Below are 57,671 nucleotides of genomic sequence, written 5' to 3' on the forward strand. Positions count from 1 at the left end.
CAGTGTAGCCAATGTAAAGGAGCATTGCGACGCATACATTGCGCGTAATCGCTTATGTCGCAGCGTAAGATTTTGTGAAACAAAATCCACAGCTGACGACGAAAATAAATTAGTCAAGAATTTCTAGTGCAACAAATATATATAACTTCTATGTGGTTTTCAGAGTACAAACTCTGACAGATTCAGTGGCGATGGCTATGAGGATCCACCTGTTCCCATCTCGAACACAGTAGTTAAGCTCATAAACGCCGAAAGTACTTGGCTGGAGACGGCCTGGGAGGATAGGAAGCCGCTGATTAAGCTAAAGGCACACCTGAGGGTGTGTCTTTTTTTTATGTATGGCTTCCTATCCTCCCAGGGTACCTGGTAAGCAGGGCAGTAGAAGATAGAGAAGCGAAGCGACGACAGATTCACTGCATCGCTTAGTTCGGAGCGTAAGATGGACATGTAGCGCAGCTACATAGGTCCATCCACAGCGACGAACACCCAGTATCCTGGAGCTAAGAACCGTACATAAGAACTCGCTGATTAAGCATCCTGCGGCTAGTGGGAGAAAACAAACTCTCCCCATATGGTAACGCGGCACAACGTGCCAATGTTACCGAACAGTAAAGCCGTTGAGTTACTTTAAATGATGTAATTATAACAAGCCCCGTGATCATAAAATCACAGAGCTTATTTATAACTTATATTATTAATTATATATACAAAAAAAGAGCTGCCTAAGCAGCTCTAATTTTTTATTATTCTACACCAACCATTACGTTAGTTGCTTTGATAACAGCGTATACTTCTTTACCTACTGCTAAGCCCAATTCTTTAACAGATTGAACTGTAATATCTGCAGTAATAACGTTATCATTACCTACATTGATTTTAACGATTGCGTTTACGGCACCTTCTTGAATTTCAACAATTGTACCTTTTAATTGATTTCTTGCACTTAATTTCATATTTTACTCCTTATAAGACGTATACAATACAAATACATGTATATAGTGTATATATAGAAATATATCTATGTATATTATATCATTAATTATAAAATAAGCCGTGATTTATATCACAGCTTAATATGGAGCGGGCGAAGGGAATCGAACCCTCCTCTCAAGCTTGGGAAGCTCGCATTCTACCGATGAACTACGCCCGCATGATGAACATATTGTATCATACTATAATATGTTCATTCAAGTGGAGCTTGTTTATATACTCAATACCTATAGTAGTATCTGTATTGTACTGATATAAGAATAGATGTATAAAATAATGAGGAAGGAGGCATATGTATGTCTAAGATTTATAAAATCCATAAATGGTTATCTATAGTTTCTGTGATATTTTTCTTAATGTTCTGTATTACAGGGCTTATCCTCATGTTCAGAACTGAATTAAATGCATGGGCTCAAGGGGGCACGAACCATACCTCATCTTCAATGGCTATGGGGCAAGAAGAGACACCTATTTTTGATTATGCTGATGAAGGGGCTCTACTAGTTAAGGCAAAATATCCGTCAAAGGATATTTTAAATATTTCTCCTGCCATGGGTGCTTCACATCTTTTACGGTATCGTATTATTGAATCATCAGCTACCGTAGCACCTCCAGCACGTATGGGTATGGGAGGGGACTATGCATTATATAATCCTGAAACAAAGGCTCTCATTACTACCCATCATGAAACACCTGCTCATCCTTGGGTTCGAAGTGTATTACATACGCTTCATCAACTACATACAAGATTAGATCTCGGAAAAACTGGGATTTATATTGTAACAATTTTATCTTTTTTATGTGCTTTATCGATTATTTCTGGTATTTTCTTATATGGTCCATTTCGTAAAAGTTTTGCAAAATCTGCAGTATTGTCAAATCATATGAAATTAAGTTCATTGCATCGAGAGTTTGCAATGGTTGCTACTGTATGGGGATTTATCTTATGTATTACAGGTGTATGGATAGGTGGATTTTTTATTGCCAATGACAGCTATAATGCAGATGTACTACATACTGCAAAGCAAGAGCTTTCATCGGATCAATCCGAAATTTTACAACCATCCGAAGCTATTTCTCGCATTATGAAAGCTTATCCAGATCGTCAGCTTATATCTATTGATTATCCATCCAAATTTAATGACCATCACTATGCATTTTATTTAGGTGCTGAAAATGATGATGATCCTGCTATGTTTTTGGGACAGCCTGTCTATGCTAATTTACATACTGATTCTGTTAAGGATATGTATTCTACAAAAACAATACCATGGTATTTTACTGGTATGACTACAATGATTAATCTCCATATTCATAATCATAATACAATGGTGCTTAAAATATTATGGGCCATCTGGGATATAGTTCTTATTATAGGTATTATAACAGGCATTATGATGACTATTATAAAGAAATTTGTTAAATCTCGTGCTATGGAATCTAAAGCACCCGTTGAGTTACAACATGTTTGGCGTAAACCTATCCTTTATAGTATTTTAGTTCTCCTAGGTTTTATTGTGCCTCTTTGGTCTAATCCAATCACAAATAGTATAGCTGCCATTTGTTTAACCATTCCCCTTATTGGATTCTTAATTTCTTTGATCAGAGGGAATAATTATTAATCAGTATTTTATTAGCTTACTCCATCAGTATAAGTATGTCGCAAATGTTTGATTACTCTAGACCTAATCCGCATGGTTCATCATTAGTTTATTGATTATTTTCGAACTGAAATGATATAATAAATTTAAATAAATGATTTTTATGTATAGAATTTTGTATTTATATTTATAATTGAGAAAGTGGTAGTTACTATGAATTATATAAAAGCATTTATTCAGTCTGAATCATCTGGCGGTATTATGCTCTTATTAGCCGCTATTCTTGGTGTTATTACAGCAAATTCTCCGCTAGCAGAACAGTATTTCTCCTTAATGCATGTGTTTTGGGGCCCTATGGATATATTGGAGTGGGTAAATGATGGATTAATGGCTCTTTTCTTCCTATATGTAGGGCTAGCAATTAAATCCGAAATGATTTCTGGTGAGCTGAATACAAATTCAAAACGACTACTACCAGTATTAGCTGCTCTTGCAGGCGTTGTGACACCAGCTTTAGTATATTTCTTAATTGCTGGATCTGTGCCTGAGTATACTCATGGTTGGGGAATTCCAACAGCTACTGATATTGCATTTGCCATAGGTGTAATTATGATGCTCGGTAAGCGTGTATCACATGCTATGAAAGCATTTCTTTCCGCATTGGCGGTTATAGATGATTTAATTGCTATTATTGTTATAGCTATCTTTTATGGTGCTGGTGTTGATTTCCCATACTTGATTGGTGCTGCTATCGTTACAGGTGCATTGTGGTATACTAATAAACAAGGATATGTTAGACCTGTATTATATGGTGTATTAGGTGCAGCTCTCTGGTACTTTGTATTAAAGTCTGGTGTTCATGCAACCATTGCAGGTGTTGTCTTAGCTATGACTATTCCTGCAACAGGTAAACTTGATGGTGAAACAGTATATCCTATGCTTAAATGGGCTGATAAACTGAAGAACTGGGTTAATTTCTTGATTATTCCTTTATTTAGTTTCTTAAATGCTGGTGTATCCTTTGCTGATGTTTCAGCAGATCACCTATTCCATCCTGTTGTACTAGGTGTTTCATTAGGTCTTATTTTAGGTAAACAGTTTGGTATTTTTTCTGCTGTTTTCGTTTTGGTTAAATCTAAAATTATCAAGATGCCTACTAATACAACATGGCCAGAAGTTTATGGTACAGCCATTGTTTGTGGTATTGGTTTTACTATGAGCTTATTTGTGGCCACATTGGCATTTCCACCTGGTGTAACTCAAGAAATGTCTAAAATTGGTATCTTTATAGGATCTATTATTTCTGGTTTATTAGGTGCTATAGTTTTAATTGTGGCTTACAAAATAAGATCTATTAAGAACAAATAATGAACTTATTATATTAGGAAGGAATCATATGGAACGGATATTTGTACTTTTACGTTCTCCTGGTTCGGCTACTGCCGTTTTATTAGGAGCTACACTTATTGCATTAATCGTAGCGAATTCTCCATTGGCAACACAATATATGTCTCTGGTTAATTTAAAACTAGGTCCATTAACAACGATGGAGTGGGTTAATGATGCATTAATGGCGATTTTTTTCCTCTTTGTTGGATTAGAAGTAAAACGTGAATTGGTAAGTGGTGAACTTAATACGAATGCTAAGCGTATCATGCCAGGTATTGCTGCATTATTTGGTGTATTAGTACCTGCTATTATTTACTATCTTATGGCTGGATTTAGTGAAGTTTACATTCATGGATGGGCTATTCCTACTGCGACAGATATTGCTTTTGCTATAGGTGTAATAACTGCATTAGGCTCAAGAGTTCCTAATTCTATGAAAGTATTTTTGACAGCCTTAGCTGTTATTGATGATTTAATTGCCATTATTGTTATTGCTATATTCTACGCAGCACATCTTAATCTTTTCTATTTATTCGGTGCTGTAGTTGTAACGGGGTTATTGATTTATTGTAATCGGTCTGGTTACGTTAGATCTTTATCTTATATCATTCTTGGTATCATTTTATGGTACTGTATTCTTCGTTCTGGTTTACATGCTACAATGGCAGGCGTAATCTTGGCGATGACAATTCCTGAACGCGGCAAGATTGGTCGTAAATATGTTAGACCAATGCAACATTGGGAACATTATTTATCTAACTGGGTAAGCTTTGTTATTGTTCCTATTTTTGCTTTCTTTAATGCCGGTGTAAGTCTTGGTGGATTTGGTGTAGCAGATTTAACACATCCAGTTGTTTTAGGCGTTGCCCTAGGTCTTATTTTAGGGAAACAAATCGGTATCTTTGGTGCTATGTTTGGAATGATTAAGTTAGGTATTGTACCTATGCCAGCAGAAGCTAACTGGAAATTTATATATGGTACATCCATTGTATGTGGTATTGGTTTTACTATGAGTATATTTGTTTCCGTTTTAGCTTTTGATCCAGGTCATGCTCAAGAGATGGCTAAGGGTGGGGTATTAATCGGCTCTATTATTTCTGCAATTATAGGTTATATATACTTACGTATAGTTGGTGCTAATCGTAAAGAGTGCCATATTGGTTTGTATCATAACTGCTAAAATTAAATAGTATTATTAAAGTCTCCATTATTGACTCCCATACATCTAATGTTAAATTACATTTTACTTAGATAAAGTAGTCCATAATGGAGATTTTGTTTCATTGGTATCTTAGATTTCTATGATATATATGTAGTTAATAAAGTGCATTATACATGCATTTTTTGTATTACTATCTCAATATTGTTTATAGATTATTTAATACTGTATAGTATACTACTTAATGTAAGGTGAGGTGTATATGGTTAAAAAAATAATTATTGCATGTACGCTTGTTTGTATGACTACAATGGTATCTTCTGTATCATTGGCGAAAACGATTGATAAGGGACAACGGGGTCACCATGTAAGTAAGGTCCAAACAATGTTAAAACATCAAGGTTTTTTGCATGATTCTGTAGATGGCATTTATGGTCATAACACAGAACAGGCCGTACGAAAATTTCAAAAGTCGAAGGGACTCGCTGTCGATGGGCGAGTTGGTCCTGCAACAATGAATGCTTTAGAAAAGATGGAGACTCGATATGGTGGTCATGGTACAGCATTAAGTCATGATGGTGTGCCGAATAAATACTCTCGAGTATTAACTATGCAGGCTAGTGCTTATTCTGCTCAAGATCCTGGAAATGGAAATTTTACGGCTACAGGTAGTCGCTTGAAGAAGGGCATTGTATCTGTAGATCCAAAATTAATTCCATTAGGCACGAGATTATACATTGAAGGATATGGTTATGCTGTAGCTGACGATGTTGGTGGTGCTATTAAAGGTCATAGAATTGATTTAGCCTATGATTCACGTTCTGAAGCATTGCAGTTTGGTCGTCAAACTGTGAAGGTTTACGTTTTATAATAAAAGCTCTCTAGTTCATATATTATTGTAATAGACTATAAGGTTTAGTTTTACAGTATTATATGAGGTCTAGAGAGTTTTTTGTTTTGCCGAATTATAGTGTTTTTATAACCTCGAATATTCGGAAATTATGGTATAATAAATAATAAATATATTTGAGATGACTCATGACTATTATTGAATGAGTACAATCAATAGTTATATGATGAATGGTAAAGGAAATTCTATGGATAAAGTACGGCGTGTGGAACGAATGGTGGCAATGACAAAATTGTTAGTTGATTCACCGCAAAAATTGATTCCTTTAAATTATTTTTGTGACTTCTTTGGCATGGCTAAATCTACAGTTAGTGAAGATTTAACCTGTGTTAGACAGTCTATGGAACACTTTCAACTGGGCACATTAGAAACAGTGGCTGGTGTGGCAGGCGGGGTACGTTTTATTCCTCATCGGAAGGGTACTCAAGCAAATGATATTCTACGAGATGTGCAAGCTCGTTTAATGGAACCAGATCGAATTATCCCTGGTGGTTTTATTTATATGTCTGATATCTTGTATGACTGGCATGTAATGACACGTCTTGGGGAAATCATAATGACTCGCTTTATGGACCGCAATCCAGATTATATTTTGACGGTTGAAACGAAGGGGATTCCTTTAGCTGTTATGGTGGCTAGAGCGTTTAATAAACCTCTTGTTATTGCTCGTCGTGATAGTAAAGTAACAGAAGGGTCTGCTATTAGTATTAACTATGTAACTGGATCCTCTGGTCGTATTCAGACTATGACACTTACTAAACGTGCTATTCCACCGAATGCTAGGGTCTTAATTATCGATGACTTTATGAAAGCTGGAGGTACAGCAAAAGGTCTTAAAGAACTTGTACTTGAAATGAGTGGTATTGTAGTTGGTACGGGTGTTCTTGTAGCAACGGCAGAGCCAAATCCAAAGTTAATAGATGATTATGAATCATTATTTACTTTCTATGGCATCGATGAAAATACAAAGAAAATAAGTATAGAGCCAGTATTTGATGAAGAATAAACGATTAATATTACATCCATTATAGTTAGCTATAATAACTCTATATGGAGTTTTAGTTTGCTGACTAATATGATGAGATTAATAGAGTAAATGGTCTAGATATAAGAGATAACAGATAGGAGATTACTATGAATATTGCAAGCCTTATTTTAGCTGCTGGTAAGGGTACACGCATGAAGTCTAAGTTACCAAAAGTATTGCACAAGGTTGGTGGCAAAGCCATGGTGGAACGCGTTCTGGAAACTGTTCAATCCATCGGTACTAATCGTGATGTTGTTATCGTTGGCTTTGGCGGTGATGCAGTACAAAATTACTTAGGTAATCGCGCTGAATTTGTTCGTCAAGAAGAACAAAATGGTACTGGTCATGCTGTAAAAATGGCTCAACCAGTGCTTGGCAATTATGATGGTACAATCTTATTATTGTGTGGTGATACGCCACTCGTTACAAAGGAAAGCTTAGAGGCTCTTTTAGAGGAGCATAAAAACTCTGGTGCAGCTGCTACGATTTTAACAGCACATATGCCTGATCCAACTGGTTATGGACGCATTATTCGTAATGAAGCAGGTTCCGTAGTTCGTATTGTAGAACAAAAAGATGGTAAACCAGAGGAATTAGCCGTTCAAGAAGTAAATACTGGTATGTACGCCTTTGATAGTAAAAAATTATGGCCTTGCTTAGATCAACTATCTGATGATAATGCGCAAGGTGAATTGTATATCACGGATGTAGTTGGTATTCTTGTAAATGGTGGCGATAAGGTAAGCGCTTATATGACTAAAGACTTTGAAGAGTCTCTAGGTGTAAACTCTCGCTTGCAATTAGCTGAAGCTGAGGCTATTTTAAAACACCGTAAAAATATTGAATTAATGACAGCCGGTGTAACAATTATCGATCCAGCAAATACTTACGTAGCTCCAGAGGTAACAGTAGGGGCCGATACAATCTTACATCCTGGTACAATACTTGAAGGCGATACTGTAATTGGTGAGCGTTGTGAAATTGGTCCACATACTCGTTTAACAAATGTGAAAGTTGGTAACGATACGATTATCCACTTCACTTATGGTCATGACTGCGAAGTAAAAGATGGTGTAGATGTTGGTCCATATGTTCATTTACGTCCAAATACTGTACTAGGCAACAAGGTTCATGTAGGTAACTTCGTAGAGGTAAAAAATTCTAATGTTGGAGAAGGAACTAAGTTCCCACATCTATCTTATATCGGCGATAGTGATGTAGGAACTGGTGTTAATATTGGTTGTGGTACGATTACTGTAAATTATGATGGTAAAGTTAAACATCGTACGACCATTGGCGATGGTGCTTTTGTAGGCTGTAATAGTAACTTAGTAGCTCCTGTAACAGTTGGTAATTATAGTTATGTAGGAGCAGGTTCTACTATTACTAAAAATGTACCAGATAAGGCGTTAGCAGTGGGCCGTAGTAAGCAAATTGTGAAAGAAAATTGGGTAACAGACGATACTTTCAAAAAGAAATAAAAAAATATTATATTTTTTTAACACAATTTGGGCAAAATAGTATACAATAAAAAGGCAATAGTGTGTATCTGTAATGGATGATTATGGATAAGTAACCAGTATAGGAACAAATGAAAGGGTAACAAAATGGCATTTGAAGACGGCAAAAAACTTAAAATTTTCACAGGTAATGCGAATCCTGCATTGGCAAAGGAAATTTGTGATTATTTAGGTTTGCCTTTAGGTGAAGCATTTGTAGGTCGCTTTAATAATGGCGAAGTACAAATTATGATTGATGAAAGCGTACGTGGCAAAGATGTATTTATCATTCAACCAACTAGCTATCCTGTAAACGATAATTTAATGGAATTAATGGTTATGGCTGATGCGTTAAAACGTGCTTCTGCTCGTCATATTACAGCTGTAGTTCCTTACTACGGTTATGCTCGCCAAGATCGCAAAACTCGTGGTCGTGAACCAATTACTGCAAAATTAGTAGCAAACTTGATGCAAACTTCTGGTATTACACGTCTTGTAACAATTGACTTGCATGCAGGTCAAATTCAAGGCTTCTTCGATGTGCCAGTAGATCATTTATATGGTGCATCCATTTTAGCTAAATATATTAATGAAAAAAATCTTGAAGATGTTATTGTAGTATCTCCAGATCTCGGCGGTGTTACAAGAGCTCGTGATTTGGCTGACCGCATTGGTGCGCCAATTGCAATCATCGAGAAAAAACGCCCTGAACCAGGCGTAGCTAAAGTTATGAACCTTATTGGTGATGTAAAAGGCAAAAACTGTATCATCGTTGATGATATTGTAGATACAGCAGGTTCTCTTGTAGAAGGTGCTAAAGCATTAGAAGCATTTGGTGCTAAATCTGTTATGGCTGCTGTTACCCATGCAGTATTAACAGATCCAGCAAGTGAACGCATTGCAAACTCCAACATTAAAGAGCTTATCGTAACAAACACAATGCCATTACCAGAAAATTGCAAATTAGACAATGTAACGCAACTATCTGTAGCTCCATTATTAGGCGAAGCAATTATGCGTATCTTTCATGAAGTTTCAGTAAGTAATTTATTTGATAAATAATAGGTGATTCTTGAAGTTAGTAGTAGGCCTTGGTAACCCAGGCAAGCAATATGAAGCGACAAAACATAATATTGGATTTATGGTTATCGATGCCATTGCGGATAGCGTTTCTCACACTCCTTGGAGAGAGGAACAAAAGGCAGAGGTGTGCAGTATTAATGTAGCTGGTGAAAAGGTATTGCTTGTAAAGCCTCAAACATTTATGAATGCAAGTGGCGAATCTATAGGTCCATTAATGCGATACTACAAGATCGATCCATCTGATGTGTATTGTATTTATGATGATATGGATTTACCGGTAGGCAAATTACGTATTCGACCAAATGGTAGTTCTGGTGGGCATAATGGGATTAAATCTTTAATTTCCCATATAGGAACAGAAAATTTTCCCCGTTTTCGCGTAGGTATTGGTCGGCCATTACCACAATGGACTGTCATTGACCACGTGTTAGCACCATTTAGTGAAGAATCACAAGAGAAAGTACAAAAAGGTATCAAAGATACAGTAAAGGCTGTATTAGGTACTTTAGAGGTGGGTATCGATAAAGGGATGAATCAGTTTAATCCTAAGCGTCGTCCACAGCGATAAATAACATGCAAAAGGGCATGAGTCTCATTGAGATTCATGCCCTTTTTACGAGGTATATATGAGCAATCAAGAGAAAATGCCTTTTGTAGAGGCTTTAGAATCATATAAGGAACAACATTTTGTGCCTTTTCATACACCGGGTCATAAGATTGGTGTTGAAGCGCCTCAGTTACTAAAAGACTGGATGGGACCGGCACTGCCATATGATTTAGGTGTTATGTATGCCTTAGATGACTTACATGAACCAGAAGGGGTATTAAAGGAAGCACAAGACTTAACAGCTGAGTTATATGGCGCTGATCACTGTTGGTTTTCCATCAATGGCACTACGGCCTTAATTGAAGCGATGATTATGGGGACTGTAGGTCCTGATGAAACGATTATCATTCCTCGAGAAGCACATCGCTCTGTTATAAGTGGATTAGTGTTATCTGGTGCGAAGCCTGTTTATATGGACTGCCAATTTGATGATCGGTGGGGTATCCCTTTAGGTGTATCAGTGGAGGATGCTATTAAAACCATGGATGCTCATCCAGAGGCTAAGGCGATTCTCTTAGTGTATCCAAACTATTATGGTGTAGGTGTAGATATTGTAAAGATTGTAAAAGAAGCGCATAAACGAGGGATGATTGTTCTTGTTGATGAAGCGCACGGACCTCATTTACCATTTTCAGAAAATTTACCTGTTGAAGCCATTGCGGCAGGTGCAGACTTAGTGGCACAAAGCACGCATAAATCGGTAGGTTCTTTAACGCAAACCTCTTGGCTATTAGGCCAAGGGGATAAAATCAATCAGCGTCGTATTACGCAAATGCATCAAATGCTACAAAGCACTAGTCCCAATTACATATTCCTTGCCTCTTTAGATATGGCGCGTTACCAATTAGCTACTGAAGGTAAGGCGCTAATAAGTCGAACCGTAGAATTGAGCCTATATTTGCGTAATGAGCTCAATAAGATTTCAGGTATTACTACTATGGAATATATAGACATTCAAGGACGAGTAGTAAACTATGATTGTACAAAAGTACTAATTGATGCTAAAGCACTTGGACTGACAGGTATTGAGTTTGAGCGGATGTTGCGAGACCATTGTATTGAGGTAGAGTTAGTGCAAGCGCACCATGTGTTAGTGCTCATTACTATTGGCGATACAAAAGAGTCTGTAACGTCCCTCATTCAAGCCGTACAAACTATAAGTAATACTATATTACATACATCTAAAGTAGCTAATAGTAACATGGTGGAGAATGCAGAAAATCTTAGTAAAGATTCTTCATTGCTACCAAAACCTATTGTGCGTGTAACTCCTCGCAAGGCGATGTATGCAAATCGGGAACAAGTACGATTACGAGATGCACTGCATCGTATTGCAGGAGAGACTATAGCTTATTATCCACCAGGGATTCCTTGTGTAGCGGTAGGTGAAGAGATTAGCTCCTCTGTGTTACAATATATAGAGAATCGGAAGGCTCTAGGTTACGTGCCGAATGGAGCCGATGATATGACATTAGAAACAATCTGGGTGTTACAGGAGTAATTATGGGGACTTTAATCATATTAGAAGGCGGAGATGGTAGTGGCAAAGCTACGCAAACTAAATTATTGGTAGAACGCTTAATCAAGGAAGGACATGCAGTTAAATCTGTAAGCTTCCCAAATTATGATAGCGGCGCTGCAATGCCTATTAAAATGTATTTAGCCGGTGAATTTGGCAAAGATGTACATGATGTAAATCCTTATGTGGCAAGCTCCATGTATGCCATAGATCGCTTTGCATCCTTTAGAACTGATTGGGAAGAGTTCTATAAAAATGGGGGCATCATTATTGCAGATCGCTATACGACGTCTAATATGGTACACCAAATGGTTAAATACAATGATCCAAAGGAACGTACTGCATTTTTAGATTGGCTTGAAGACTTTGAATTTAACAAATTTGCTTTGCCCACACCTGATGCGGTATGTCTCTTAGATATGCCTCTCGAAGTGAGTGAAGCCTTAATGGCTGAGCGCACTGGTAAAACGGGCGGCAGTACAGGTGATATTCACGAAGGAAATCATCAATATTTAGTAGCTGTTCACGATGCCTATGAAGAGCTAGTAGAACGCTATCAATGGCACCGAATTCCTTGTGCCATAAAAGGTGATTCCAGTCAATATACATTGCGCACCATTGAAGAAATTCATAACGATGTATATCAAGCAGTAGTAAATCTACTACCTTAGGATAGGGCGACTCTTTTAAAAGTCGCCTTTTTCTTATATAATATTAATATTGAGCATGTATTGATAGGAGGGGCTATGACATATTTTGATTCTATAATTGGTCAAGATTCGATCAAGGCACACCTATCGAAACTTGTAAGTAGCAATGCATTGCCACATAGCCTTTTGTTTTATGGTGAAGCAGGTCTTGGTAAGCTAGATATGGCAATCGGTTTGGCATCATTATTATTAGGACGTCAAGTATTCTCTCAACCCAAGGGAGAATCGTATTTAGCTGACGTTAAAGAAGCACGTCTTGCTAATGGTGAGGCTGAAAAACGTATTGAAGCAGAAGGTTTGCCTATCTATATGGATAAAGGCGATGCCTTTTGGATTCGTCCTATGAAGACAACCTTAAAGGTGGAACAGTGGTATTCCTTATTACAAGACCATCTGTCTGTGGCCGGGAATGGTAACCGCGTTGTCATTGTAGAGGACTTTCATACGGCTAACGCAGTCATGGCAAATGCTATGTTAAAAACCATTGAAGAACCGCCAGAACAGGTGTATTTTATCATTATTACGAATAAAATTAACACCGTATTGCCGACCATCGTTTCAAGATGTATGGGCGTTGGTTTTAACAGTGTTGATGTAGATACGATTCGCACGGCACTTGTGGCACGTGGTATCACCGGTGATATTGAGCAGGCTTTGTTAGCCGGTCATGGCAATCCACCGTTAGTGGAAAAATTGGCTACTCAAGACCGCATTGAAATGCTAGAGTTAGCGGTTAAGGTAATGGACATGCTCGCTTTTGAAACAAGATGGTTTTCTATGATTTCTCTAGCTTGTGAAAGCTTACCTCGTGAAAGTCTAACAGAATTGATGCATTGGTTACGTCTTGTAAGTAGAGATATGATGGCTCTTAAAATGGGGGCTCAAGACGGACAATTACAAGTACCTATGTACAAAACTCAATTATTACGATTATTACCGCGCTGGTCTATGCAAGCATTGTCTCAGGTCATTACTGAAACATTGCAAGCGGAACGGGCTTTGCGTTTACATATAAAAACCGCTCTCGTGGTGGACGGTCTTAGTATCGCCCTTCATGATGCTCGGGAGGAGGACTAAATGCTAACCATAGTTGGCGTACGCTTTAAAAAGGCTGGGAAGATTTATTATTTTCTGCCTGAACAATTAGAACTATCCGTTGGTGATGGGGTTATCGTTGAAACGGCACGTGGCGTTGAATACGGTACAGTTGTGATCGGACCGAAAGAGGTCTTTGAAGATACTGTTGTATCCCCTGTTAAGCCTGTTATTAGAAAGGCAACACCAAAGGACTTAAAACAAATCGAGAAGAATAAAGAGCGCGAAGAAAAAGCCTTTGAAATTTGTCTCGAAAAAATTGAAAAACGTAAGTTACCAATGAAACTCATCAATGTGGAATACACATTTGATATGAATAAAATTATATTCTTCTTTACAGCGGATGGTCGTATCGACTTCCGTGAGCTTGTTAAGGATTTAGCAACTGTATTTAGAACACGTATTGAGTTACGCCAAGTAGGCGTTCGCGATGAGGCTAAGGTGCTAAATGGCATCGGTGCTTGTGGTCGCCCTTTATGCTGTTCTAATTTTTTAGGTGATTTTACACCTGTTTCAATTCGTATGGCTAAGGATCAAAACTTGAGCCTAAACCCTACGAAGATTTCTGGTGTTTGTGGTCGTTTGATGTGCTGTCTTAACTACGAAGATGATTTGTATAAAAAAGGTGGCGACCTATATGTGAAGAAGGAACGCCCTCAAGCCCCTCAAGATGTGGCGCCTCCAGGTATTGGTAAGGAGGTCGTCACCGATGAAGGCATTGGTAAGGTCTTGAAGGTAAATCATCACAAGCATACTGTAAAGGTTCAGCTTGAAGCAGGTCGCACCATTGATTTGAAATGGTCCGAGGTGGCATTGCCTGATGAATGATCAAGAAAGACTTGATGATTTAATTATAGATGGCTTACAGCTTTATCAGCGTACTGATATGTTTCGCTTTTCCTTTGACGCTATTGCGCTCATTCACTTTTGCCGTTTTAACAGTCGTCATACCTATGTTGATCTAGGCACGGGAACGGGTGTTATGCCACTCATTGGTACGTCATTAGGAGCGGGCCATATAACGGGCATTGATATTAATAAAACTATCATTGAGATGGCTCAACGTAGTGTTGAATACAATCATAAACAAGATGTGGTAACGATGTTATGTGGCGATTATCGGCACATGTCGTATCGGGATGTACAAGATAAACCCTTTGATGGTGTTATTGTAAATCCTCCGTTTTATGATTGTGAAAGCGGTGCAAAGCCCACTTTTGATGAAAGAGCTGTAGCACTTCATGATGAACATACTTCGTTACAAGAGGTTCTGAATGCAGTGCGGTCCTTTATCAAGTGTAAAGGACGATTGTGGATGATTTATAGTGCTAGTCGCTTACAATATGTGCTGCATGAATTAGAAGTAGCCAACTTTCAAGCTAAGCGAATTCGCTTTATTCACGGTATGATAGATAAACCTGCGAAACTTGTACTAATAGAAGCTCTCTATCAAGGTCAGGCTGGTCTTGTGTTAGAGCCACCACTAATCGTTTATGAGAAGCCTAATGTGTACACAAAGGAGGTGTCCTCTTGGTATGAACGATAACGAATGGGGCATCTTATATCTAGTGCCTACACCAATAGGTAATTTAGAAGATATGACCTATCGGGCAGTTCGTATCTTAGGTGAAGTAGATGCTATCGCTGCCGAAGATACGCGCCATACAGGCATATTATTAAAACATTTTGACATTAAGAAGCCTTTGATTTCTTATCATGAACATAATAAGGAGGAAAAAGGTACTTATATTATAGAGCTTTTGTTAGAAGGGCAGTCTATTGCTTGCGTTAGTGATGCAGGCATGCCGGCTATATCTGATCCAGGGGCTGACCTAGTAACAAAAGCTATTGAAGAAGGTATAACGGTGGTACCACTGCCAGGTGCTAATGCGGCATTAACAGCGCTTATTGCATCAGGCTTAGATACTAAATCCTTTGCTTTTGCCGGATTCTTACCTAAACGGGGCAAACATCGGGTTGAAGAACTACAGCGACTTTCACAAGTAACGGGAACCTTGATGTTTTATGAAGCACCTCATCGTTTGCAAGAGGTCTTACAAGATATGTATGAAGCCTTTGGCAATCGATCTATCACGGTGGCAAGGGAATTGACAAAGAAGTTTGAAACCTTTGTACGTACCGATCTAGAGAGCCTTGTAAATGATTTGGAACAGCTCACGTATAAAGGGGAATTCGTCCTTATCGTAGGTGGTGCTGATACAGTAGAGTCTGATACTAGTGAAGTTTCGGATGAACCCGTATCGTATGTAAATGCTGTACAAGCCCTTGTAGAAACAGGGATACCTAAAAAAGAAGCAATTCGTCAGGTGGCAAAGCGTTTTAACGTTTCCCGCCGGGATGTATATAATATTGTAGAACGTTAAACCTTCCCATTCGAAGGTTAGAAGGAGGCTCATCATGGGAGACACAAAAAAAACGTATTATATTACGACACCAATTTATTATCCAAGTGCTAAGTTGCACATTGGTCATACGTATTGTACATCTGTAGCTGATACAATCGCTCGATTCAAGCGTTTAGCTGGTTATGATGTACGTTTCTTGACTGGTTCTGATGAACATGGTCAAAAAATTCAACGTGCTGCAGAAGCGCAAGGTATTACACCTCTTGAATACACTACGAATATCGTAAATGGCTTTAAGGCATTATGGGAAAAGATGCATATCTCTAACGATGACTTCATTCGTACTACTGATGAACGCCATGAAAAGGTAGTGCAAGAACTCTTCACAAAAGCTTATGAAAAAGGCGATATTTACAAGGCTGAATATGAAGGTTGGTATTGCACACCGGACGAAACATTTTGGACAGAGCAGAAGCTAGGACCTAATCATACTTGTCCGGATTGTGGCCGCCCTGTAGAGCGCGTTAAAGAGGAAAGTTATTTCTTCAAACTTGGTAAATATACTGATCAATGGTTGAAATTTATCGAAGAAAATCCTGATTTTATTCAACCTGAATCTCGTCGTAACGAGATGATTCAATTCGTAAAACAAGGTCTTGAAGACTTGGCTGTTTCTCGTACATCCTTTGATTGGGGTATCAAGGTACCATTCGATCCTAAACATGTTGTGTATGTTTGGTTCGATGCATTAGTAAACTATATTAGTGCACTATCTCCATTTGATGGTGATGGTGAATTATATAAAAAATATTGGCCAGCAGATCTTCATTTAGTAGGTAAGGAAATCGTACGTTTCCATACTATTATTTGGCCTATGATGCTCATGAGCCTTGAGTTGCCATTACCTAAAAAGGTATTTGGTCATGGTTGGATGATCGTTGACGGCACAAAGATGAGTAAATCTTTGGGGAATGTTATTGATCCAATTCCATTGATCGATACCTATGGTGCAGATTCTTTGCGTTATTACTTATTAAGTGAAATCACGCTTGGCAATGATGGTAACTTCACATTGCCTAATTTCGTTACAAAGATCAATGCGGACTTATCTAACGACTTAGGTAACTTGTTGAATCGTACCATTGCTATGATTGAAAAATATCATGGAGGTGTGATTACGAAATGCGATGATATGGATGATTTGGATCGTGATGTTTCCACATTGGCTGTTCAAACGGCAAAAGATTTTGAAGCAGCTATGGAAAATATGGAGCTTAATAAAGCTATTAAGTCCGTATGGGCATTTATTGGTCGTATGAATAAATACATTGATGAAACAATGCCTTGGGTATTGGCTAAATCTGAAGACGCTCATGATAAAGCGCGCTTGCAATCTGCTATGTATCACTTGGCAGAGGCATTGCGTATCATTGCTATTTTAGTAAGCCCTGTTATTCCTGTAGGGGCTCCTAAAATTTGGGATCAATTAGGTCTTACAGGTTTTGGTAGTGCTACTATTGAGGATGCAAAAGTTTGGGGCTTAATTCCTACAGGTACTAAAGTTGTAAAAGGCGATCCTATTTATCCTCGTTTTGAAATTCCGGAAATGATAGAAGTAGTTGCTAAAGAGGAAGTTGAAAACTCTGCAGATACATCTAATATTCCGCCATTGAAAGAAAATATTACGTACGATGACTTCGAAAAACTCGATCTTCGAGTAGCAAAAGTTGTAAGCTGTGAAAAGGTTCCTAAGTCTAAGAAATTATTGAAGTTCGTATTGGATATCGGCATTGAAGAGCGCACAGTATTAAGTGGTATCTCTCAATATTACGAACCAGAAGCTATGGTTGGTAAAAAGGTAATTTACTTGTCTAACTTGGCTCCTAAGAAGATGATGGGCATCGAGTCTTATGGCATGATTTTGTCTGCATCTGATTGGGAAGAACATTTAGAAGTAACAAATATCGAATCATTACCAGCAGGAAGTGTGGTTAAATAATGAAACTCTTTGATACACATGCTCATGTGAATGACGGTCGTTTTGATAATGACCGTGATGAGATGTTACAAGCCTGCTTTGATGCTGGCGTAGAATACATTATGATTCCAGGGGTAGATAGAGGTACTGTTGAATCAGGACTAGCTTTAGCAAAACAGTATGATCGTTTATATGCTGCTGTAGGCACACATCCTCATGAGTTAAAAGATTTTACAGAAGAAGACTATGAGTTCTATAAGGATCAAGCCCTTAATAACGATAAGGTCCGCGCTATCGGTGAAATCGGATTAGATTATTATTATGATTTTTCTGATCGTGAAACACAGAAACGCGTATTCATTCGTCAATTAGAACTCGCTCGTGAAGTAGATTTACCAATCATCATTCATGATCGCGATGCACATGGCGATATTATGAATATATTACGCAATGAAGGTAAGGACAGCTGGGGGATTTTTCACTGCTATTCTGGCAGCTGGGAAATGGCAAAAGAAGCTATTAAATTAGGATTCTACATTTCCTTTGCTGGCCCTGTTGTATTTCCTAAGTCTACTAACCTTAAGGAAGTAGCTCGCCAAGTACCCTTAGATAGAATACTTATTGAAACAGATTCACCATATTTGACACCACCTCCATTTAGAGGCCGCCGCAATGATCCAAGCAAAACTCAATTTGTAGCAGAAGAGATTGCACGTCTTAAAGGCATTGATGTTGATGAGTTTTCAGAGATTGCCTATAATAATGGTAAACATGTATTTGGTATTAAATAACTTGAATGCTCGTAATCATGTATGCTAGTAAATAATATTGGTCAAATTCTAAGAGCTTTAGTATTAGATATTACAAAATACATCAAGTATAACTAGAATAATAAATTATAAAACGCGATTCTCCCATATCGGTGAGAATCGCGTTTTTCTATGGTATACTTAAGTATATTCATACTGAACTATAGTAAGTCGAGGTTAGTAGCATGAAACGTATTGCATTTATAGATTTAGGATCCAACTCCGTTCGTTTTGTCATTTATGAGATTTCTAAGACCGGTAGTTATCGACTCATATATCAAGAAAAAGAAAGTGTCCGTTTAAGTGAAAATATGTGGGGAACTCATGAGTTAACGAAAGAGGCAATGGATCGTTCTTTACGCGCATTAAAAGGCTTTGTTCATATGGCGAATGCTATGGAGGTAGATACCATAAAAGCTGTTGCTACGGCTGCAGTACGTCTAGCTAAAAATGGAGATGCTTTTATTAAAGCTGTAAAAGAACTAACTGGTCTTAATTTAGAATGTATTGCTGGTGAAGAAGAGGCTCGCCTTGGGTTCCTTGGGGTTATTAATACGATTGGGCTCAAAGATTTTATTATCTTTGACTTAGGTGGTGCTAGTACAGAGGTAACGCTAGTAAAAAATCGACATATCGTGAAAGCTGTTAGCTTACCTATAGGGGCTCTAACTTTAACAGGAACCTATCAAAAAGGTGATGAGTATACTCCTAAAGAACTAGAGAAGATGACGAAGGCCGTAAAGAAAACCATCAAGGAACATACGTGGCTTCAAAATATAAAACTACCTCTATTAGGTATAGGTGGTACAGCTCGTAATATTGCTAAAATAGATCAACGTAAGCTATCATATCCTATTACGAAATTACATAACTATGAACTGCCATATCATAGATTTCACGAAATCTTGGAAGATGTAAAAGGTAAATCCTTAGAGGCTCGTAAAAAAATTAGTGGGTTATCATCGGACCGTGCAGATATTATCATTGCAGGGCTTACTATAGTGGATGAACTATTTAACTATGTAAATACTAAGACACTCGTTGTGGGCGGTTGCGGTTTACGGGAAGGTTTGTTTTACGATTATTATGGAGAGTATTATTTAGGTGGAAATTCAATTATCGACGATATTTTAGTCCATTCTGCGGAAAATGTACTGCTAGGTATGACAAAGCATGAGCTAGTGCATGCTAAGTATATTACGAAATTAGCTACCACTTTGTATGATGCATTAGAGCCACTTCATAAGGCGGATAAGAATTTTAGACGATGCTTAATCGCAGCGGGATTATTGCATGATATAGGCAAACGAGTTAACTATTATAGTCATGCCCGCCATGGTTGTTACATGTTAGTTAATAGTAATTTATATGGTATTTCTCATGTGGAACAAGCTTTTAGTGCATTTTTAGTGATGAACTCTCATGGATTGACGCCAAAGGAATATAAAAATTTCTTATATGGTAAATTATTAGATCAAGAGCAACGCTTATTAGGGCAAAAACTTTCCATTATTTTAGCCATAGCAGAAGCTCTTGATGAAAGCCATGAACAATTTATTAAGCGGTTAGAGGTAAATATTAAATATACGAGTGTAGTTATAAAGGTATTTTACCTAGAGGGACGCGATGTAAGTGTCACAAAAACTGCTGTAGAAAAGCTTTCAAAATCTTTCAATAAGGAATTCAAGAAAACATTAGAAATAGAGTGGCATGAATCTCGTAAGGAGGCATAATGGCATTACCAAAAGCATTACGATATGCGGTGTTACATGTGGGTTCCAGTAGCATGAGCATTACCATATTAGAATATAAAGGCATAGACGATGTACGTGTTATCGATTATGCAGCGCGAGAAGTAACCTTTGGGGAAGAATTATTTCAAACCTCTCGGTTGAGTTTTAAAACAATTGAAGAAATCTGTCATATTTTAAAAGGATATAAACAATTAATGGCCGATTATGGCGTGACTCGTTCCAAACTATATGGTACAACAGTAATACGTGAGGCTGCTAATCGTCGCAGTATTTTAGATCAGATTTATATTCAAACAGGGATGCGTGTTGAGGTCATCGATATGCCGAAAGAGGTATATTACAAATACGCCTTACTATATTACAAGATGACACATCAATACCATCTAACTGATCCTACAAAGGCTACATTATTTTTAGATATTACATCTGGTGGGGTCGGTTTAACAGTTTGGCGTGGTGAAAGCTTACTGTTCCAACGCAATATGCATAGTGGTTCCTTACGTGTTATGGAGTCATTTAATCGAAATCAACGATCTTCTATATCATTTCCAAGGGCTATTACGGAATATTTACATCGTATGATTGGACCACTCCGTGAAGAACTACAAACCTTTAATATTGATAGTATTGTCTTATCTGGTGACGAAGCGCAATATATGACTCATTTAATGGGACAAGAAAATAATAAAGAAGATATCATTACTGTTGAGCCAGAACGATTTAAAGGTCTCATTAATTCTTTTGATGGTGTAACTGCAACAAAGTTGATGAACCGTTATAAATTACCTGAATATAAGGCTAATATTTTAATGCCTACCATGATTTTGTTTAATGAAATTATTACGGCTATAGGGCCAAAATCATTAATTTTTAGTAGCTTTTCATTCTCTCAAGGCATCAGTTGGTTCTATGGGGTAGAGTCAGAGAATAATCCATTTATGTATCAGTTGCGGGAGCAAAATGCACAGTTAGCCCGTGCTGTAGCCGCCAGATATCATACAGACCGTATTCATGATGCGGAGGTAGAAAAGTTTAGCGCTTTATTCTGTAACGTTTTACGCCATAAAGGCTTACCGGAACGATGGGGATATTTATGTCGTATAGCTTCCATTCTTTGCTCGGTTGGCAAGTTTGTAAATTTACGAAATCATGGAGAGCATGCGTATCATATCGTAATGGGGACCGATATATTTGGGCTTTCAGAAGAAGAAAAACAAGTAGTAGCTAATGTTGTATATTATCACTACAAGGGAACACCAAATGATGACGATGCGTATTTCAATGCATTAACAGAATTACAAAAAATTCAGGTTACAAAGCTAGTAGCAATTATTCGTGTTGCTTGTGCACTCGACGCGGGGAGCAATCAAAAAATCTCTGATGTAACATTGGAAGAAAGAGATAATGTACTATATGTATTCTGTCGTACTAATGAGGATATCTCCTTAGAATGGTGGACATTTAATCGAGATTCTGAATACTTTACAGAGGTATTTGGTATGGAAATCGTACTAGTAAGGGGAGGGGATCGTCATGTTCAATAATGCAAAGTATTATTTTAACCGTGAATTGTCTTGGTTAAAGTTTAATCAGCGCGTACTATTAGAGTCTATTGATACAAATACTCCTTTATTAGAACGACTCCGATTTATTGCCATTGCTAGCTCTAATTTAGATGAGTTCTTTATGATTCGCGTAGCTGGTTTACGCCATCAAGTTGTGAATGGCATTGTTAAGTACGATGCTGCTCATATGGATGCTAAGGCACAGTTAAAGGCCATTGATGAGTCTGTACAACGACTCGTTTCTATGCAAAGTACATATTTAAACAATGTGCTAACTGAACTTGAAAACTACGGTTTCTTCTTTACTAATCCGGATCTACTCGATGTAAAATCAAAAGCTTGGTTACGTCATTACTTTGAGGAACATATCTATCCTGTTGTAACGCCATTAGCCGTTGACTCTGGTCATCCATTCCCATTTTTAACAAATCATACCATCAATGCTATTGTGCGTATCTTTCAAATACAACCAGATGGTACTAAGGATTATAAGATTGCTATCTTGCCAATTCCATCTGTACTCGATCGTATTATTGAAATCCCAAGTCGAGGGAATAAGGAACATCGATTCGTTTACCTAGAGGACGTCATTACATATTACGCAAATCAGTTTTTCCAAGGTTATGGCATCGAAGATTATATGGTATTTCGAATTACTCGTGATGCGGATTTAGAAATCGATGAAGAAGAAGCCACAGATTTGCTATCGGAAGTAGAGGCATCTTTGCGTCGTCGCCGCCGTGGTGATGCGGTACGATTAGAGGTGTGCGGTGAGGTAAAGGATAATTTATTAGACTTTGTGCTTACCAGTGTTGAATTGGAACCAAAGGATGTATACCGTATAGATGGTCATCTTGATTGTCGTATGTACTTTAATTTTTGTAACTATCCTGGCCTTGACCAGCTTCGTTATGTACCATTTGAACCTAAACTACCTAGTGAATTAGTTAATCATGAAGGTGAAAGTCTATTTTCTGTTATTGGAAAGCAAGATCTTTTCGTCCACCATCCTTTTGAGTCTTTTGCTGTAGTAGAACAATTTATTGCACAAGCAGCTACAGATCCAGATGTGCTCGCTATTAAACAAACCTTGTATCGCGTAAGTGGGGATTCTCCAATTATTGCATCCTTAATTAAAGCGGCGGATAATGGCAAGCAAGTAACCGTACTTATGGAGGTTAAAGCACGCTTTGATGAAGAGAATAATATCCATATGGCACGCCGCTTAGAAAAGGCAGGTTGTCATGTAATTTATGGTTTGAAAGGTCTTAAAACTCATTCTAAGATTACCATGGTTGTGCGCAGAGAGGATGCAGGTATTAGACGTTACGTTCATTTAGCCACAGGTAACTATAATGGTAAGACGGCTCGAATGTATACGGACTGTGGCATATTTACGTGTAACGATGAATATGGCGATGATGCATCTCGTTTCTTTAACTTAATTTCTGGCTATTCCGATCCTCCAATTTGGAATAAATTTATTGTAGCCCCTTTAAATTTGCGGGAAAAAATAATGGAATTAATTGACCGTGAAATAGAATTCGCTAAACAAGGTGAAGAAGCATATATAATTGGTAAAATGAATTCCTTGCTTGATAAAGAAGTTATTGCTAAATTATATGAAGCCTCTGCTGCAGGTGTTCGCATAGATCTTATAGTTCGTGGTATTTGTACACTAAGACCTGGTATTGCCGGTGTCAGCGATAATATAACGGTACGTTCAGTGGTCGGACGGTTCTTGGAACATCATCGTCTATTCTATTTCCGAAATGGGGGAAATGAAAGTCTATTCTTATCTAGTGCAGACTGGATGCCAAGAAATTTAAATGAACGTGTAGAACTTATGATTCCTATTGAAGATAAACGACATAAGGAGCGCGTTAAAGATATATTGGACTTATATTTAGAAGATACCTTAAAAGCTCATATTATGAGAGCCGATGGTTCATATCGTAAAATTAATAATCGAGAACATCCAATTTCTGCTCAAGAAGAACTTATGAAAGAGGCTATTGCCCATGAGCATAAGGAGTCAATGACCGTAATTGAGCGTTTACAACCAATGTTTAAGATGAATAAATAATGAAATTCATACGTAGTGTTGAATGATGAATTTTAATACATTTTCATAATAGTGAAAAAGCCTGTTTTTACAGGCTTTTTTACATGTATACATATTTAAAAATGAGATAAAAATGAAGTTTTACGATGTGTAGAAAAAATTGGTAACAATTCAAAAACACATAAAAATACAATTTATATTATAAAAAAAACTCACATACTATATATAGTAGTGGTATCGTATATATGTACACAATTCGGAATATATTGTATAGTATTGAAAAATATCAATATGTACGCATACAGTGGACTTTTACAAAAAATATAGAAAATAAAATAACGTAAAACTCAGTATTTACAAGTACTTACGCACTATTGTTAACCTATAGCGTTTGACAGGTTATATCTATCTGTAGTAGAATAGTTACATTACAGGAGGGATTACAATATGAGAATTCATAAGACACACAAACGATATATTTCGTCTGTTGTTGCAGGATTGATTGTAACAGCTGTAACTATGACAGGTTTTTCTTATAATGATAAAACCGTAACCGTTATGGTAGATGGTGCAGCACACACTGTTAGAACACATTTAAATTCTAACGAAGGTATCGTACGCGATGCTGGGGTTAAATTAAATCCAAATGATAAAGTTATTTCCAGCTCAGCATCTGTTCAAAATGGTACAACATTAACTGTTGTACGTGCCATTCCAGTTTATGTAACTGTTAATGGTAAGACTAGAGCTGTTTTCACTACAGAAACAACTGCACAAGGCGTTGCTAATGAACTTGGTTTTAAAATGCCTAATTATGCTGTAGTAGGCGATGCAAATGGTTCTGTATTAAGTGGTACACATATTACAATTGCACAAGTAACAAGCCGCTCCTTGTCCACAGTAGATCAAGAAATTGCTATTCAAGTAATTCGACAAAAAGATGATACAATGGCACAAGGTGAAGAAGAGGTTGTTCAAGTTGGTCAACCTGGTTTAGAACGTGTACAACGTGAAACATTATATAGTAATGGTACGGTTATTAAGACAAATGACGTATCTAAAGTAACACAACGCGAAATGGTACCTACTATTATTAAAGAAGGTACTCGTGAAGTGACTACATCTCGTAATATAGCTGGTCGCTCATCTCGTGCTATTGTAATGGAAGCTTCTGCTTACCTTGCTGGCGATGGTGATGGCGCTGGTATTACAGCTACTGGTGTACCTGCAGTACGTGGTATTGCAGCTGTTGACCCAGATGTTATTCCATTAGGCACACGTTTATTTATTCCTGGTTACGGTGAAGCTATTGCAGCCGATACAGGCGGTGCTATTGTGGGTAATAAAATCGACCTTGTAATGGACTCTTATGGCGAGGCTATGGACTTTGGTCGCCAAGACGTTACAGTATACGTATTGGACTAATATAATAATTTAGAGGATATATCTAATAGATATATCCTCTTTTTATATGGTTTATATAGTTACCATCTACTTAGTAAATATGTATCATAATATATTATACTTAGTAAGCATTCATTATGTATACTAAAAGAACGCCTTATGATTAAGGCGTCCTTTTTTAGTCTTCAATATATGGAATTAGATATTCGTATTTTGTACCTTTTAATTCATCTTTAGGGATAAATCGTAAGGCAGATCCATTGATACAGTAGCGAAGTGATCCATTAGGTCCATCTTCAAATACATGGCCTAAATGAGCATTACCAATGCGGCTGCGCACTTCGATACGATTCATGCCATGAGAGTCATCTTGATAATATTTAATAACATCCTTCGCAAGTGGCTTTGTGAAACTTGGCCAACCACAGTGAGATTCAAATTTATGAGCAGAAACGAAGAGGGGCTCTCCTGTAGTAATATCTACATAAAGACCTGCTTTAAATTCATCAGTTAGATCATGACTGAAAGGTGCATCTGTAGCAGAGTTTTGTGTAACTTCAAACTCTTGCGGAGATAAAGCCTTGAGCTCTTCCTCAGAAGGCTTATTATAGGCGTTGTCATCTACAAGTGGTTCATCAGATAGGCCTAGTGGAATGTGACAATAGCCTGTAGGGTTTTTATCTAAGTAATCTTGGTGATATTCCTCTGCAGAGTAGTAGTTAGATAGAGGCAATACTTCAATAGCAAATGGCTTTCCTTCGAAGGATTGGGCACGAGCCAAGGTAATTTCAATAATAGTTTTGTCGGCTTTATCTATATAGTAAATACCAGTTCGATATTGAATACCTACGTCACCACCTTGTTTATTAACACTGAATGGATCAATGGCGCGTAAAAAGTATTGAATTAAGTGATCTAAGGAGAGTACATCCGCATCGTATGTAACTTTTAGAGCTTCCACGTGACCACTATCGTGACAGACATCTTCATAACTTGGATTTTCAGTAGGTCCATTAGCATAGCCTACTTCAGTGGAAATGACACCAGAGATTTTTTTGATATACCCTTGAAGGCCCCAGAAACAACCGCCTCCTAAATATATGGTGTGTTCATTCATTTAATCACCCCAAACTTCGTGAGCTATTTCTTTAACTAATGCAAGTTTAGCCCATTGTTGTTCTTCAGTCAATTGGTTACCAATTTCACAAGATGCAAAGCCACATTGAGGGGATAGGCAAAGTCTATCGAGTGGAATATATTTGGTAGCTTCTTTGATTCGTTCTTTGATAACTTCTTTATCTTCTAATTCTGGGCGTTTAGAAGTAATCAAGCCTAATACAACCTTTTTATTAGGGGACACTTCGCGCAATGGCTCAAAACCACCAGAGCGATCATCATCAAATTCTAGATAATATGCATCTACATTTTCTTTGGCGAATAGAATTGGTGCAACTGGTTCATAACCACCGCTAGCAGCCCAAGTAGAGTTGTAATTACCACGGCATACATGTGTAGTGAATGCTAAGTCATGAGGGCGCCCTTCGAGTGCCAAGTTATTTAAGCGTAGGTATTTAGCTGTTTCACCTTCGATAGTGACGCTTTTATCTTTTTGGCGACCAGTCCAGTATGCGTGGTCACAGCACATACCCCAAGTACAATCGTCAAATTGAATGTTGCGGCAACCTGCCTCGTAGAGGTCTTTAATTACTTGACGGTATGCAGCAGCAATGTCTTGAATTAATTCTTCTAAGTCAGGATAGAAGGAGCGTGTTGTAATGCCATTATCTTCGCGGAATAATTCAGCTAAGAATTGAGATGGAGCAGGGATCGTTTGACGTGCTGTAGTATGCTCATCTTCAAATTGTTTTACGAATTTGAAATGCTCTACAAATGGATGGTTAGTGCCTGTAATTTTACCAGTAAGGGCGAGGGAGCCAGGTGCTGTTTCTTGACCATGGAATTTATAACCGTGTTCAAGTTCAATTTCTTTTACGCCATTAAATCCCCACATGAAATCTAAGTGCCAGTATGCACGGCGGAATTCACCATCAGTAATAACAGGAAGGCCTGCAGCTTTTTGTTTTTGAATGAGGTCTGTAATGAGACGATCTTCTACAGCTGTTAGTTCTTCTCTAGTAATATTTCCTTTTGTAAAAGCTTCACGAGCTTCTTTTAATTCTGCTGGGCGTAGGAAAGAACCTACGATATCAAAATGGAATGGTGCTAATTGTTTGGACATAATTAAAATCCTCCTTATATAAACGGTAAAACCGATAAATTCGATAGGTTTATTATAACTAAGTCTGAACATATATAAAAATATCAATATATTAATGTTGTACATAGCTTTTAGTTATATCTGTGCATTATTTTATGGATTTAGTTATATCAAAATGTGATGTTAATTTATAGTATCTACGCTGTTGTACAGTACTGAATACTTTGAAACGGGTTAATTTATAGTGTTGAGTTTTATGCATATGCAAAAAAGCACTCCCTAATAGGAGTGCTTTTACTTGTAGTTAAACTATTATGTAGAGTCATTTAAACTATCATCAAATATAATACAATATTATCCCTTTATTTTAGGTAATTTAATGTGTCTACCATAGTTCCCTACATATTGTTCTAACGCTTGGATATATTCTTGACCTAAACGGCTACGATGCATTTTGTTATTTGTAATGTAACCGATATGCATTAAACCTTCCTCTGCAAGAGGTACAGAAATGATATTTTCACCGTTTACTTCCTCATCTATTACGCCACTAGATACGGTATATCCATCTAGACCAAGCAATAAACTGAAGAGGGATGCCCGATCGCGTACCCGAATATGTTTTGGACGGACAACGGTACTAAAAATCTCTTCAGAAAAATAGAAGGAATTGTGATCGCCTTGTTCAAAAGAAATATAAGGATAATTCTCAAGTTCATCCATAGACACTACATCCTTATTTGCTAATGGGTGGTTTTTGCCAATAAAAATATGAGGATGAGCAGTAAATAATTCTGTAAAGGTTAATTCATTAGTGTGAATTAATTTTTCTAATACAGGGCGATTAAAATCATTATAGAAGAGCAAACCGATTTCGCTCTTCATATGAGCTACGTCATCGATGATTTCATAGGTTTGTGTTTCTCGTAAGGATACATCATATTGATCAATGTCTGCACCTTTTAAAAGCTCTACAAAGGCATTTACTGCAAAGGAGTAATGTTGGGTAGAAACAGAAAATTGTTTTTTGCCACCGCTTTGGCTTTTGTATTGTTCTTCCAATAATGCAGCTTGTTCTAGTACTTGGCGTGCATAGCCGAGGAAACGTTCCCCTTCCTTAGAAACAGTAATCCCTTTATTGGTGCGGTCAAAAATGGTAATACCCATTTCCTTTTCCAATTCTTTAATGGCCTTTGTTAAGCTTGGTTGAGAAACGAAAAGTCTCTTAGCAGCCTCACTAATACTGCCTATATTTGCAATGGTTGTGACATACTTTAGTTGTTGTAAGGTCATAATGGCCTCCTTTTATATATTACACTACTTATACTACTCGATTATAAGTATTTAAGCAATGTTATATATGTGTTACAATGTACTAATAGAATAAAGGAGGACCTATGCTTAAACAAGTCATCGTGGTAGAAGGAAAATCTGATATACAACGTATTGCACAAGCTGTGGAAGCAGATTGCATTGCGACAGAGGGTTTCACACTCCGTAAAGGTGTTATTGATATGATTCGCGTAGCCTATGAAAAAAGAGGTATTATCATATTAACAGATCCTGATACAGCAGGGGAAAGAATTCGTCGTGTATTAACAAAAAAATTCCCTAATGCTCAGCATGCTTTTGTTCCTCGTGATGAAGCTTTTGCAAATGATGATATTGGTATAGAACAAGCATCGCCTGAATCCATTAGAAAGGCACTATCTACATTACATGTAGAATCGTTGGAATCATCCAACGAATTTTCTATGGTAGATCTAGTTCGTCATGGGTTATCAGGTATGCCTGATAGTGCTGCTCGCCGTGCGATTATTGGTGCCAAGTTAGGTATTGGTTATGGTAATGGCAAGCAGTTCTTATACCGCTTAAATCATTATGGTATAACTCGAGATGCTTTTGAAGAGGCTGTGAATAGTTAAAATAGGAGTTAAGATGTTAGAATCAGTAATTGCAAGCCCTGAGGTAGTGCATTATATATGTAAACGCTTCGATATTAAAATGAGCAAGAAATTAGGGCAGAACTTTCTTATTAAACGCGGTATTGTTGATGAAATAGTACATGCTGCAGAATTGACACCTGGTGAACCTGTACTAGAGGTAGGTCCTGGCATCGGTACATTGACACAGGGGTTAGCACAAAGTGGGGCAGATGTAACGGCCATTGAACTCGACAGACGTTTATTAGAGGTCTTAGACACTACTTTGGCCTCCTATGATAATGTACGTATTGTCCATGGGGATGTGTTGAAACTTGATGTACCATCCATCATGAATCATAAACCATTTAAGGTGGTTGCCAATTTACCGTACTATATTACAACACCTATTATTATGTCTCTATTGGAAAGTAAATTACCAATTGAGCGCCTCGTTGTAATGGTACAAAAGGAAGTTGCCTTGCGAATGGTAGCTAAGCCAGGTACAAAGGATTATGGTGCATTATCTGTAGCGGTACAATATTATACTGAACCGGATATTGTGCTTGATGTACCACCTAAATCCTTCTTGCCAGCTCCAGCTGTAACGAGTTCTGTCATTCGCTGCGTATTACGAGATAAACCACCGGTTGATGTGATTGATGAGAAATTATTCTTCCGGGTTGTGAAAGCTGGTTTTGCGCAACGACGTAAAACCTTTGCTAATACGATGAAGACAACGGGATTATCAAAAGATCGAATCGAAGAGCTGTTAGCAAAAGCAAATATCGATGGTCAACGAAGAGGGGAAACATTTACCCTTCAAGAATTTGCCGATGTAGCTAATGCGTGGGCTTCTTTAATTAAATAGTATAATGTAAAAAGAGCTTATTAGATTGATAATATCATTCTAATAAGCTCTTTTGTATTAATAAGCTCTTATTATGCTAATAAGTTTTTTGCATAAAAAAGGACCCGAATGGGTCCTTTTTGTTTAGTAAAGAATGCCAGCCATTGTTGTAATGAGGAAAGCATTTGCAAAGTCGATTAAGAATGCACCTACTAAGGAAACTACGAGCCATGCACGAGGGGATGGACCGTGTTTGCCCGCCAAGGACAACATGTTAACCAACGCATTTGGTGTAGCACCTAGACCGAAGCCGATAGCGCCCGCGCCAAGCATAACTGCATCGTAGTTGCGACCAAAAATAAAGTAGATAAGGTATGCAAATACACAGATAAGTGCCATTTGTGCAACTAAGATTGTAATAAGAGGTAATGCAAGATCAATCAATTGAACTAGTTTCAAGCTATTGATAGCCATTGTTACGAATAAGGATAATGCTACATTGGATACTGCATCGAGAGCTGCATCGTTGATTTTGTAAGCTTTTGTAAAATCACCAAAGTTACGAATTACAGCAGCACAAATCATTGCGCCGATGTACGCAGGTAGTGGAGTAAGGATGGATAAACCAGCACTTACGATAGTACCGATACCTAAAGCGAGACCAATCCACATACAGATTGTTAAAAGGTCTTGAGCATCGAATTGTTTGCCACCGCTTTCAACGCGATCTTCGATCATGTCGATGCCTTCATCTTCCATTAACTCAGGATTTTCGTATGGTGTTTTAACTTTGTGCATTTTAATAATGCGTTCGCCTACAGGAGCACCTAGGATTGTACCAGCAACCATACCGAATGTTGCTGCTGCAACTGCAGCAGATGCTGTACCAGGGATACCAAGTAATTGTTCGTAGTATGGACCGAAGGCACCAGCCGTACCAAGACCACCGATCATAGATACGGAGCCAGCCATAATACCGATGATTGGTTCAATGCCTAAAGCTTTAGCAATCATAATACCTGCAGTATTTTGAACAACAATCCACACTGCACAAGCTAGGAAGAAGAAGATAATGAAAATGCCGCCTTTTTTGAGGACTTTCAAGGAAGCCATTAAACCAATAGTGGTAAAGAAAGCGAGCATTAAGAATGTTTGTAGGGAGCCTTCAAAAGTAATGTTCAAAATCTTGTAGTAAGAAAGAATAGCAGTTAAAAATGCAAATGGCAAAGCCCCTACAGCTGGTGCAGGCATACACATACGTTGTAAGAACTTGGAATGTTTGTTAATCCAAGTACCAATGAATAACGTGATTACAGCAAGGCCTACAGTTTGGATCATGGACAGTTTTAAGGTCCATACATCGTTGACTAACGCTAAGTCAATAAGTGGCATAAAATCACTCCTTTAAAATAAAAAATAAAACTTATATTTTATGGTATCATGAATGGTCGAAAAAAACTATAGAATATATAAGGTATAATAATTATATATTATTTATTTTCAACACTCACAACAACATTAAAACCATTTAGTTATTATATACCTATAATTAGATATATATCTTTTTTAATACATTTATATTATATACAAAAATACGAGAAAGTAATAGTAAAAATCACTTCTTTACATAATCATACTATATGTATTCGACTAAATTCTGTGATATTCCTGCCTATTATAAAAAAATAAACTGGAATATATTTCTAATTTTTATATATTGAGAAATATATTCCAGTCTTGAGCTATAAAGTCTTTACATCTTATTATATGCTATTGTGATTTGAGCTTATACTACCATATATAATATAGCAACTCTCTTATCTAGAGAAGGGGATGAGCTTCCATACTATAGTTCGTGATGAAGTTTTGGAGTTGTTAAGAATGTAACATTAGGGTTACGTTCCTGAACCCAACCCATTTGCCACTCATTGGAAATGAGGACTACGGTGCGATCTCGATTATCCTTAACAATCATCGCATTATCTACCCCTTTTAAAGAAGCGATATCTACTTCACCATCGATCCAACGAGCAACACTGTATGGTAATGTATTATTTAATAAATCAACACCATATTCATTTTTTAAACGGTATTCCAGAACCTCGAATTGAAGCATACCTACAGCGCCGACTACGAAGGAATCAAGAGCACCTGGTTGTTCAAAGATTTGAACAGCGCCTTCTTGGGCTAATTGTGTCATCCCTTTTTGGAACTGCTTACGCTTCATAGTATCTTTTGGCGATACGCGAGCAAAGAACTCTGGTGGGAATACAGGGAAGTCACCAAAGGTTACCTTGTGTTTTTGAGCACACAGTGTATCACCTACACCCATTGTACCAGCGTCAAAGACACCGATAATATCTCCTGGATATGCATCCTCTACGATGGTACGTTCTGTAGCCAAAAACTGTTGAGGCTGAGATAGACGAATCGTTTTATTAGATTGACGATGCAATACGGACATGCCCTTTTCAAACTTACCAGAACAGATACGCATAAATACGATACGGTCATGGTGGTTAGGGTCCATATTCGCTTGGATTTTAAATACTAAAGCAGAGAAGTCTTCGCTTGTAGGTTGTACCATTTCTTCCACAGCTTGGCGCGGAGCAGGAGATGGAGCAAGTTCTAAGAATTTCTCTAAGAATGGTTTTACCCCAAAGTTAGTCATGGCAGAGCCGAAGAACATAGGAGTTAATTCACCAGCACGAACCTTGTCAAAATCGAATGGATCGCCTGCAACATCTAATAATTCAATATCATCAAGCAATGCTTGGTATACATCGTCGCCCAATAATTCTTTCATGCGAGGGTCAGTCAAAGCTCCTTTTTCAGAGGCTAACTTTTCTTGACCATGTGTTTCATCTTTTGCGAAAAGCTCGATAGTTTCATGTTCTCTATCGTATACGCCTTTGTATTCGCCGTTTATACCAATTGGCCAGTTCATAGGGCATGTACGAATGCCAAGAACATTTTCGATTTCTTCCATCAAATCAAATGGGCTACGACCGAAATGGTCAATTTTATTTACAAATGTAAAAATAGGAATACCGCGTTCTTTAGATACAGCAAATAGTTTTTTTGTTTGTGCTTCTACGCCTTTTGCTACGTCAATCAACATGACAGCACTATCTGCAGCCATTAAGGTACGATATGTATCTTCAGAAAAGTCCTGGTGACCAGGGGTGTCTAGGATATTGACGCGACAACCATCATAGTCAAATTGCAACACCGAACTTGTTACGGAGATACCACGTTGCTTTTCGATTTCCATCCAGTCAGATACGGCGTGTTTTGCTGTTTTACGAGATTTAACGGACCCTGCTAAGTGGATAGCACCACCGTATAAAAGTAATTTTTCTGTTAATGTAGTTTTACCCGCATCCGGGTGAGATATGATAGCAAACGTACGCCGACGTTGCACTTCTTCTAAAAATGTCATAGTTCACCTCTATTGTTTCGTTTGTGAAAGTCTTATTTTAATATATCATCTTCACACCATTCATATCTTTAAAATTATACATGATTTTGGTAGTTATGACCACTAAATTGTAGTATAATGAGATTTCAAAGAGCGGCTTGGGGAATAGCCGTTATTTTATGTTAAGGAGGGGGACCATGAGGTTATTTATTGCGGAAAAGCCATCCATGGCTCGCGAAATTAGTAAATGCTTGCCAGAAAACAAGAATATCCAAAAACGGAATGGCTATTTTATCCAAGGTGATGATGTGGTGACTTGGGTTGTAGGGCACGTATTACATCAAGCAGAACCTGGTGATTACGATGATAAATATATCCGCTGGCGCCCTCAAGATTTACCTATTGTGCCTGATGAGTGGAAATTACTCGTTACGGATAGTAGTCGTCAACAGTTTGAGACTGTAAAAGAATTAATCGGTAAAGCGGACATTATCGTCAACGCAGGTGACCCGGACAGGGAAGGTCAATTGTTGGTTGATGAGGTTTTATATTATGTAGGAAATACAAAACCTGTACAACGTATCTTGCTAAATGCATTGGACGAAAAATCTGTTCGTGCCGCATTAAATGATCTACGGGATAATAAAGACTTTCACAATCTATATCAATCTGCATTGGCTAGAGCACGTGCAGACTGGCTTATTGGCATGAATTTATCTCGTGCCTATACATTGTCTGAACGTTATAAAGGTAATAAAGTAACATTACCTATAGGCCGTGTTAAGACCCCTACATTAGCCCTTGTGGTACGCAGAGAACGAGAACTAGCCGCTTTTAAACCGGTAGATTATTTTACATTAAAGGTTTTATATAATCATCCAAACGGTGTGTTCTGGGCTACGTGGCAGCCTACAGACGATCAAAAGGGGCTTGACCCAGATGGACGCCTTATTAATAAAGCTATAGCCGATGAATTAGTAGAGCGCTTACAGGCTGGTCCAGATGGAGTTATCAAAGCTGTTACAAAATCTAAAAAGAAAGATGTACAGCGGTTACCATTGTCTCTATCATCTTTGCAGGTATTAGCTGGTAAAGCATTCTCCTATGATCCGCAAACTGTACTTGATACAGCACAGAAACTATATGAAAAGAAATTGACTACGTATCCTCGTTCTGATTGTGAATATTTACCACCAAATCAGTATGGTGACCGCAATGCAATTCTCAATAATTTACAGAATGCAGGGGATGAAAAATTAGCACAGTGGGCTACTGATGCAGACCGCTCAATTAAAAGCCGCGCTTGGAATGAAAAGAAGATTACAGCCCATCATGCTATAATTCCTACGACCGTAGCTTGTAATGTAAATAGCTTGTCCCGTGAGGAACGCAATATTTACTTCCTCATTAGTCAGGCCTATATTGCTCAATTTTATGGGGAGCACATTTATGAGCAAACTAAAATTGTAGTAGAGCAATGTAAGGAAGAGTTTGTTGCTAATGGTCGTGTAGTTATAGACGAAGGATGGAAGTTGCTTTATAAACGACAAAAGTCCAAATCGGTGACAGATAATGATGAACCTGATTTAACTGATGAACGTGGCGCAGAATCTGATTCTAAAAAAGAGGCTATTGAAGAAACGGATCATTTGCCGGCTGTTAAGAAAAATGATTCCGTTCTTTATACAGATTCCTCTGTAGAGGCAAAACAAACAAAACCACCATCTCGTTTTACACCATCTACATTATTACAAGCGATGAAGGAAATTCATAAATTTGTAAAAAACGAAGATTTGAAAAAACAGTTAAAGGCTGTATCTGGTATAGGTACAGAGGCGACTCGTGCTAATATTATTGACGAACTCATCAGTCGTGGTTTTATGAAAACTTCGGGGAAGAAGCAAGTTCTATCACCTACGGAAACAGGCTATCTTTTAGTAGATGCATTGCCTGATGAATTGTTGTATCCTGATGAAACGGCAGTTTGGGAAGAACGTTTGGCCCTCATGAGTGAAGGGGAGGATACGTTGGATTCCTTCTTGTCTGATCAAGTTAAGTTTTTACAGTTATTGATTGATAAGCTTGGCTTTGATAAACAGGTAAATTCTGGTCAAATGATGCCAAATGTAGTTCGCACGATAATGAATCAAAATCGTAAACGACCTATGGATAATGAAAATGTAGACTTATCTACTTTACCTATATGTCCGAAATGTAATAAGGGACATATGCAACAGCGTAATGGTAAATATGGTGCTTTTTTAGGCTGTACCAATTATCCAACTTGTAAACATACGCAACCAATCGATGGAGAGACTTCAACAGGTGAAAGTAATATCATTCTATCTGAAGAAGAAAAGAAATATAAATGCCCACGATGTAAAGAAGGTTATTTTGTTAAACAAGAGGCGAGAGGCCGTATTAACTGGGTTTGCAGTAATCGATCTCAATGTAAGACACAATGCTCTGATGTAAATGGCACGCCAAGTATTTATGCGAACAAATAAAAAGACGCGTACAGATTAATCTGTACGCGTCTTTAGTTTTATCTGCGTTTACCACGACGTCCAGTTTGAGACGTAGATGTGCGGCGTTGGCGTGTATTAGCACCTTTGTGGCCACGAGCTTTATGAGCTTTAGCCTTTGTAGATTGATAGGAACTTGTAATCTTAGTTTTGCCAGAAGATTTTGCACGTTTTGGCGCAGTACTTGCATTACCTTTAGTCTTAATTTGGCCATCTTTAGTGTATTTAGTAAGCGTTGCCTGGATGGCGCGCTCAATACGTCGTAGCCAAGATTCATCCTGTGGTGTGGCAAATGTAACAGCTACACCGGAATTACCTGCACGACCAGTACGGCCAATACGATGGATATAGTAATCTACGTCGCGTGGTACGTCGTAGTTATAAACATGTGTAATGCCTTCAATATCGATACCGCGAGCTGCAATATCTGTGGCTACTAAGATTTGTGTCTTAGCTTTTGCAAAATCGCGTAATATTTGAGTGCGGCGACCTTGTGTTAAATCGCCATGCATTTCAGCAATATTTAGGCCTGCAGCAGTTAACTCATAGGATAAGCGAACTGCACCTTCACGTTTATTACAGAAAACAATGGCCAAGAATGGATTGTCTTCTTCAATCATTTTGATGAGGCGTTCTGTTTTTTCCTCTGGATTCATCATGTATACACGTTGATCAATAGATTCTAATGTAACATGCTTACCTTCTGCTGTTACAGAGGCTGGTTTTGACATATAAGCTTTTGCAAGGTTTCTAATCTTATCTGGGATTGTTGCAGAGAATAGTAAAAGTTGTCTATTAGCATCTGTTTGGCTTATGAGATTTTCAATATCCGGTAAGAACCCCATGTGGAGCATTTGGTCGGCTTCATCGAGTACGACACGACGAATACAATCTAGGTGAAGTGAACCACGCTTAGCATGATCTAATAGACGGCCAGGCGTACCTAAGATAACTTGAGGGCGACGTCCTAATTGTTGTAGCTGTGCTTCAATCGTTTTGCCACCGATAAGAGGGAGGATATCCACATTTAAAATGGTACCTATTTCTTTTGCTTCGTCAGAAATTTGTTTTACTAGTTCTCGCGTAGGTGCAATGATAAGTACTTGCTCTTGATGAACATCTGTGTGCACCCGTTGAAGAATAGGTAATAAGAAGGCTAATGTTTTGCCTGTGCCTGTTTGAGCTTTTGCTATGACATCATTCCCTTTGAAAACTACAGGAATGGCTTGTTCTTGAATTGGAGTGGGCTCCTTGATACCTTGTTTTTGAAGGGCTTGAATGAGTTCATCGCAAACACCTAGAGATTTAAAAGATTTCATGGATCGTCCTTTCTATAATACATATTATATTAATTATACCTTATGCACCTAGTGGGGGCAAATAAATTGAAACTTTATATAAGGGGCTAATATTATATGACACTATGGTAGGCCTGTAAAGTTAATTTGAAATAATTAAAAGTGCTATTAATTGATAATAAATTGAGAAATGGCGATATATATGGATATTTATGAGAATAAAAAACATTAAAGTATTCATATTTAAATAAAATTTTAATGTTTAATTGAGAATGATTGAATTATTAATAATGATAATCTTAGTAGTGCTTCTTATTTGGTGGGGGTAATTATGATTTGCGATGGTTCATAAAAAGCTATACCCTATAAGGTTTATTTTGATTAATGATAAAATAATTCTCATATTTAATATGAGAAAAAAATATATATATGAGATAGAAAATCACCATAAAAATGATAATAATTGTTGAAATTATTGATTTCTTTGATATAATAATTTAAGATATTAATACGCATTATTATTTGGTGTGTTTAATATGAGGTTGTTAGGTACAATAATTAGGAGGTGTCGTATGGCTATCAAAAAGTTAAAAGACATGAAACCAGGTGAGTCTGGTCTTATTGTTGCACTACATGGCAGTGGCAATGTTAAGCATCGTCTAATTGACATGGGTCTTGTAAATGGTACAAAAATCCATGTTATGAAGTTTGCCCCTTTGGGGGATCCGGTGGAAATCAAAGTAAAAAACTTTGAATTAGCACTTCGTAATAGCGAAGCTGGCATGATTGATGTAGAGGTTCAATAGGAGGTTCACATGGCAGAAAATGGGCAAATTCGCATTGCCTTAGCAGGTAACCCTAACTGTGGTAAAACTACAATGTTTAACAATATCACAGGGGCGAAGCAACACGTTGGTAACTATGCTGGCGTTACAGTAGAAAAAAAGGAAGGCCATACGAATTTTGATGGCCATGAGTTATTGTTTATTGACTTACCAGGTACATATAGCTTAACTGCACGTTCCTTGGATGAGTTAGTAGCGCGTAATGTAATCGTAAATGATAACCCAGATGTTATTGTTAATGTTCTTGATGCATCTAACTTGGAACGTAACTTATATTTAGCTGCACAATTATTGGAACTTGAAAAGCCAATGGTTATTGCTCTAAACATGGCTGACGTTGCTGAAGAAATGGGCATCAAATACGACCTAAAAAAAATGGCAGAAATGACAGGGGCTACAATTGTTAGCACAGTAGGTCGTACAAACATTGGTACAAAAGACTTGTTAGAAGCAACAATTAGTGTAGCTGCTTCTCAAAAAGCTCCTGGTGTAACAATTAACTATGGTGATTTGTTAGAAGGCAAAATTAGTGAGCTTGTAGAATTGCTAAAACAAGCGGGCACTGTTACATATCCACTTCGTTGGATTGCTGTTAAGTTGTTAGAAAAAGATGCTGACGTTATTGGCAAAGTTATGCGCTTTGATAATACGGAAGCTGTTATTCAAAAGGCTGAAGCTATTCGTGAAGAAATTAAGGATCAAGTTGATCTTGATATTGTCTTCCAAGAATATCGTCACCGCTTTGCAGTAGAAGTATATAATACATGTTTAACACAAGCGCCAACTCAATTGGAAACACGCTCTGACCGTTATGACAAAATCTTAACGCATCGAATTTGGGGCTTACCAATCTTCATGGTTGTTATGTACTTATTGTTTGCGTTCGTTAACTTCGTTGGTGGTATTCCTCAAGGTTGGATCGAGGATGGTTTCGCTGCATTACAAGCTTATGCGGTTCAGACTATTCCAGAGGGCCAATTACAGTCACTCGTATCTGATGGTATTATTGCCGGCGTAGGTGCGGTACTTTCATTCTTACCATTAATTTTATTACTCTTCCTTGGCATTTCTTTCTTGGAAGATACTGGTTACATGGCTCGTGCAGCCTTCGTTATTGACCGTGTAATGCGCGCTTGTGGTTTGCATGGTAAATCCTTTATTCCGTTGCTTTTAGGTTTCGGTTGTTCCGTACCATCTGTAATGGGCGCTCGTATCCTTGATAACTATAAGGATCGAATGGTTACAATCTTGATTACACCATTCATGAGCTGTTCTGCTCGTTTACCGGTATATATCTTATTTGCAAATGCATTTTTCCCAAATGGTTGGGATAGTACATTTGTTGTATTTTCTGTATATTTCTTGGGCATTATTTTCGGTATTATCTTTGCAAAGATCTTCCGTAAGTTCTTATTTGCAGGTGAAGCTGAACCATTTGTAATGGAACTACCTCCATATCATTTACCTACATTGAAAGCTACTTGGATGCACATGTACGAACGTGCTAAATTGTACATCATTAAAGCTGGTACATTCATCATGGCTGCATCTATCTTGATTTGGTTCCTTACTGCGTACCCAATGGATGTAGAATACTCTAAAGACTATGATGCAATGAAAGAACAAGTTGCTCAAGAGTATGAAGTAAAAGATGCAGCTACATTAGCTCAATTCGGTATTGCTACAGATGACCAAAAAGATGCAGTTGATAAAATTGTTGAAGATATGAAATCTACTGTACAAGATGCTACTGATGCTGCTAAGCAAGCAGGAGAAGATGAACCTGAAGTAGCAGTAGAGGATGATTCTGAAGCACCTGAATTATTCAATGATATTAAAGATGAAAATAAAGACTTGTTCCCAGCAGCATGGGCAATGTATAAAAACAGTGCTAATTTAGATGCTGAAAATGACAAACTTGATAAAGAACAAGCTGCGGAAAAAATTGAACAATCCTATGCAGCATCCTTTGGTAAAGCCATCAACCCAGTGCTAGAACCATTGGGGTTTGATTGGAAAATGGGCCTATCATTAGTAGCTGGTTTGGCGGCTAAAGAGGTTGTTATCTCAACGTTAGGTACTGTTTATGCTGTTGGTGGTGATGATCAAAATCCAGCACCGTTGACTGATTACTTACAAAATGATCCTCATTTCACACCGTTAATCGGTTTAACAATGATGCTGTTCATCTTAATCTATCCACCATGTTTGGCAACATTAGCAGTTATCAAACGTGAAACTGGCTCTTGGAAATGGGTTGCGTTCATGTTCTTCTATGAAAACACATTTGCTTGGATTGCATGTTTCATCTTCTATAACATAGGTCGCGCATTAGGTTTCTAATCTAAAATCGCTAAATAGGAGAGTTTAGCCACTTTTAGATTCTTTGAACAAAAATGAATTAAAACATTGCGATTTTGTTATAAGTAATTTAAAAATAATACTTGATAATTATCAATATTCGTGGTTAAATGATAATGAGAAAAGGGAAATATCCTTTAGATATTGCTTTTATCTTGTTTATCACTAATACACATATTATAATTTAGTAGATATTGAGAAAGAGGCATAATAATGGATAATCTTGTTATAGGACTCATAGTTGTATTAGCATTAGCTTATATCGGTAATAAATTTTACAAACAAATGTCTGGTAAAGGTGGCTGCGGCTGTGGTGGCGGTGGCTCCAAGTCTAGCTCTAAAAAATCTTCTGGTTGCGGTGGTAGCTGCAGCTGTGATGGCTCCAATAAGGCACTAGGCATTAAACGTACCGCTAAGTAAGCTAGTACGAATTCTGAATTTGAATGAGGGGTCTCTATAATGGCTCCTCTTTTCAAATATAGTAATTAAATTTTTTATCATATTTAGTAGAAAGGAATATTATCATGTTCAACATCGATCAAAAAAATCTTAAAAACGCTAACTTATTCGCAGCAGGTCTTGCATTGGGTACTGTAGGTCTTAAAGTTTTAACTTCCAAAGACGCTAAAAAAGTATATGCTGGTATCGTAGCAGCTGGTCTTCGCGCTAAAGAAACTGTATTAGAAACAGCTGAAAAAGTACAAGCATCCGCATCTGATGTATTGGCAGAAGCTCAAGAAATCAACGAAGCACGCAACGAAGAAATCTTTGAAGAAAACAAATAATTAGAGGATTGCACATATGTTACAATTTTCTGTTGTACGAAAACTCAGAAATCGCTTGCATGTTAAGGTAACTGGCCATCGCTTTACAGAAGCTGAAGCAGCTTATATAGAGGATACATTGCTCCTTAATGATGCAATTGTAGATGTAACCTTCTACACTCGTAGCAGTCAAATCGCCATTAAACATAATGGCGATTCTGATGCTGTGCGTGATGCAGTGTTAGCTCTACGCGATTTAAACTTGTCCGAAGCACCTGCTTTGAACGAATATTCACCACGCTTGGTAAATAAAAAATACCGTGAAATGATGATCAACCGCACTGCACTTTACTTAGGTAAAAAAGCAGTGCTTCCTGCACCAATTGCGGCTGCATGGGCTTGGTTTGACGGTATTAAATTTATCGGTAAAGCGATTAAAACATTGTGGCAACGTAAGTTAACTGTCGAAGTACTTGATGGTGTAGCTATTGGTGCTGCTTTACTTCAAAAAGACTACCCTACAGCTGGCGCTGTTATGTACCTATTGGGTATTGGTGATATCTTAGAAGAATGGACTCACCGTAAATCTGTATTAAATCTCGCTCAAAGCATGTCCTTGAACGTAGATAAAGTATGGGTTTTAGTTGATGACATTGAAGTGAGCAAGCCAGTTAACGAAGTTGTGGCAGGTGATAAAATCATTATTCGCCAAGGCGAAGTGATTCCATTGGATGGTGTCGTTATCGATGGTGTTGTTCTTGTTAATGAAAGCTCCATGACTGGTGAACCAGAAGCGGTTCGTCGCGATCAAGACAGTTCTGTATATGCGGGTACTGTTGTTGAAGACGGTAAAGCTATTGTAGAAGTACGTAGCACATCCAAAACATCTCGTTACGAAAAAATCGTTAACCTCATTGAAGAGTCTGAACAAATGAAATCCGGTATGGAACAACAAGCATACCGCATGGCAGATAAATTAGTTCCAATTAGCTTTATTGGTGCTGGTTTAACATATTTGTTGACTCGAAATGTAATGAAAGCATTGTCTTTCGTTATGGTTGACTTCTCTTGTGCTCTAAAATTATCCATTCCATTGGCAGTACTTTCCGCTATGCAAGAAGCATCTAAACGCGGTATCACTGTTAAAGGTGGTAAGTTCTTAGAACAAATTGCACAAGCAGATATGATTGTGTTCGATAAAACTGGTACTCTTACAAAAGCAGAACCTGAGTTTGAACAAATCATCCCGTTCAACGGTCATGATGCAGATGAAATGTTGAAATTAGCTGCATGTATTGAGGAACATTTCCCTCACTCCATGGCAAAAGCAATTGTACGCGCTGCTAAGGATCATGACTTGCCTCACAAGGAAATGCACTCCGACGTAGAATACGTTGTAGCTCATGGTATTGCATCTAAAGTTGGTCGCTACCGTGTACGCATTGGTAGTGCTCACTACATCTTTGATGATGAAAAGACAAAAATTCCTGCAGATGAACAAGAAAAATTCAACAATTTACCAAATTCATCTTCCCATATTTACCTCGCTATTGGAGGTACACTAGCAGCGGTTATTTGTATTAAAGACCCTGTTCGTGAGGAAGCAAAACAAGTTATAGCTGATTTACACACTTTGGGTATTAAAAAGGTTGTCATGATGACTGGTGACTCCAAACGTAATGCACAACGTGTAGCTGACGAACTCGGCATCGATGAATTGCATGCTGAAGTATTGCCAGAAGATAAAGCGGCTTATGTAAAACAAGCAAAAGCTGAAGGCTATACTGTTATGATGGTAGGGGATGGTATTAACGATTCCCCAGCAATTTCTGAAGCACATGTTGGTATCGCTATGAATGAAGGCGCTCCAATTGCTCAAAAAATTGCAAATGTTACTATTTCTTCCGATCATCTACAAGCTCTTGTAGATTTACGCCGCATTTCTATGGCATTGATGAAACGCATCAAAGCAAATTACAATGGTATCGTTGGTTTCAATGGTGCCCTTGTAGGTGGTGGTGTACTCGGTATTATGCCGCCAAGCCAAACAGCATGGTTGCATAATCTATTCACATTGGGTATCGGCTTAGAAAGCATGACTCCATTGTTGAAAAAAGAAGAACCAAAGGAAACTGTTCCTACAATTGATGTAACAGCTGACTCTGTAGTAGCTTAATTAGAAGCCTCCATATAAGGTATTCATTTACCTGTATGGAGGTTTTTCTTTTTTGATGACATTTATCTATGATTATTGTAAAATACAAAGAGATTACATATCATAGGAGATCTATATGAACACATTAATGGATATTTGTAAAAGATCCGTTTATTTGAATCTATTTATCGTAGTAATTCCTATTATTGCATATATGATTCATAATGGATCAAGTGCTACCGTAGCACTTGTATGGTATTTACTTTTATCACTAATAATGCCTTTGGCATATTTATCGTTTAAAAGTAGTACCTTTGGAGATGGAAAATCGATTAGCCGTATTGCTTATGTTGTAAGTTGGATTATAATCCACGGCATTAGCTATAAAGGTATTTTTCTCGGTGTAGATTTATCGATGCTATGGAGCTGGCCTACAGCTGGCCGAGATGTAGCTTTTTTAGTAGCTATGTATATTGGTGTTACTATTAGCTTGATTTTTGCATATGGTCTTACTCGTTTAGTAGGAGGCCGTAATGAATAAGAATTTCTGGTTATTCACCGTCGTTTGTGCTTTATTTGTAAGTGCTGTAACGACAGTTCTTTCCTTGAGTGGCGCATTAGCATTACCAATATTAGTATTCCCTGTATTGTCTCTTGTAATACCTCTCATGGTACGAAGATTGAAGAATGCTAAATTTAATGACGATTTACCATTGAGTATGGGATATCATACGTATAGCTGGGCCTGGTGGACAGTATTTTCATTTCTTCATACGCCCTTTAGCTTTACTGCAGATAGTGGAATTGTAACAGCGTTGCTTCTTTTCGTGGTGTATTTTATAGTTCAAGTACTTATTGAACTTTGTGGGTTGCTAGCTACTAAGTTTTTCAATCGAAATCATCGATGGGGAATGGTAGATGAAGCACTCGATATAATTGGATATACTATTCCAATTCCATTCTTATATATTGGTTCGCTTCTCTATATTGATCTACAAGATCCAATGGTTTATTTCATGTATGCGTCATCTATGAATGTGAATATACTCTTTGCAGAATTGGTGTCATTACTTATATCCTTATTGGTATTCGTATTCTATTTATACCCAAGAGAAATAGCCTATAAAGGTATACGATTATTTCGTATTGTTTTAACTGCTGGTTTATGGCTCGCTATGAATGCCCATATTTTATATGGTGGTTATATTCCAGAGTTTATTTTATCTTTAGTTCCCACCGTTTTTCCAACGTATCAAGGTAATCCGCTAGTGTTTGTTACCCCAACTTTGTTAGAAGCTGGTATGACAGGTGTAGCAGTGATTATAGGTGCATTGGTAGAGCGTGGTATTATTTCACGACGCCGTGAACGTATTTAATTTCTAGTTTCGACTTATATCCGTAAGGAATGAGAACGAAGGAGGATCTATGAACAACAATGAACGTCCAGTGGATGATAACTCAACTGTATCAATCCAAGACAATGAAAAACTGAAGCAAGTTGAACGTAAAGAGCCAAAAAAGAAGAAGAGTGGCATTACGATTCGCGAATTAACAATTATTGGTCTATTAGCGGGGATTACTATTGCATTAGGTGTATCTGGCTATGGTATTATTCCATTAGGCCCGCTTAATGTAACTACTTTACATGTACCGACACTTATTGGTGCAATTGTAGAGGGGCCTAAAGTTGGTGCTTTTGTAGGGTTTATCTTTGGTTGCTATAGCTTGTGGCAAAATATTACAGCTCCAAATATTTTATCTCCACTATTTATTAATCCAATTATTTCTGTGCTACCACGTATTCTTTTTCCGGTATTAGCATATTTAGTATATTTACTATTATGGAAAGCACCGCAAGGTCCACGCATTATCGTGTCTGCGTTCATGGGTACCGTATTCCATACAATTATGGTTATGGGACTTATTTTCTTACTTTATGCAGATATGTTTGCTGTTAAAATGAATCTTAGTCCAGATCAAGTATTAGGGTCTATTGTATTCTTATCTGTTACACATGGTATTCCAGAAGCAGTTTTTGCTGCTGTTATCGTTACTCCAGTTGCATTGGCATTACGTAAGGTATTGCGTAAGGATACTCCTAAGAAAGAAAAAACTGATGCTGTTACAAACGATGCAACAACAGTAGGAGCGGATGCAAATAAAACTACAGAAGTTAATAAAATCAAATCTGTAGACGAAAACATAACTAAATAGTATTTTACAGGCTTTTCATAAATATGATAAAATAAATATCATTCGATAAGTATTGAGGAGGATAACCATGGCTAAACGTATTCGTACTATCAACACTGAATCCTTGCAAAAAACTGCTAAAACTGGCGGTTGTGGGGAATGTCAAACATCTTGCCAATCTGCTTGCAAAACAAGCTGCACAGTTGGTAACCAAGTTTGCAAACAAAAATAATAAAGAGGCTCGCTTAGCGGGCCTTTTTTATTTATGTGTATAATACATACTTTGTATGGTATATCTTTATGACTCTTTTCATAACGTTTAGCGTGGAAATGTGGTACAATTATCTAGAAAGTTCTATATAGTAGAACTTTTACCATACATAATAATTGGAGGTACCATGTTAGAATTAAAACCAATGATCCATAAGTTTCGGATGAAGGATAACTATTACTGCTTAGATGTTAATAGTGGTATTATTCACGTTATCGACGAACTCATTGATAGAGTTCTTGACATATATGATGGCACTAATCGCGATGCAGTACATGCTGCATTAGATGCTAAGGAAGATGCCGTAGAACTTGATGAGATTATGGATGAGTTAGATGAGCTCATTAAAGCAGAGCAATTGTTTGCTCCGATGAGTAGAGAGTTTAAACTTGTAGTAGGTGAAAAACCTATTGTTAAGGCATTATGCTTAAATATTGCTCATGATTGTAATTTAGCATGTAAATACTGTTTTGCCAGCCAAGGTGATTACGGCGGTGTAAAACGTGAATTAATGAGTTTTGATGTGGCGAAGCGTGCAGTGGACTTCCTCATTAAAATGAGCGGCCCTCGTCAACATTGTGAAATAGACTTCTTTGGTGGAGAACCTTTATTGAACTGGGATGTTGTTAAACAAACAGTTGAATATATTGAATCCATTCAAGAAAAGCACAATAAGATTTTCAAGCTTACATTGACTACAAATGGCATGCTCTTAACACAAGATAAAATCGACTATGTAAACGAACATAAGATGAGCCTTGTATTATCTTTGGATGGTCGTGAATCTGTACATAATGCGATGCGTCCTGTAGCTGGTAGTGGTGCGGAATCTTACAAATATATTGCTAAAAACCTTATCAATGCGGTAAAACAACGCCATGGTCTTGAATACTACGTACGTGGTACGTATACACATAAAAACTTAGACTTTACAAAAGACGTTATGGCTATGTCTGATCTTGGCTTCGAACATTTATCCATGGAGCCTGTAGTAGGTGAAGAGGGGGACTATGTTCTTCGCGAAGAGGATTGGCCTGTATTGGAAAAAGAATATGAAAAATTAGCAGATATTTATTTACAACGTCAATTAGATGGTTGGGGCGAGAAGTTTAACTTCTTCCACTTCCGTATGGATTTGTATCGCGGTCCATGTATGGCTAAACGCCTTCGTGGTTGTGGGGCAGGTCATGAATATATGGCAATTGTTCCAAATGGCGATATTTACCCATGTCATCAATTCGTAGGTAAAGATGGATATGTGCTTGGCAATGTGTATGATGGATTACAAAATACAGAAATTCCTAAAGACTTCCGTAATACACATGTATTCTCTAAACCAACTTGTGCTGAATGTTGGGCGAAATTCTTCTGTTCTGGTGGTTGTCATGCTAACAACATTACATTAGGTGGCGATTTAGAAACACCTTATGAATTTGGCTGCCGCTTACAAAAGAAACGTATTGAATGCGCTATTATGATTCAAGCCGAGTTAGAACAAGCTGGCATTGATGGCAGTATTCCTGTAGCATTAGGTTAATAGCCATTAATTCTCCGTCTATAGTAGGAGTTTATATGAAACAAAATAGTAATCAAACTATAGAACGCTGGGGAATTCGTTATACCGGTATAGTTCAAGGGGTCGGATTCCGGCCCCTTGTTTCTATGTGGGCACATTCCCTAGGTTTAACAGGTTTTGTATATAATGATAGCCAAGGTGTTTACGTCGAGATACAAGGTTGTACTAGTGATTTGCAGTTGTTTTTAGATGCGATTCAAGATGACCAACCTCGATTGTGCCGCATTACAAGTCAACGGGTAGAACATCTTACTATACAAAACAATGAAGTTGAGTTCTCTGTGAAGCCCTCTCCATTAGGTGAAGAGGTTAGTACGTTTATTAGTGCTGATACAGCGCCATGTGATGACTGTCTTAAAGAACTAGAACGGGACAAGCGTAGGAAAGAATATCCTTTTATTAATTGCACAAATTGTGGCCCTCGGTATACGATTATTAAATCTCTACCTTATGATCGTGAGCGAACTACAATGGATGAGTTTCCTATGTGTGAAGCTTGTAAGGCTGAATATGAGGATATAGAGGGGCGTCGTTATCGTGCTGAACCTAATGCATGTTCTCTTTGTGGGCCGCATTATACTCTATATAAACCTAATCGTACGGTTGTAGATACAGTAAATGTATGGAATACAACCCGTGAATTAATTAACGAAGGTAGTATTATCGCTATTAAGGGGATTGGCGGCTATCATTTAGTTTGTGATGCTCGAAATGATGTAGCGGTCCAACGCTTACGTAAGCGTAAAAACAGACCACATAAACCACTAGCAATTATGGTAGGGTCTCTAGATACGGCAATCGAGCTAGTCCATCTTAGTGATGTAGAACTAGATATTTTGACTGGAATGGAACGTCCTATCGTATTATTAGAAAGAAATCACGATAGTTTAGTCCATTTGAGTACCCATGTAGCGCCAGATAATCATATGCTTGGTGTAATGTTACCATATACACCGATGCATGAGGTACTATTACCATCAGATGCGGCGTGGGTCATGACGAGCGGCAATCGTAGCGGTGATCCCGTTTTATATGATGATAATCAAGCATTTGAAGAGTTAGGGGCAGTTGCTGATTATTTTTTAGTCCATAATCGGAAAATTTATGCACCTCTCGATGATTCTGTTGTAACTGTTATTCATAAGAAACCTCGATTTATTCGTCGTAGTCGTGGCTATGTACCAGAACCTATTCATTGTGAAATTTCAGGGCAAACTTCGATATTAGCCATGGGGAGTGATTTAAAAAATGCTTTCGCTATGAATAAAGGTTCTGAAGTTCTTGTAGGACCACATATTGGTGATCTACAGAATGCATCCACTCATGCAACTTTGGAGTGGACTATTGACCGATATGAGAAATTATTTTCTATACAACCAGAGAAAATTATGGTAGATAGTCATCCTCAATTTTTCTCTTCTCACTTAGGGGAACGTATTGGTAAAAGTTCACAGATTTCTGTTATACCTGTCCAACATCATCATGCTCATATCGCATCAGTTATGGCAGAACACAATCTAGAAGGGCCTGTTCTTGGAATTGCCATGGATGGTACAGGATATGGTCCAGATGGAAGCGTATGGGGCGGTGAATTTCTCCTTTGTAAAGGTAACGAATATCAGCGATTAGCTCATATCCATGAAGCGCCGTTACCAGGTGGAGAAAAAGCGGTTTCTGAACCATGGCGTCAAGCCTTATGGTATATCAGAAATTATTATGGTAATGATATTCCCCCTGTTTACCAAGATTGGATGAATAGGCTACCTAAAGGTTGGGAAATATTAGATAAAGCATTACAATCTACAATGCCTATGATTCAAGCAACGAGCTGTGGACGTTTATTTGATGCAGTAGGTTCTCTTTTAGGACTAGGCATGATTCATACCTATGATGCGCAAATTGCTATTGCATTAGAATCTTTATGTGGTGATGAAAAAGGCATATTGCTTGATTATAACTATGACGGTCGAATTCTTGATTTTACTCCAACTGTTCAATCTATTATGGATGGTGTCGTTAAAGGTGAATCTAGAGCTCATCTTGCAGTATCATTCCATAAAACAGTTGCCATTGCATTATGTGAAACTTCAGCCGATTTAATGGAGCGATATAATATTAGTGATGCGGCCATATCAGGCGGTGTATTTCAAAATCGCAAATTAGTAGAGTTAATATATCGCGCTTGGCATGTAGGCAATTTATATATGAATGAGGCTGTTCCTTCCAATGATGGGGGCTTAGCACTCGGCCAATTATGGATTGGTAATCAGAAATAGTTATATACTCATGTAGCTAGTATCACTTAATGAATACTATAATTGTGATACAATAATATTAGAAATATTTATATATAATGAGTTTACTTACATAAAAGTAAACTTATAGAATTTGTTATTAAAGTAATATATAAGGAGATAATATGTGCTTAGCTGTACCAGCACAGTTAGTAGCTGTGAATGATGTTATTGGCACTGTAGAATTAACAGGTGCCACCCGTGACTGCAGCTTACTCCTCGTACCAGAAGCAAAGGTAGGGGACTGGTTGTTAGTCCATGCAGGTTTTGCTGTACAAATTGTTGATGAAGAAGAGGCACAAAAAACATTAGAGGCCTTTAAGGAGCTAGAAGAACTTGAAGAAGCTTACTTTGCAGGAAAAGCAGAACAGTGCTGATGCATTGTTAAAACGTATCAATGCTCTTCATAAGCCAGGGGAAACCGTGAGACTTATGGAGGTTTGTGGTACACATACTGTATCGATTTTCCGTGAAGGTCTTCGTCAGTTATTGCCAAGTGGCATTGAACTTGTTAGTGGACCAGGATGTCCTGTATGTGTAACGGATCAAACGTATATGGATAAGGCTTTGGCTTATGCTGAACGTGATGATGTTATTATTGCAACCTTTGGGGATATGTTAAAGGTGCCAGGTAGTTATAGTAGTCTTAGTGAAGCTCAAACAAAGGGCGCGCATATCCATGTTATTTATACGCCTTTAGAGGTAGTAGAACTTAGTAAGAAATATCCGGAAAAGAAAATCGTATTTTTAGCCATAGGTTTTGAAACGACTATTGCCGTTATTTGTGCAACAGTAAAAGCAGTTCATGCAGCAGGCTTGAAGAACGTGTTCTTCCTTGTATCTCATAAATTAGTGCCTCCTGCATTGCGAGCTTTATTAGATAAACAAGAAGGTCATATTGATGGTTTTATTTTGCCGGGTCATGTGAGTGTTATTATCGGAGAAGAACCATATCAATTCTTACCTAAAGAGTATCACATACCATCATGTATTGCTGGTTTTGATGGACTTGAAATTTTATCTGCTATAGCAAATATTTTAGAGCAACGAAAAACTAGTAATTTTATAGTAGGCAATACATATCATTCTGTAGTTATGCAGAAGGGTAATCCCGTAGCGCAAGCGATGATCAAAGAGGTATATGATGTATGTGATGATGCGTGGCGTGGTATAGGTGTCATTCCAAATTCTGGTTTAAGATTAAAGGACGAATATGCAGCCTATGATGTAGAACGTGCATTACCTATCCATCTTGAACGACCTTCTCTTGATCCGAAGGGTTGTCAATGTGGCCGTGTATTGCAAGGTCTTATTAAACCGAGTGAATGTCCATTGTTTGGTAAAAGTTGTACTGCTGACCATCCAGTTGGTGCCTGCATGGTATCTGTAGAAGGTAGTTGTGCTGCATGGTATAAATATGGTTATTCCAGTGGTGGATCGACGTGGGAGGATTAATATGGAGCGAGTTCGCTTAGTCCATGGAAACGGTGGTCGATATAGTCATGAGTTGACCGAGCGTTTTATTTTGAAATATTTTACAAATGATTTATTAGCTCCTTTACACGATGGTGCTCAATTTCCCGTTACAGCAGGACGTATGGCGTTCTCTACAGATTCCTATGTAGTACAACCAGCGTTTTTCCCTGGCGGAAATATTGGTAAATTAGCTGTATGTGGTACAGTGAATGATTTAGCTATGAATGGTGCTATTCCACAATACTTGAGTTGTGGGCTCATTTTAGAAGAAGGCCTTGCCTTTAATGAGTTAGATGAAATCCTTCATACCATGTCAGACATGGCAAAAACTGCAAATGTACAAATTGTTACAGGAGACACTAAGGTTGTTAAAAAGGGTGAGGTAGACAAAATCTACATAAATACTGCGGGGATTGGTATGATTCCAACAGGGATAGATATTGGTCCACATCGCGTAAAGCCGGGAATGGATGTTATCTTATCTGGTGCTATAGGGGATCATTCTATTGCTGTTATGGGACAACGGTTTGGATTAGACCTATCTGATTCTTTAAAAACTGACTGTGCCCCTTTAAACAATATGGTTCATGCCGTACTTGATAAAGTGGGGCCTCAAGTGGCTCTATTGCGAGATCCTACACGTGGTGGTTTAGGTACTGTTTTAAAAGAAATTGCAGACCAAAGTCAAGTTGGTATTAAGGTAGACGAAGCAGCTATACCGGTTCACGCTGAAGTGCAATCTGTTTGTGATATTTTAGGGTATGATCCATTATATTTAGCCAATGAAGGTAAGGTAGTGCTTGTGGTAGACCCATCGGTTACTGATGAAGTTTTATCTATTCTTCGTGGCTTTGAAGAAGGTAAAGAAGCTGTATTAATCGGTAAAACATTAGATAAAAATATTGGCAAGGTTGGCTTGCAAACCGCAATTGGTGGTGTCCGTTTAATTGATTTGTTAGGTGAAGATCAAGTTCCTCGTATCTGCTAATTATATAGACTAAGATTATTTTATATTTAGCTGATTTTATATGTATAAAAAGAATTTTTGTACTTATAGATTGTGAAGAATAGTAGATGTTGACAATAATCTTTTAGGATAGTAGTATTAAATTAAGTTGTGTAAAATTCATTGATTGTTCATCGGACTTTTATACAATGCTAGTATCTTTATGTGTAAGTTCTTATACTTTCACTAGAATCTATGTATAGAATTTGTTAAAATATAAGTATCTATAGGAGGCTTATTATGAAAAAGAAGATTATTACAGCTGTTCTAGGGATTTGTTTAACTACAACTGCATTTGGTGGCATCTTGACTACTCAAGCTGGCGGTCTTAGCAGTATTCTTGGTGGTGCAGCTAAAATTGGTGGTATCGGTATTGTTATCAATAAATTCGGTCCTCAAATTGACTCTTTCTTAAATAAATTATTGAAACAAAATAACTTAAGCACAGAGTACACAACTAAAGTTGTACCTATCATTAGTATTGGTACAAAAGGTTATATTGGTGCTGCTCAAGTAACTGGCCCAGCATCTAGCATTGAACAAGTTAAAGCGGTTGCTCAAGTTGAAGGTAGCTTTAACGGTATGGTTCGTGTAAAAGGTTTAGTACCAGTTGATAGCACAAACCCAGTTGGTGCATCTCGTGTTCAAGGCGTAGGTGTATCTGCGATTATCGATTTGAAAATTTAATGGCCACTGAGCATATAAAATAGTAGACTCAGGGAATAAGCACGGTCTTAGGCCCGTGCTTATTCTGTTGTATAACAGTTATACATTAGATACGTTGTGGAGGAATTTATGAAGAAGCAAGTACTTACACTTTTAATGGCATCCTTGATTTCAGGCACTGCGTTTGCTGCTCCTGGTACAGTTACAGAAAAAACAAATGTTTTAGAAACTACTGTATATGGCGCTGTACAAGATGGTGCTGTAGTGGACCGCATTAATCAACTTGATGAAACCGTGTATGGTACTGGTTTCAATGGCAATTCTGCTACATTGAGCAAACGTGTCGATTCCCTTTATAACTCCGTAGAAGGTAGCGGCACAAATATTTCTTTGCGCGAAGAAATGGACGCACTTGAATATTCATATCAAAATAGCATTAATGCAGGTTCTCTTGTTGATCGTGTAGAAAAGATGGAACGTAGCGTTAATGGTCGTATTGGTAGTGGCTCTTTACAAAAACGTATCATTTCTTTAAAAACAAAAGTATATGGCAGCAATGTAACGCTCACAAATCAAGTGGGTACATTAGCTGGCAACCAAGTTTTCAAAGTTACATTGAATGATGCTGTTTCTTCAAAAACTAGCCATGAAGGCGACACTGTTGCTTTCACAGTAGCTGAAAATGTTATGGATGGCAATGTGTTATTAGTTCCGGCAGGTACAGTAGGTTCTGGTACAATTACTTCTTTGAAAAAGGCCCGTTCCTTTGGTCGTAATGGTGTATTAGATATTACATTTGATACTATTCCTGCTATCGATGGTACAGAATTCACTGCTGTACAAGGTAAAGAAGCTAAAGACAAAACTCGTAATGAAGTAAAAGCTGCAGGTGCATCCGTAGCTGGTGCTGTTTTACTTGGACCGGTAGGTTTAGTAGGTGGCGCTTTTGTTAAGGGGAAAAATATTGAGTACCCTGCTGGTGCAACAATTTATGTACAACCTCAAGATTCTGTAACAATTCAAGGTCTTGTAATTGGTGGTGACGGTTTGGCTCATAGTGATGATGAATTGGCTGAAGCTGTAACTGTACCGAATGCAGCAGATGAATCTGAAGAAACTGTAGATACTAATGAAGCGGCTGTTGATGAAAATGAAACAACAACAGAGGAACCAGCAGCAGTAGAAGAACAAGAAGAGCAAGTAGAAAATGTTTCTCAACCTATCGTAGTTGTAAAGCGTAATCAATAATTAACAAATTCTTAAAGCAAGAGGAGTTCTAGTAACCATGAGGAAACGTAAAGTACAATGGCTGGCAGCGGCATGTGTTTTCTGTTTAGCACAACCAGTATGGGCCGCTACAGAGTCAACTACGGTATATCAAGATCAATTGGATAGCGTTGATCAATCCTATCTTGGAGAAATCTCTAAAGCATCTACACCTGACAATAGTAATATCCGTGTTGTACGTCGTGGTGAAAAGGCAAAGTCTGCTCAACCTACAGAACAGTTGCCGACTCGTATTGATGCAGATAAAATGTCCTATACAGGGTCCACTGGTGATGTATATGCACAAGGTGATGTAGTAGTGACTCAAGGTAATCAAACTTTGATGTCTCCGCGTATAGAAGGTAATACGAAAACTACAGAATATCGTACTGTTGGTGGATATCGCTTTTTAGAAAATGGCGGTAAAACTAAGGATATTACAGGTCAAAATATGACATATCGTACTAGTGACCACCATTTTACAGCCGATCAAGCTTTTGGTTGGAATGACCCTTACTATGTAAAAGGGCAAAATGCTACATTTGATGGTGAAACTGGTTATATGGAAAAAGGCATGGTTACCACTAAACATGCGATGGCTTTTAAACATACACCTGACTATCGTGTAGAAGGTCAAGATATCAAGGTATATCCTGGCGATAAAGTAGTTATCAAAAAACCATCCTTCTATATTAAAAACTTCAAGGTTTTATCTTTGCCTTCTTATACAGCATCCCTTCGTCATGATAAAGAGGGTAAATTTAGTATTTTCTCCTTGGTTCCAAAACCTACATATAGTAGTGATGATGGCATTGGTTTGCATGGTAGTACAGAGTATCCAATCGGTAAGCATGGTGAAGCCTATATTGATTATCGTTGGTATTCAAAGTCTGGTTTTAAACCAAAAGTAGGCTATAGACATTATTTGCCTTGGGCTACTGCATCCATAGGTTATAGTAAAGAATCTAATGAGTATAACGATGAAACTGTATGGGTAGAAAAGATTGGTGAAGCTCGTTTAGATACTCATACATATCATGTTGGTAAATCTCCTGTTACTGTACGTGGTGGTGTAAACGCGGGCTATTGGAAAGAGGGTTCTGTAAAAGGTTCTCATAAAGAGTATTATACAGAAGTATCTCATGATCCAATTAAGCTTTGGAAAAATGCAGATTTACGTTTCTTAGGTGGTTACCAACGAGATTATTATGGTTATAATGGTACGATTCGTAGCATGCCTTATTGGGGCGCTCGTTTCCAATCTAAAGTGGGAAATCGTGCTAATGTATGGGTTAGTTATAATCAACGTAATATTTCTTATAACAACTCTCCATATCGATTCGATACGACAGAGCTTCCAAAAGAACTCATCTATGGTGGTAGCTATAAATTAACTCGTCTAGATGACCTCTCTGTAAGCGTAAAAACCAATATGATGAGTGGGGATATTGATTCTGTGTACTATACATGGCATCGTGATTTGCATTCCTTTGATATGTATTTGACATATAAAGATGCTCATAGAAGCAACAATGATCAATGGAAGATCAAATTTGTTGGCAAAGACTTTTAATTAGGAGATAATTATGCAACGTATTAGAAAGGCCGTTATTCCAGCAGCTGGCTTTGGTACACGGTTCTTACCAGCTACTAAAGCACAACCAAAGGAAATGCTTCCTATTGTAGATACACCAGCTATCCAATATATTGTGAAAGAAGCACTAGATTCTGGTATTGAAGAAATCCTAATCATTACAGGTCGTAATAAACGTGCTATTGAAGACCATTTCGATAGCAGTGTTGAATTAGAATTATTGTTACAAAGCCAAGGTAAAAATAAACAGTTGGCTATGATTAAGGATTTAGCAGATATTAAGGTTCACTTTATCCGCCAAAAGGCGCCACGTGGTCTTGGTGATGCTGTACTATGTGCTAAAGCCTTTATTGGTGATGAACCATTTGCTGTGTTGCTTGGTGATGATATTGTATATAATCCTGAAAATCCATGCCTTAAACAGTTAATTGAGTGTTACGATGAACATCCTGGTATTATCTTAGGGGCTCAATTTGTACCAGAGGATAAAGTTAGCTCTTATGGTATCGTATCTGGTGAAGCATTGGCTGATAATTTATATCGCGTTCATAACTTGGTTGAAAAACCTAAGCAAGAAGATGCTCCATCTAGACTTGCTGTATTAGGTCGTTATATTTTAACTCCAGATATTTTCAATATTTTGGAAAATACAAAACCAGGCGTAGGTAATGAGGTTCAATTGACTGATGCGTTAGCAGCATCTAAAACTGACACGTATGCATTGGCCTATGAAGGCATTCGTTACGATACAGGTGATAAACTAGGTTACTTGAAAGCTACTGTTGAGTATGCATTGCGCAATGAAGAATTAGGTGAAAACTTCAAGGCATACTTAAAAGAGCTAGATCTTAAATAACAAATCTATAAGATTTAACCTTATGAAAGAACCTATGATATATCATGGGTTCTTTTCTTTTGGTAGTACATTTAGCTAATATAGATATATTATTTTATATTTGTTAACAAATGGATAATGACTTTTGTTGACGAATGAAAAGATGTTGATTATAATCAATTTATTGAATAAATAAAGGACTGTGATTATATGAGATCGCTCTTTAAAACATTATGTAATAATGATTTTGGATTACCAGGACATAGTATTATTAAGCATATGCATTATGATGCTTCAGGAAGTGATCAATCTATCTGTGGTATTTTATATCAAATCGCTAAAACTACTACAATTGGTATTCTAGATAAATCAGGTTTTTTAATGGTTGATTTACGACCGGTGCCGAGACAATTTCGTATCCGTTCTACCATTCATCAAGAGGAAAATGAGCGTACTATATCTTTCTCTAAGGATGATATAGTGCGATTTGTAAACGATATTAATGATACTAATGAGATTCATCGTGAGCCTCCTTATGTAGTACCGGGATGCATGATTTTAGAAAATTTATGGAATTATTGGAACATTAGTAAATCTGCACAGCA

At 37.7% G+C, this 57,671-nt stretch carries 49 protein-coding genes, 1 tRNA gene and 1 rRNA gene (1 of these 51 running past the window's edge); 43 read left to right on the forward strand and 8 right to left on the reverse strand.

All coding sequences use genetic code 11. The features are described from left to right. The first annotated feature begins 181 nt into the window (after nt 1-181). A 5S ribosomal RNA gene (gene rrf, locus O3607_RS00005) occupies nt 182-298 on the forward strand. Between the two features lie 445 nt (nt 299-743). Here the strand turns inward: rrf and O3607_RS00010 are convergent. Further along, complete coding sequence (locus tag O3607_RS00010; RefSeq protein WP_105088956.1) at nt 744-953, reverse strand: molybdopterin-binding protein; 210 nt, start codon at nt 951-953, stop codon at nt 744-746. 123 nt (nt 954-1,076) lie between these two features. Continuing rightward, nucleotides 1,077-1,150, reverse strand: a tRNA-Gly gene (locus tag O3607_RS00015). 136 nt (nt 1,151-1,286) lie between these two features. Between O3607_RS00015 and O3607_RS00020 the strand changes: the two genes are divergently transcribed. The 20 genes from O3607_RS00020 to O3607_RS00115 all read left to right on the forward strand — a co-directional run bounded on the left by O3607_RS00020 (nt 1,287) and on the right by O3607_RS00115 (nt 25,551). Next, complete coding sequence (locus O3607_RS00020; RefSeq protein ID WP_371443130.1) at nt 1,287-2,612, forward strand: PepSY-associated TM helix domain-containing protein; 1,326 nt, start codon at nt 1,287-1,289, stop codon at nt 2,610-2,612. A 192-nt stretch (nt 2,613-2,804) separates the two neighbouring features. Next, the gene (gene nhaA, locus O3607_RS00025) at nt 2,805-3,959 is read left to right on the forward strand and encodes a Na+/H+ antiporter NhaA (protein WP_119209060.1); all 1,155 of its coding nucleotides are present in this window, start codon (nt 2,805-2,807) and stop codon (nt 3,957-3,959) included. 28 nt (nt 3,960-3,987) lie between these two features. Beyond that, a complete protein-coding gene (gene nhaA, locus O3607_RS00030) occupies nt 3,988-5,160 on the forward strand; it encodes a Na+/H+ antiporter NhaA (protein ID WP_119209059.1) in 1,173 nt (390 codons plus the stop codon). A gap of 241 nt (nt 5,161-5,401) precedes the next feature. Next, a complete protein-coding gene (locus O3607_RS00035; protein ID WP_119209058.1) occupies nt 5,402-6,010 on the forward strand; it encodes a peptidoglycan-binding protein in 609 nt (202 codons plus the stop codon). 226 nt (nt 6,011-6,236) lie between these two features. Then, nucleotides 6,237-7,055 (forward strand): pur operon repressor, encoded by an 819-nt coding sequence (gene purR / locus O3607_RS00040; RefSeq protein WP_060924833.1) that lies wholly within the window; start codon nt 6,237-6,239, stop codon nt 7,053-7,055. 128 nt (nt 7,056-7,183) lie between these two features. Continuing rightward, complete coding sequence (gene glmU / locus O3607_RS00045; RefSeq protein WP_287512771.1) at nt 7,184-8,557, forward strand: bifunctional UDP-N-acetylglucosamine diphosphorylase/glucosamine-1-phosphate N-acetyltransferase GlmU; 1,374 nt, start codon at nt 7,184-7,186, stop codon at nt 8,555-8,557. A 126-nt stretch (nt 8,558-8,683) separates the two neighbouring features. Further along, nucleotides 8,684-9,637, forward strand: coding sequence for a ribose-phosphate pyrophosphokinase (locus O3607_RS00050; RefSeq protein ID WP_060924825.1), 954 nt, complete (start codon nt 8,684-8,686; stop codon nt 9,635-9,637). A gap of 10 nt (nt 9,638-9,647) precedes the next feature. After that, on the forward strand, nt 9,648-10,226 hold the full coding sequence (pth, locus tag O3607_RS00055; protein ID WP_105094407.1) for an aminoacyl-tRNA hydrolase: 579 nt from the start codon (nt 9,648-9,650) through the stop codon (nt 10,224-10,226). Nucleotides 10,227-10,284: 58 nt separating this feature from the next. After that, nucleotides 10,285-11,766 carry an aminotransferase class I/II-fold pyridoxal phosphate-dependent enzyme gene (locus tag O3607_RS00060; protein ID WP_349224259.1) on the forward strand — a complete coding sequence of 494 codons (1,482 nt, stop codon included), beginning with the start codon at nt 10,285-10,287 and terminating at the stop codon, nt 11,764-11,766. A gap of 2 nt (nt 11,767-11,768) precedes the next feature. After that, nucleotides 11,769-12,455, forward strand: a complete 687-nt coding sequence (locus tag O3607_RS00065; protein ID WP_285364631.1) for a thymidylate kinase — start codon at nt 11,769-11,771, stop codon at nt 12,453-12,455. 75 nt (nt 12,456-12,530) lie between these two features. Further along, nucleotides 12,531-13,571, forward strand: coding sequence for an ATP-binding protein (locus O3607_RS00070; RefSeq protein ID WP_371443131.1), 1,041 nt, complete (start codon nt 12,531-12,533; stop codon nt 13,569-13,571). Beyond that, the gene (locus tag O3607_RS00075; RefSeq protein ID WP_371443132.1) at nt 13,572-14,417 is read left to right on the forward strand and encodes a stage 0 sporulation family protein; all 846 of its coding nucleotides are present in this window, start codon (nt 13,572-13,574) and stop codon (nt 14,415-14,417) included. After that, nucleotides 14,410-15,135, forward strand: a complete 726-nt coding sequence (locus O3607_RS00080; RefSeq protein ID WP_349224262.1) for a methyltransferase domain-containing protein — start codon at nt 14,410-14,412, stop codon at nt 15,133-15,135. The genes O3607_RS00075 and O3607_RS00080 overlap by 8 nt, the downstream gene beginning before the upstream one ends. After that, nucleotides 15,125-15,973, forward strand: coding sequence for a 16S rRNA (cytidine(1402)-2'-O)-methyltransferase (gene rsmI, locus O3607_RS00085; RefSeq protein ID WP_287536198.1), 849 nt, complete (start codon nt 15,125-15,127; stop codon nt 15,971-15,973). The genes O3607_RS00080 and rsmI overlap by 11 nt, the downstream gene beginning before the upstream one ends. A gap of 34 nt (nt 15,974-16,007) precedes the next feature. Next, the gene (metG, locus tag O3607_RS00090) at nt 16,008-17,954 is read left to right on the forward strand and encodes a methionine--tRNA ligase (protein ID WP_287536199.1); all 1,947 of its coding nucleotides are present in this window, start codon (nt 16,008-16,010) and stop codon (nt 17,952-17,954) included. After that, nucleotides 17,954-18,724 (forward strand): TatD family hydrolase, encoded by a 771-nt coding sequence (locus O3607_RS00095; protein WP_371443133.1) that lies wholly within the window; start codon nt 17,954-17,956, stop codon nt 18,722-18,724. The genes metG and O3607_RS00095 overlap by 1 nt, the downstream gene beginning before the upstream one ends. Nucleotides 18,725-18,927: 203 nt before the next feature. Then, a complete protein-coding gene (locus O3607_RS00100) occupies nt 18,928-20,475 on the forward strand; it encodes a Ppx/GppA phosphatase family protein (RefSeq protein ID WP_349224265.1) in 1,548 nt (515 codons plus the stop codon). After that, entirely contained in the window at nt 20,475-22,040 is a 1,566-nt protein-coding gene (locus tag O3607_RS00105; RefSeq protein ID WP_060924814.1) for a phosphatase, read from the forward strand. Before O3607_RS00100 ends, O3607_RS00105 begins: the two co-directional genes overlap by 1 nt. Next, nucleotides 22,030-24,147: a polyphosphate kinase 1 gene (ppk1, locus tag O3607_RS00110; RefSeq protein WP_349224266.1), complete on the forward strand. Its 2,118-nt coding sequence runs from the start codon at nt 22,030-22,032 to the stop codon at nt 24,145-24,147. The genes O3607_RS00105 and ppk1 overlap by 11 nt, the downstream gene beginning before the upstream one ends. A gap of 426 nt (nt 24,148-24,573) precedes the next feature. After that, a complete protein-coding gene (locus O3607_RS00115) occupies nt 24,574-25,551 on the forward strand; it encodes a 3D domain-containing protein (RefSeq protein WP_060924812.1) in 978 nt (325 codons plus the stop codon). A 157-nt stretch (nt 25,552-25,708) separates the two neighbouring features. On the opposite strand, the gene msrB is transcribed toward O3607_RS00115, so the two are convergent. From msrB to O3607_RS00130, 3 genes are all read right to left on the reverse strand, one after another. After that, nucleotides 25,709-26,647 (reverse strand): peptide-methionine (R)-S-oxide reductase MsrB, encoded by a 939-nt coding sequence (gene msrB, locus O3607_RS00120; RefSeq protein WP_371443134.1) that lies wholly within the window; start codon nt 26,645-26,647, stop codon nt 25,709-25,711. Continuing rightward, nucleotides 26,648-27,769, reverse strand: a complete 1,122-nt coding sequence (locus O3607_RS00125) for a 5-methyltetrahydropteroyltriglutamate--homocysteine S-methyltransferase (protein WP_295206588.1) — start codon at nt 27,767-27,769, stop codon at nt 26,648-26,650. A gap of 333 nt (nt 27,770-28,102) precedes the next feature. Then, on the reverse strand, nt 28,103-29,041 hold the full coding sequence (locus O3607_RS00130; protein ID WP_349224269.1) for a LysR family transcriptional regulator: 939 nt from the start codon (nt 29,039-29,041) through the stop codon (nt 28,103-28,105). Nucleotides 29,042-29,145: 104 nt separating this feature from the next. Here O3607_RS00130 and rnmV point away from each other — a divergent pair, with 104 nt between their 5' ends. Further along, the gene (rnmV, locus tag O3607_RS00135) at nt 29,146-29,673 is read left to right on the forward strand and encodes a ribonuclease M5 (RefSeq protein ID WP_129822838.1); all 528 of its coding nucleotides are present in this window, start codon (nt 29,146-29,148) and stop codon (nt 29,671-29,673) included. 13 nt (nt 29,674-29,686) lie between these two features. Beyond that, nucleotides 29,687-30,541 (forward strand): 16S rRNA (adenine(1518)-N(6)/adenine(1519)-N(6))-dimethyltransferase RsmA, encoded by an 855-nt coding sequence (gene rsmA / locus O3607_RS00140; protein ID WP_349224270.1) that lies wholly within the window; start codon nt 29,687-29,689, stop codon nt 30,539-30,541. Between the two features lie 123 nt (nt 30,542-30,664). Here the strand turns inward: rsmA and O3607_RS00145 are convergent, their stop codons facing one another. Next, nucleotides 30,665-31,912 (reverse strand): sodium/glutamate symporter, encoded by a 1,248-nt coding sequence (locus tag O3607_RS00145; RefSeq protein WP_287512736.1) that lies wholly within the window; start codon nt 31,910-31,912, stop codon nt 30,665-30,667. A 454-nt stretch (nt 31,913-32,366) separates the two neighbouring features. Further along, entirely contained in the window at nt 32,367-33,962 is a 1,596-nt protein-coding gene (locus tag O3607_RS00150; RefSeq protein WP_349224271.1) for a peptide chain release factor 3, read from the reverse strand. 176 nt (nt 33,963-34,138) lie between these two features. Here O3607_RS00150 and O3607_RS00155 point away from each other — a divergent pair, with 176 nt between their 5' ends. After that, a complete protein-coding gene (locus O3607_RS00155) occupies nt 34,139-36,448 on the forward strand; it encodes a DNA topoisomerase 3 (RefSeq protein WP_371443135.1) in 2,310 nt (769 codons plus the stop codon). A 38-nt stretch (nt 36,449-36,486) separates the two neighbouring features. Here O3607_RS00155 and O3607_RS00160 read toward each other — a convergent pair whose 3' ends face one another. Continuing rightward, the gene (locus O3607_RS00160; protein WP_371443136.1) at nt 36,487-37,785 is read right to left on the reverse strand and encodes a DEAD/DEAH box helicase; all 1,299 of its coding nucleotides are present in this window, start codon (nt 37,783-37,785) and stop codon (nt 36,487-36,489) included. Between the two features lie 551 nt (nt 37,786-38,336). Between O3607_RS00160 and O3607_RS00165 the strand changes: the two genes are divergently transcribed. From O3607_RS00165 to O3607_RS00255, 19 genes are all read left to right on the forward strand, one after another. Beyond that, nucleotides 38,337-38,570 (forward strand): FeoA family protein, encoded by a 234-nt coding sequence (locus O3607_RS00165; RefSeq protein WP_287518812.1) that lies wholly within the window; start codon nt 38,337-38,339, stop codon nt 38,568-38,570. Between the two features lie 9 nt (nt 38,571-38,579). Continuing rightward, nucleotides 38,580-40,952, forward strand: a complete 2,373-nt coding sequence (gene feoB / locus O3607_RS00170; protein ID WP_371443137.1) for a ferrous iron transport protein B — start codon at nt 38,580-38,582, stop codon at nt 40,950-40,952. Nucleotides 40,953-41,183: 231 nt separating this feature from the next. Further along, on the forward strand, nt 41,184-41,390 hold the full coding sequence (locus O3607_RS00175; protein ID WP_302858055.1) for a FeoB-associated Cys-rich membrane protein: 207 nt from the start codon (nt 41,184-41,186) through the stop codon (nt 41,388-41,390). A 104-nt stretch (nt 41,391-41,494) separates the two neighbouring features. Beyond that, complete coding sequence (locus O3607_RS00180) at nt 41,495-41,755, forward strand: DUF6110 family protein (RefSeq protein ID WP_004697111.1); 261 nt, start codon at nt 41,495-41,497, stop codon at nt 41,753-41,755. 16 nt (nt 41,756-41,771) lie between these two features. Beyond that, complete coding sequence (locus O3607_RS00185; protein ID WP_371443138.1) at nt 41,772-43,910, forward strand: heavy metal translocating P-type ATPase; 2,139 nt, start codon at nt 41,772-41,774, stop codon at nt 43,908-43,910. 115 nt (nt 43,911-44,025) lie between these two features. After that, nucleotides 44,026-44,430, forward strand: a complete 405-nt coding sequence (locus O3607_RS00190) for a hypothetical protein (protein WP_105088983.1) — start codon at nt 44,026-44,028, stop codon at nt 44,428-44,430. Continuing rightward, nucleotides 44,423-45,265 carry a hypothetical protein gene (locus tag O3607_RS00195; RefSeq protein ID WP_213467014.1) on the forward strand — a complete coding sequence of 281 codons (843 nt, stop codon included), beginning with the start codon at nt 44,423-44,425 and terminating at the stop codon, nt 45,263-45,265. Before O3607_RS00190 ends, O3607_RS00195 begins: the two co-directional genes overlap by 8 nt. A gap of 49 nt (nt 45,266-45,314) precedes the next feature. Continuing rightward, a complete protein-coding gene (locus O3607_RS00200) occupies nt 45,315-46,103 on the forward strand; it encodes an ECF transporter S component (protein ID WP_371443139.1) in 789 nt (262 codons plus the stop codon). Between the two features lie 67 nt (nt 46,104-46,170). Next, nucleotides 46,171-46,314: a six-cysteine ranthipeptide SCIFF gene (gene scfA, locus O3607_RS00205; protein WP_004693318.1), complete on the forward strand. Its 144-nt coding sequence runs from the start codon at nt 46,171-46,173 to the stop codon at nt 46,312-46,314. A 166-nt stretch (nt 46,315-46,480) separates the two neighbouring features. Further along, nucleotides 46,481-47,890, forward strand: a complete 1,410-nt coding sequence (gene scfB, locus O3607_RS00210; RefSeq protein ID WP_371443140.1) for a thioether cross-link-forming SCIFF peptide maturase — start codon at nt 46,481-46,483, stop codon at nt 47,888-47,890. 35 nt (nt 47,891-47,925) lie between these two features. Then, entirely contained in the window at nt 47,926-50,205 is a 2,280-nt protein-coding gene (gene hypF / locus O3607_RS00215; RefSeq protein WP_371443141.1) for a carbamoyltransferase HypF, read from the forward strand. A 143-nt stretch (nt 50,206-50,348) separates the two neighbouring features. After that, complete coding sequence (locus O3607_RS00220; RefSeq protein ID WP_005387071.1) at nt 50,349-50,600, forward strand: HypC/HybG/HupF family hydrogenase formation chaperone; 252 nt, start codon at nt 50,349-50,351, stop codon at nt 50,598-50,600. Next, a complete protein-coding gene (gene hypD, locus O3607_RS00225) occupies nt 50,560-51,678 on the forward strand; it encodes a hydrogenase formation protein HypD (protein WP_371443142.1) in 1,119 nt (372 codons plus the stop codon). Before O3607_RS00220 ends, hypD begins: the two co-directional genes overlap by 41 nt. 1 nt (nt 51,679) lies before the next feature. Further along, nucleotides 51,680-52,687, forward strand: coding sequence for a hydrogenase expression/formation protein HypE (gene hypE, locus O3607_RS00230; RefSeq protein WP_371443143.1), 1,008 nt, complete (start codon nt 51,680-51,682; stop codon nt 52,685-52,687). Between the two features lie 258 nt (nt 52,688-52,945). Continuing rightward, nucleotides 52,946-53,392 carry a hypothetical protein gene (locus O3607_RS00235; RefSeq protein ID WP_005387067.1) on the forward strand — a complete coding sequence of 149 codons (447 nt, stop codon included), beginning with the start codon at nt 52,946-52,948 and terminating at the stop codon, nt 53,390-53,392. A 108-nt stretch (nt 53,393-53,500) separates the two neighbouring features. After that, complete coding sequence (locus O3607_RS00240) at nt 53,501-54,619, forward strand: hypothetical protein (RefSeq protein ID WP_060924793.1); 1,119 nt, start codon at nt 53,501-53,503, stop codon at nt 54,617-54,619. A 37-nt stretch (nt 54,620-54,656) separates the two neighbouring features. Continuing rightward, nucleotides 54,657-56,210, forward strand: coding sequence for an LptA/OstA family protein (locus O3607_RS00245; protein ID WP_371443144.1), 1,554 nt, complete (start codon nt 54,657-54,659; stop codon nt 56,208-56,210). A 13-nt stretch (nt 56,211-56,223) separates the two neighbouring features. Continuing rightward, nucleotides 56,224-57,087, forward strand: coding sequence for a UTP--glucose-1-phosphate uridylyltransferase GalU (galU, locus tag O3607_RS00250; RefSeq protein ID WP_024065493.1), 864 nt, complete (start codon nt 56,224-56,226; stop codon nt 57,085-57,087). A 189-nt stretch (nt 57,088-57,276) separates the two neighbouring features. Next, on the forward strand, nt 57,277-57,671 hold the 5' portion of the coding sequence (locus O3607_RS00255) for a hypothetical protein (protein WP_349224278.1). 172 nt of this gene lie beyond the right edge of the window; the window shows 395 of its 567 coding nt (coding positions 1-395); it begins with the start codon at nt 57,277-57,279; its stop codon lies beyond the right edge, outside the window.

It is taken from the genome of Veillonella sp. 20925_1_51, assembly GCF_041431445.1.
GTDB classification, from domain to species: domain Bacteria; phylum Bacillota; class Negativicutes; order Veillonellales; family Veillonellaceae; genus Veillonella; species Veillonella nakazawae.

What these genes read in the sequence shown, in the direction of transcription:
- ppk1 (WP_349224266.1), top strand. Translation starts at nt 22,030, where the DNA reads ATGTTCAATAATGCAAAGTATTATTTTAACCGTGAATTGTCTTGGTTA.
- hypE (WP_371443143.1), top strand. Translation starts at nt 51,680, where the DNA reads ATGGAGCGAGTTCGCTTAGTCCATGGAAACGGTGGTCGATATAGTCAT.
- galU (WP_024065493.1), top strand. Translation starts at nt 56,224, where the DNA reads ATGCAACGTATTAGAAAGGCCGTTATTCCAGCAGCTGGCTTTGGTACA.
- feoB (WP_371443137.1), top strand. Translation starts at nt 38,580, where the DNA reads ATGGCAGAAAATGGGCAAATTCGCATTGCCTTAGCAGGTAACCCTAAC.
- O3607_RS00130 (WP_349224269.1), bottom strand. Translation starts at nt 29,041, where the DNA reads ATGACCTTACAACAACTAAAGTATGTCACAACCATTGCAAATATAGGC.
- O3607_RS00115 (WP_060924812.1), top strand. Translation starts at nt 24,574, where the DNA reads ATGAGAATTCATAAGACACACAAACGATATATTTCGTCTGTTGTTGCA.
- O3607_RS00200 (WP_371443139.1), top strand. Translation starts at nt 45,315, where the DNA reads ATGAACAACAATGAACGTCCAGTGGATGATAACTCAACTGTATCAATC.
- O3607_RS00150 (WP_349224271.1), bottom strand. Translation starts at nt 33,962, where the DNA reads ATGACATTTTTAGAAGAAGTGCAACGTCGGCGTACGTTTGCTATCATA.
- hypF (WP_371443141.1), top strand. Translation starts at nt 47,926, where the DNA reads ATGAAACAAAATAGTAATCAAACTATAGAACGCTGGGGAATTCGTTAT.
- O3607_RS00075 (WP_371443132.1), top strand. Translation starts at nt 13,572, where the DNA reads ATGCTAACCATAGTTGGCGTACGCTTTAAAAAGGCTGGGAAGATTTAT.
- O3607_RS00165 (WP_287518812.1), top strand. Translation starts at nt 38,337, where the DNA reads ATGGCTATCAAAAAGTTAAAAGACATGAAACCAGGTGAGTCTGGTCTT.
- rsmI (WP_287536198.1), top strand. Translation starts at nt 15,125, where the DNA reads ATGAACGATAACGAATGGGGCATCTTATATCTAGTGCCTACACCAATA.
- purR (WP_060924833.1), top strand. Translation starts at nt 6,237, where the DNA reads ATGGATAAAGTACGGCGTGTGGAACGAATGGTGGCAATGACAAAATTG.
- O3607_RS00245 (WP_371443144.1), top strand. Translation starts at nt 54,657, where the DNA reads ATGAGGAAACGTAAAGTACAATGGCTGGCAGCGGCATGTGTTTTCTGT.
- scfB (WP_371443140.1), top strand. Translation starts at nt 46,481, where the DNA reads ATGTTAGAATTAAAACCAATGATCCATAAGTTTCGGATGAAGGATAAC.
- O3607_RS00035 (WP_119209058.1), top strand. Translation starts at nt 5,402, where the DNA reads ATGGTTAAAAAAATAATTATTGCATGTACGCTTGTTTGTATGACTACA.
- O3607_RS00175 (WP_302858055.1), top strand. Translation starts at nt 41,184, where the DNA reads ATGGATAATCTTGTTATAGGACTCATAGTTGTATTAGCATTAGCTTAT.
- O3607_RS00100 (WP_349224265.1), top strand. Translation starts at nt 18,928, where the DNA reads ATGAAACGTATTGCATTTATAGATTTAGGATCCAACTCCGTTCGTTTT.
- rnmV (WP_129822838.1), top strand. Translation starts at nt 29,146, where the DNA reads ATGCTTAAACAAGTCATCGTGGTAGAAGGAAAATCTGATATACAACGT.
- O3607_RS00195 (WP_213467014.1), top strand. Translation starts at nt 44,423, where the DNA reads ATGAATAAGAATTTCTGGTTATTCACCGTCGTTTGTGCTTTATTTGTA.
- O3607_RS00240 (WP_060924793.1), top strand. Translation starts at nt 53,501, where the DNA reads ATGAAGAAGCAAGTACTTACACTTTTAATGGCATCCTTGATTTCAGGC.
- nhaA (WP_119209060.1), top strand. Translation starts at nt 2,805, where the DNA reads ATGAATTATATAAAAGCATTTATTCAGTCTGAATCATCTGGCGGTATT.
- O3607_RS00010 (WP_105088956.1), bottom strand. Translation starts at nt 953, where the DNA reads ATGAAATTAAGTGCAAGAAATCAATTAAAAGGTACAATTGTTGAAATT.
- O3607_RS00105 (WP_060924814.1), top strand. Translation starts at nt 20,475, where the DNA reads ATGGCATTACCAAAAGCATTACGATATGCGGTGTTACATGTGGGTTCC.
- O3607_RS00125 (WP_295206588.1), bottom strand. Translation starts at nt 27,769, where the DNA reads ATGTCCAAACAATTAGCACCATTCCATTTTGATATCGTAGGTTCTTTC.
- O3607_RS00155 (WP_371443135.1), top strand. Translation starts at nt 34,139, where the DNA reads ATGAGGTTATTTATTGCGGAAAAGCCATCCATGGCTCGCGAAATTAGT.
- O3607_RS00220 (WP_005387071.1), top strand. Translation starts at nt 50,349, where the DNA reads ATGTGCTTAGCTGTACCAGCACAGTTAGTAGCTGTGAATGATGTTATT.
- O3607_RS00235 (WP_005387067.1), top strand. Translation starts at nt 52,946, where the DNA reads ATGAAAAAGAAGATTATTACAGCTGTTCTAGGGATTTGTTTAACTACA.
- nhaA (WP_119209059.1), top strand. Translation starts at nt 3,988, where the DNA reads ATGGAACGGATATTTGTACTTTTACGTTCTCCTGGTTCGGCTACTGCC.
- O3607_RS00190 (WP_105088983.1), top strand. Translation starts at nt 44,026, where the DNA reads ATGAACACATTAATGGATATTTGTAAAAGATCCGTTTATTTGAATCTA.
- O3607_RS00185 (WP_371443138.1), top strand. Translation starts at nt 41,772, where the DNA reads ATGTTACAATTTTCTGTTGTACGAAAACTCAGAAATCGCTTGCATGTT.
- O3607_RS00070 (WP_371443131.1), top strand. Translation starts at nt 12,531, where the DNA reads ATGACATATTTTGATTCTATAATTGGTCAAGATTCGATCAAGGCACAC.
- O3607_RS00145 (WP_287512736.1), bottom strand. Translation starts at nt 31,912, where the DNA reads ATGCCACTTATTGACTTAGCGTTAGTCAACGATGTATGGACCTTAAAA.
- O3607_RS00080 (WP_349224262.1), top strand. Translation starts at nt 14,410, where the DNA reads ATGAATGATCAAGAAAGACTTGATGATTTAATTATAGATGGCTTACAG.
- scfA (WP_004693318.1), top strand. Translation starts at nt 46,171, where the DNA reads ATGGCTAAACGTATTCGTACTATCAACACTGAATCCTTGCAAAAAACT.
- glmU (WP_287512771.1), top strand. Translation starts at nt 7,184, where the DNA reads ATGAATATTGCAAGCCTTATTTTAGCTGCTGGTAAGGGTACACGCATG.
- O3607_RS00050 (WP_060924825.1), top strand. Translation starts at nt 8,684, where the DNA reads ATGGCATTTGAAGACGGCAAAAAACTTAAAATTTTCACAGGTAATGCG.
- O3607_RS00065 (WP_285364631.1), top strand. Translation starts at nt 11,769, where the DNA reads ATGGGGACTTTAATCATATTAGAAGGCGGAGATGGTAGTGGCAAAGCT.
- O3607_RS00180 (WP_004697111.1), top strand. Translation starts at nt 41,495, where the DNA reads ATGTTCAACATCGATCAAAAAAATCTTAAAAACGCTAACTTATTCGCA.
- metG (WP_287536199.1), top strand. Translation starts at nt 16,008, where the DNA reads ATGGGAGACACAAAAAAAACGTATTATATTACGACACCAATTTATTAT.
- O3607_RS00020 (WP_371443130.1), top strand. Translation starts at nt 1,287, where the DNA reads ATGTCTAAGATTTATAAAATCCATAAATGGTTATCTATAGTTTCTGTG.
- rsmA (WP_349224270.1), top strand. Translation starts at nt 29,687, where the DNA reads ATGTTAGAATCAGTAATTGCAAGCCCTGAGGTAGTGCATTATATATGT.
- msrB (WP_371443134.1), bottom strand. Translation starts at nt 26,647, where the DNA reads ATGAATGAACACACCATATATTTAGGAGGCGGTTGTTTCTGGGGCCTT.
- O3607_RS00160 (WP_371443136.1), bottom strand. Translation starts at nt 37,785, where the DNA reads ATGAAATCTTTTAAATCTCTAGGTGTTTGCGATGAACTCATTCAAGCC.
- O3607_RS00060 (WP_349224259.1), top strand. Translation starts at nt 10,285, where the DNA reads ATGAGCAATCAAGAGAAAATGCCTTTTGTAGAGGCTTTAGAATCATAT.
- O3607_RS00095 (WP_371443133.1), top strand. Translation starts at nt 17,954, where the DNA reads ATGAAACTCTTTGATACACATGCTCATGTGAATGACGGTCGTTTTGAT.